The sequence below is a fragment of the Algibacter sp. L1A34 genome (assembly GCF_009796805.1).
Classification (GTDB): Bacteria; Bacteroidota; Bacteroidia; order Flavobacteriales; family Flavobacteriaceae; genus Algibacter.
In genome coordinates this window covers 3,970,416-4,028,086 of record NZ_CP047029.1, presented here as the reverse complement: position 1 = coordinate 4,028,086, position 57,671 = coordinate 3,970,416, and the positions used below count along the sequence as shown (strand labels likewise).

Below are 57,671 nucleotides of genomic sequence, written 5' to 3'. Positions count from 1 at the left end.
TAAACCGAATAGAAAATAGATAGGATTTTCGTAAGTGGTTACACAAGTCATTAATTATATGCGGTGTTACCCAATGTATTACTCCTTTATAACTTTTGTTATAAACTCTCTTTCATTTGATATAAATTTTAATAGATAAATGCCATTTGGTAATTCAGTTAAATCAATCATTGATTTTGGTTCAATCATTTTAATAAAACGACCTGTTATATCATATAAAATAATATTATTTAAGTTTTTAATTTTCGTGTTTATTATGCCACTAGTTGGATTAGGATAAACGGCAATACCTTTGAATATAGTTGTATTGTTATCTGTAGAAAGAGTACTGTCAAATTCATAAGCTCCTATATCATAATTTATTCCTGTAGGTCTTGTATTTCCATTTATATCATAAGTAACTATTGTACTTACAAGGTTGGTGCCAGCATCAATAGCCTGAGATTCTGTTACCAAATTAAAATCATTTAATGTTGGGTTAACAAATATGGAATTCATGGCGTTAGCCAATAGAGAGTTTGTGTCAAACCCTAATGCTTGCCATGCGGCTAAACTAATAGTAGAACCGTCTCCATTATTACTCATTTTATCGTTCAATATATTGTTATCACTTGTAAACATAGCAGTATCATTTATAGCAATACAGCCTCTCCAAGCGTGTTGATTAATGATGATGTTATTATAGATTTCTGTATTAATATTAGCCCCGTTTTGAAGTAGTATTCCCCATCTACCATCAGAAGGAACAATAATGGTATTATTATATATTTTGGCTCCATTAGTTACAATGGCTCCATCTTGTTGAAAAAGTGAAATTCCTTGGGAGGAATGATTATTGTATATAAGGTTATTATAGACTGTAGGATTTTGTAGTCCATCCATATTTATTCCAGCAGCTCCATTATTATCATGAATATTGTTGCCGTAGATTAAGGCATCACTAATTATTCCATCTCCTCCTGCAGATGAATCTCCATTTAAATGGATTCCAACATTATTATTACCATAGCACTCATTATACCTAACTATAGGTCTGTCTGAACTATTAGAAACATAAATTCCGTGTTCATCGATTGAGTTAGTACAAACATTGTATTCAATTAGAATATCGTCTGTAAATGCTGTAAAAATTCCGCGTTCTGCATTATTGTCGCAAGCACAATTTCTAACAATACAATTATTAGAAACCACCACTCGTATTCCATTACCATTTCCTAGCATATCGTTAACAATAAAGCTATCAATTATTATATAGTTAGCATTCTCAATGTTAATACCATCGTTTCTTATTGCACCACTTTGATTTATTAATACACTGTTTCCAGTTCCCATAAAAACTATAGGATTTGCTGCTGTGCCACTTACATTTCTTAAGTCAAAACCTACGTAAATACCATTTTCTACAAAAACGGTATCTCCTGCAATAACAAGATCCGCAGCATGTTGAATAGTTAAAAAAGCATCACTTTGGCTTAATCCTGTATTTGAATTTAAGCCAGAATTTGATACATAGTAGTTAGTAGCTTTCAAGTTGTAACTTGACATTATTATAAAAAGGAAAAGGAAAGAGAGTTTAGGTAAATTCATTTTGTTGGGGTTTTATGTCTTGTCCTTAAATATGGCTAAAGGTTAAAATTGGTTTTACGCTGATAATTGATATAGCATATTTGGTATTTTATAGTCTAAAGGTAAATGTAATCCTATTTGGTCGTACAATTTAATTGCATTTCTTGCTGCTTTTTTGGCGTAACCTACGTTAACAAACGTTTGATCGAGAAAGAATTCATCTTTTAAGTAACGTTTGGTTACTTTGTCATTTTTATACATAACTGTTTATAATTATGTAGCCATATGTCTGTACAAAGCAAATTGTCAGGTCCTAAAATACGGCTACAGGTTAATATTAAATTTAAGGGGCATTTTGGTGAAGATAATTTGAGGTTTTATAATCTAAAGATAAATGTAATCTTTTAGAGTTGTATAATTTAATTGCATTTTTGGTTGCTTTCTTTGCATGAGTCACATTAGTAAAGGTCTGGTCAAGATAGAATTGATGTTTTAAAATTCCATTTACACGTTCTGCCATGGTATTTTCATAGCAATGCTTTTCTTCGGTCATGCTTATTTCCATCTTTTTCCTTCTGAGTATTTGTGTGTATTGATTGCTGCAATACTGTATACCTCTGTCAGAATGATGAATAACCCCCTTAGTTACCTTTGCCTGATAAATTGCTTTTTGAAGCGATCTAATGCATCCATTAAGTTCCAGTCTATTACTTAAAATCATACCCCCACAATTTTACGTGAATACATATCGGTAAAAAGCGCTAGATAACAAAAGCCATTTATAGTTCTAATATAAGTTATGTCAGAAGCCCATACTTGATTATGGTCTATTGATTTTTAAATCTTTTATGAGATTTCTTAATTGATTCTCATTTCTATATGAGAATCAATTAGGACTTTTTATACCATAAATTCCTTTTTAAAGGCTTTTAAATATTCTTTCAAGAAATTATCAATTTGTTCTTTGTTTGATAAATCTTTTCCTCGAATTACAATTTGAATAATGTATTTGTCTTTATAAGAAGCATTATAAGCAACATCATTATAATTCTGTTCCTTTTTAGTTGTTAAAAATGCGTTTTCAAATACTTGTAAACTACTAATATCATTCCCGTTCAGTTTGTATTTTGAGGCTGTATTATAGCCCAATTTAATATATGGAAGCATGGCTTTATTTTCTCCTAATTCTTTAACACTAAGTTGAAATTCATAAAACTCATTTGTGGGATGGTTATAATTTACAGCTATTACTTTTCCAACACAGACAACGTATTTAAAAGTATAATCTGCTATTTTATCTACATGAGGAATGGCATTAAAGAGGTGCTTATTTTTTTTACAACTAACAACACTTGTTGGAAATTTTGTTTCTCCGGTTATCGCTTCTTGATAGATGTTTTCAGCTAGCGGTTTCGATGTGTTTTCCTTACATGAAACAAAACCTAAAATCACACTAAATACCAATAGAAATTTTTTTATCATTTTTATATTTTAGTTCATTGGTTTTGATGATATGGCTTGTAAATAGTCTTTAATAAATGAATCTACTTTTTCTAAATTCATTTGTCCCAACATTTCAATTTTTATTAAAAGAGCAAATTTATCTTTATGTGAACATAAATAAGTTGCAGAGCTGTATTCATCTTCGCTATTGGATTCCATAATATTAACAGATTCATTTTCAAAAATAGTTAAGCTGCTTTTGTAAAAATCGGCCATGTTAGTAAATTCATTATAAGTAGTTTTTACCATATTAATCACATCTCTTTCAACAGTAACGTCTCCATTAATTTCATAAAAGTTTACTTCCATTTTGTTTGTAGATTCAGGATCGTAATATGACGTATTTAAACTTGCCCAAGAAGCCGTTTCGCTCTGTTTTTCAAACATACATTCTAAGGTGCGAAACTCCATACCTTTATAAGTATCTAAATGCGGTAAAGCTTCGTAAAGTGTTGTATATTGGCTACAGCCATTAGGGTCGCTAAACTTTGGGGTCGCTGTTTGTTTATCAATAGTCTCAATGTCTTCATTTTTATATGCGTTTGACGTTGAAGTATCTGTTTTTTCTTTACATGAAAATAAACTTAGTAGAAGACAGGTTGTAAATATTATTTTATTCATTTTCAAAAATGATGTTATTTAAGATTAATAATTTAAGTCTCAAATAACGAAGTTATTATTTACCAAATTCTTAATTGTAAACAAATTATTACTTATATGTTAAGTTTTTTACAAAAAAAAAGTGTGATTCTGAATATATTTCAAAAGCACACTTTAATATTTTAGATGTGAAAACTGGAGTTGCGCTTACAATCATGCTATGACAAATAGAGCGGAGCAGAAATCCGACGGATTTCCAACCATGCACTTAGTAAAAGCAGTTTTTTTGTTTTAAAATTTTTATTTCAGAGCAAAATCAAACTTATTTTGGGAACTTTATAAATATACACAAACCACTTAATTTATCACCAAAGTTTACATCACTTATAGGTTTTGTTAGACAACGTTCTTATTTTCGAAGTGCTTGATTTCATTCAGTTCTGATTTCTTTGTTTCTTTTTCTTCTTCGATGTTATAATCGTTTTGAAGTCTGAGTGTAGGCTTCCCTAAAACGTTTATGTATATGGAAAGTTGCGTGTTTGAGTGCGAGGATTTTTCGAAGGAAAAATAAGATGCAAGCAAACAAAGCAACTCACATTGGTTAAGCTAAAACTAGCAATTTTTTATATACTGCTTAACTAACATCTATGCGAAAGTTAAAAAGCTAGATGAGTGGTTAAGAAATCGGTTACGCTATTGTATTTGGCACGATTGGAAAAAGCTAAAGCGGAAACGAAAAAACCTCATTCAACTAGGTATAGAAATCGGACAAGCCTATGCTTGGAGTAGAACAAGAATGGGAGGTTGGGCAGTTGCTCAAAGTCCTATTTTAAAGACTACTATTACAGTTTCTAGATTTAAACGAAAAAGGTAGTTAGATTACATTAATAATACGCAAACTTCAATTTGGTGAACCACCGTATACTAGACCCGTACGTACGGTGGTGTGAGAGAGGCGCAGTGACGACTTTTAAGTCGTCACCCGTCTACTCGATTACCCAATGTTTAGGATTTCCACGGAAATTATTTTTGTATTTACTCTTTGTTATTAATACATTCCAATCCATCCACCTATCGAGCTGCTATAAATAAACATATAAAAGTTTGAATTTGCACCAGCAAATGTTAGAGATGGAAATTCTTGAAGGGCAACATATAAGGATTTGCCATTGCCATTGATTTCAGCAGCCCCAGTTGTAGTACATAATATTAATTTCATTCCATCTGTAGGAGCAGATGGAAATGTAGCAGTAAAAGCTCCATTGATAATTACAATTTCATCTGAATTAACAAGTGTTGTATTCGCACTTATCGTTCTTACAGCAGGGCTTCCTCCAGCAACTGTACTCCATGAAGGCGAAGTACCATTGGTTGTTAAGTATTTGCCTGACTGTCCTGTTTGAGATGGAAGTCCTACTTTAGCTGTATTTGCAGCTACATCAGTATTAGCTGAAACTAAAGCTTCTGTATAACCTACTTTAGCTGTATTCAATGCAACTGCTGCTGCATCGGTATAACTTACCTTGGCCGTATTAGCTGTAATTTCACTGGCTTGTCCAGATGTAATACCGACTTTAACAGTATTGGCAGCAACATCAGTATTAGCAGAAACTAATGCTTCGGTATAACCAACTTTTAAACTATTGGCTGTTATTTCATCTGACTGTACTGTTGTAATGCCATTTTCTGCTGTTTTTGCGTGTAAAGCATAAGGTACACTCAATAACTGACTTGTACCTGTAATGGTATAATTTGTTCCTCCCTCTGGGTCGATTTCTGTTTTTATAAAGTAAGGACCGTTTTCCCAATTTATCGTTGTGAAATCATCTATTGTATTTCCTGTACCTATTTCTAAAGTTGCTAAACCGTTTGCATTGGTAGTTGGGGTTTGGGTTTCTGCATATACTGCTGTACCAGATGCACTACTTTGTAAGATGCTTATTTGCATGCCTACAACTTGATTGGTTACTAAAGCATCTCCACTGTCTCTTATAACACCTTGATAACTCATTCTTTCTGGGGCTTGGGCAAATGTGCTTGCTGTAATTAATAATAATACTAAAATTTTGTATAGTTTTTTCATAATAAATTGATTTTATTCTTTAATGATTTTAAACGTTTTTAGTTCTTGGTTGTTTTGGTTTACTTTAAGAACATAAATGCCTAAAGCCAAACTCTGCATATCTATTTGTGTGGTAGATTGGTTGACTTGGCCTTGTGCCACTGTTCGACCTTGCAAATCGTAAAGCTTAAAACTTAATGCTGTAAGTTTGGCATCGCTTATAGCTAACACCAAATAATCAGACGTGGGATTTGGATAGGTTATTGCTGTTAAATTTACGGTAGTCAATTCTGGGTTACTTAAGGTAAAAAACTCTATACTTTGTTGTACGCCTTGGGTAACAGAACCACTTCCTGAATTAGTCGTGTAAACCATTTGACCAACTGTATAACTAGATGAACCTTTTGATCCTGAGGCATCTCCTCCAGAGGCTGGAATGGTTTCTTGTGCGCTTAGCCCTCCTAATCCTAAGATGATAAACGCAGTACTCATTATTGTATTTTTGTGTTTCATAAGCTGTTAAGTTTTAATTAAGAGGTGAAAATTTTATTATTATTATTATTATTATTCAGTTTTTCTGTTGGCTTTGGTAAGTTAGGTGCACTCTAAATCCGCGAGGATTTTTGTAAGCAGGCTCGCATCAAGCAATTAATTTTATACGTTGTTAGCAAACGTTATTCTTTTATAAACTTAAATGTATTTCCATTATTAAGTTTTAAAAAATATATTCCATTAGTAAGGTTTTGAACATTGATTTTTTCATCGTTGGAAGTAGCACCTCTATTTATTTCCATTCCTAAAACATTATAAATTACATAATTTTCAGCTTTAGTTAAATTAGTAATTTTAATAAAATTTGTTGTTGGATTAGGATAAACTTTGAGTGTCTTTACATTTTCTAAAGAGTGATTGTTAATTGATAAAGTGAGGTTTGTATACTTAGAAATTTTATTTCCACTAAATTCTGCTATGTATAAATCATTTCCGTTAAAAACAAGTCCAGAAGGGTTATTTAAACCAGTTATTATATCAGTTGCAACAGGATTTGTTTCTGTAATGTCAATTTTTGAAATTTTATTTCCGCTAAATTCAGAAATATATAAATCATTTCCATTAAGAACAATGCCTTCAGCATTATTTAAACCAGTTATTACATCTATTGCAACAGGATTTGTTTCTGTAATATCAATTTTTGAAATTTTATTTCCACTATATTGGGCTATGTACAAATAGTTCCCATTAATAACAAGCCCATAAGGGTCGTCTATACCTGTTGTTATTACATCTATTACAGTTGGATTTGTTTCTGTAATGTCAATTTTTGAAATTTTATCTCCATTAGCTTGAGCAATGTATAAATCATTTCCGTTAAAAACAAGTCCAGAAGGACTAGTTAAGCCTGTTATTACATCTATTGCAACTGGATTTGTTTCTGTAATGTCAATTTTTGAAACTTTATTTTCATTATATTGAGCGATGTATAAATCATTTCCATTAAGAGCTATTCCATAAGCAGTATTGACTGTTACTACATCTGTTACAACAGGATTTGTTTCTGTAATGTCAATTTTTGAAATTTTATTTCCGCTATATTCAGAGATATATAAATCATTTCCATTAAGAATAATGCCATTTGGCGTATTTAATCCTATTGTAACTACATCATTTAATTGTGCATTAATTTTATTTATGCTCAAAATTAAAATTGCTAAAATGTAAATTTGTTTCATTACTAATAATTTAATTGTTAGTACTTGATGTTTGATAACAACATCCCTAGATTATACAATTGATAAAAACGGAATGATGGCGAGAATTATTTAAAAGTGTAGCTTATATTTCATAAGTAAGGTTAGTTTTGAGTTTGTGAAAATCGCTTAAAAGCACAATAATACGTTTAAACGTGTTGTTGCGCAAGTGTTTTCTGTATAAATGTTATTGAAATATAGTTTTCTTACGCTAAGTTATTCAATTACGAATTTTCACTTTGTATTACTCCTTTATAACTTTTGTTATAAACTCTCTTTCATTTGATATAAATTTTAATAGATAAATGCCATTTGGTAATTCAGTTAAATCAATCATTGATTTTGGTTCAATCATTTTAATAAAACGACCTGTTATATCATATAAAATAATATTATTTAAGTTTTTAATTTTCGTGTTTATTATGCCACTAGTTGGATTAGGATAAACGGCAATACCTTTGAATATAGTTGCATTGTTATCTGTAGAAAGAGTACTGTCAAATTCATAAGCTCCTATATCATAATTTATTCCTGTAGGTCTTGTATTTCCATTTATATCATAAGTAACTATTGTACTTACAAGGTTGGTGCCAGCATCAATAGCCTGAGATTCTGTTACCAAATTAAAATCATTTAATGTTGGGTTAACAAATATGGAATTCATGGCGTTAGCCAATAGAGAGTTTGTGTCAAACCCTAATGCTTGCCATGCGGCTAAACTAATAGTAGAACCATCTCCATTATTACTCATTTTATCGTTCAATATATTGTTATCGCTTGTAAACATGGCAGTATCATTTATAGCAATACAGCCTCTCCAAGCATGTTGATTAATGATGATGTTATTATAGATTTCAGTATTAATATTAGCTCCGTTTTGAACTAGTATTCCCCATCTACCATCAGAAGGAACAATAATGGTATTATTATATATTTTGGCTCCATTAGTTACAATGGCTCCATCTTGTTGGAAAAGTGAAATTCCTTGAGCGGAATGATTATTGTATATAAGGTTATTATAGACTGTAGGATTTTGTAGTCCATCCATATTTATTCCTGCAGCACCATTATTATCATGAATATTGTTGCCGTAGATTAAGGCATCACTAATTATTCCATCTCCTCCTGCAGATGAATCTCCATTTAAATGGATTCCAACATTATTATTACCATAGCACTCATTATACCTAACTATAGGTCTGTCTGAACTATTAGAGACATAAATTCCGTGTTCATCGATTGAGTTAGTACAAACATTGTATTCAATTAGAATATCGTCTGTAAAGGCTGTAAAAATTCCTCGTTCTGCATTATTGTCGCAAGCACAATTTCTAACAATACAATTATTAGAAACCACCACTCGTATTCCATTACCATTTCCTAGCATATCGTTAACAATAAAGCTATCAATTATTATATAGTTAGCATTCTCAATGTTAATACCATCGTTTCTTATTGCACCACTTTGATTTATTAATACACTGTTTCCAGTTCCCATAAAAACTATAGGATTTGCTGCTGTGCCACTTACATTTCTTAAGTCAAAACCTACGTAAATACCATTTTCTACAAAAACGGTATCTCCTGCAATAACAAGATCCGCAGCATGTTGAATAGTTAAAAAAGCATCACTTTGGCTTAATCCTGTATTTGAATTTAAGCCAGAATTTGATACATAGTAGTTAGTAGCTTTCAAGTTGTAACTTGACATTATTATAAAAAGGAAAAGGAAAGAGAGTTTAGGTAAATTCATTTTGTTGGGGTTTTATGTCTTGTCCTTAAATATGGCTAAAGGTTAAAATTGGTTTTACGCTGATAATTGATATAGCATATTTGGTATTTTATAGTCTAAAGGTAAATGTAATCCTATTTGGTCGTACAATTTAATTGCATTTCTTGCTGCTTTTTTGGCGTAACCTACGTTAACAAACGTTTGATCGAGAAAGAATTCATCTTTTAAGTAACGTTTGGTTACTTTGTCATTTTTATACATAACTGTTTATAATTATGTAGACATATGTCTGTACAAAACAAATAGTCCATCAACGGTTCGACACCAATTTACCAACGATTCGAATAGTCTATCAACGATTCGACATCAATTTACCAACGATTCGAATAGTCCATCAACGATTCGACACCCATTTACCAACGATTCGAATAGTCCATCAACGATTCGACACCCATTTACCAACGATTCGAATAGTCCATCAACGATTCGACACCAATTTACCAACGATTCGAATAGATCATCAACGATTCGACACCAATTTACCAACGATTCGAATAGTTCATCAACGGTTCGACACCCATTTACCAACGATTCGAATAGTCCATCAACGATTCGACACCCATTTACCAACGATTCGAATAGTTCATCAACGATTCGACACCCATTTACCAACGATTCGAATAGTCCATCAACGGTTCGACGCCAATTTACCAACAGTTCGAATAGATTGTCAATAAATATAAATCCACTAAGATTCGATATAATATTTCAGAAAGTAAAAGGAACTTATTTATCAAAGTTTTCCAATTATTTCCTGTTTTACGGTTTACCGTAAAGTTTCCTCCTGCAAAAATTCTAAGTTTGAGAAATCATTAAATAAAAACGTGCTTAAGTTTTATTTAAGCACTTTCTCTAACCGAAATCAAATTTATTATGAAAAAACTATTATTACTTGGTATTGTTATTACATTTTTAATTCCCAAACAAGTAACTGCTCAAAAAGATGGAGCAGCCGTAGCCGCTGTTGCAGGTGGACTCTTGGCAATTGGAGCAGGGATAGCTGCTGTAGAACAGATGAAGGAACAGGCAGAATTAACGGCAACTCAATGGGTTCTAGCTAATAATCCAGAATTAGAGAGTTTTTCTTTAAAAACACTTTCTTTTAACGGTAAAAAGTTAAAAGATATGTCTGCAACATCGGTTATAACATATAAAATACAAGAATTTAACCCTAGTATGGATCCTATTTTAGACGGTAAAAAACAAGTTTTATTCGGGTTTACTAGTCATGGTTGGATTAATCAAAGCGGTATAGATTTCGAAAAAATAAAATGGTATCTCGTTGATGCAGCTGAATGGATGAGAATGATGATTGCCTATGTAAAAGTATCTTCAGAAGAAAAGAACGAAGCCTCACTTAGAGAGACGTTAATGTCAGGTAAAGTTGTGAATAAAGGGATTAAAGTTAAGAGTAAACTTATCGTACCATTTTTTAAACTAGAAGGGGATATGTATGTCGTAACCGATTATTCTTCTGAAATGAAATTGGTCTATAACGAAAGGTCTTTAGGTATATTTTTAAAGGAAACAAAAGATTTGGTTCAAATGGGAAGAGGGGATGTTATTGATATTCATGAGTATTTTTTTGATGAAGATTAAAACTTATAATTCGATTATTTAATCTCTTTAGAAGAGATATGATAAACTTAAAAAGATAGTTTAATTTATTATTTTGTGAAAGTTTGATTATTTTTTTTACTTTACAATTTTAATTAAAACCCCAAATTTTAGTATGGCAAATTTTATAACAGGAAACCAATTAACCGAAGAGGTTTATGATGTAATCCATAAAGCAAAAAAACATCTTTTAATCGTTTCTCCTTACATTAAATTAGATGATTATTTCAAAGAAGAACTTTTTGAAAATCATAAAAAAAATTCTGAGTTACATATCATAATTGGATTCGGAAAAAATGAGAAGAATCCTCAACGGAGTCTGAAAAAGGAAGATCTTAATTATTTTAAAGATTTTCCAAATGTTTCTATAATATATATACCAAAACTTCATGCAAAGTATTATGCTAATGAGAAGAAAGGTATTATAACCTCTATTAACCTCTATGATTATTCATTTAAAAATAATGTTGAGTTTGGTGTTATAAGTGAGACGTCAAGGTTTGGTGGTTCTGGTATTGATAAAGAAGCATGGGACGCAACTATGAATATACTTGGTGATAATCACACTGTTTACATAAGGAGACCGAACTATAAAAAGAAATTTTTAGGAAAAGATTATTTAGGTTCTGAAACGAATTTGGATTTAACAGATGAATTATTAAGTGGAAATTTACCCACGAAACGTTGTGTATTCGACTTCATGAACGAAACTTATGTTAATGAGGAAAAAGCTACAGAAAGGCTTAGTCGAGAAGAGTTTGATTTGCAAAAGATTTCAGAAGAGCCAATTTTAGTAGAAACGGTTATAGCTGCACCGATAGTTATTGAACCAAATCTGAAAGAACAGATTTTGCCACAAGGTAAGGCGTTAGGGAAATTGATTTCAGCAACTAATCTAGGAAAAATAAAAGGTAAATCGTTTAATGATGTTATAGAGACTATGGTTTCTAATAATTACATTGTAGATAAATCTGTGATTTCTGAAGAAGGTTTGAATATTGGATTAAATTATAGGGAAAATGCTAAAGGAACAAAATGGATAGTTTATCCAGAATCTTTAGCAGAGTTATTATAGGTTTCAATTTTAAAATCAGCTTTTTGCTGAGTCTGTTTAATCATAAAGTTATAAAAGAAAAACTCTTATGGATTTCGTGAGGGTTTTCTTTTTTCAGTAATCTAATATCTCTTAAGAAAAGCATGTTTGTATAGATTACTAATCTATACAAACATGCTTTTTTATCATATAATCAGTAATTTCTTTTAGAGTTTTTCCAGTTTTTGGATGTTTGCCAATAGCTGTAAAATACTCTAAAACTCCATTTTCATTTTTACCATACCATAAATTCGTACTTCCTGTTTCTGTATAAAATTTGGTATCGCAATTTGGGATGATTTTCCTAAAGTTAGCAATTCTATCAGGATTATATAATTTTAAATTACCCACTTCATAATTTTCTGGATCAAAATTGGTTTCTATATAATGATCGTTTTCCCAGCTCATCCAACGTTGTGTATTAAAGTATTTGAATGATAGAAAACCAATAATTAAAACACTTATAATTACCAGTATTATTTTATGTTTTACCTCAAATTTAGAAGATGTTTTCTTTTTAACTTTTATATTAGGATTGTTATTATCGGTAGCGTCATTTGCTTTCTTAAACTCTTCATAATTATCATATTCTAGATATTTCAATAAACCACAAACTACTTTATGCTGTTTTATATTAATATCATCTTCCGAAGTTCTTAATGCTTCAGCCTCTTTTCTGTAATCTCTATAACTTCTTTCACCCAGAGAAAACCCTGCCTCCTGAAAGACATAATCTGCAATGTCTTCGGCTTTGTTTATAAGTGAAGGTTTTTTTTCTCCTAGTAGTATTCTTTCCGCTTCAGCTTTCTTGAAAGCTTTTAAAATTAGTATTTTATGCATTTAATATTTGATAATGAGCCTGATAAGTTAATTAATTTCCTGGAAAAATACAGGAAAAATATTTCCTAATAGTTTCCAGAAGCCTTCCGTTAAATTTCCTAAACATTCTTTCAAATATTCCGTGATTTGCTTCAGAATCAATTCAAACCAAGTATTTATAATACTGTGATTAGATTCCAAAACGGAGTAACTATTTAGAGATGTAAAAACATCTGGGAAGTAATTTTATTTCTCTAATTCAGTCCTTCATACTTCCCAAAATAGAGAGACGTCTCTTCATTATAGCTATTTAGCTAAACCTGTTAGAGTCCGATAAATATCGGATAGCATAATTATTGTCCAATCTTAAAGAATTATAAAATGAAAAATATTAATATAATATTATTGACTGCTATTTTAGGTGTCGTGATCTTTTCTTGTACTCCACAAACAAATACTCCTGATGCTATTCCTGTTTCAATAGACGAGGAAAATTGTTGTGGAGATGATAGTCCAATTCCGCCACCACCGCCATCAGAAGACTAATTTCCATTTCATTTTTCTATTATAAATCTCAATAAATATTGATTTAGAGTAAATGTAGGAAGATATTTTTAACAGCCTTTACGGAAACCCGTAAAGGTTTGTTTATTAATAGTTTTAAGTTTGATGAGTTGAAATTTTAAAAAAAGATAAATAATGGCATTAAAACACAAACCAAGACAAATAGTTCATAAAGGACATAAAGGATTAAGTACAAGATGCGGCACAGATACTTCTGTCCATAAGGATCATTGGGTAGATACAAGTAGTAAAATCACTTGTGATAAAAATGGGTGCAAGAATTAAGAGATATCGAAGGCACCAAGGTTTTAAAGTTTAGTATTACTAGACCATTAAATAAATTTAATATTCTTAAAATTAATAAAATATGATAACAACCGAATTAAAAAGTCACTTTTTAAGATTATATCAAATGGCTTTCGCTGATGATAACTTTGATGTACTTGAGATGCAAATGCTCTATAACTTTGCTAAAGAGCGAGGGTTAACGAGAGAGCAATTAGATAATATTTTATTGAACCCATCACATGATTCAACAATACCAGATTCTATCGAAGAAAGAATAGAATATTTATATGATTTAGCTTTAATGATTTGGGCGGATAATGTTGTTACAGATGATGAAAAGGTTACTCTAAAAAAATACTGTCTTAAGTTTGGATTTATAGAAGGGAATATAGAGGAACTTTCTATATTTCTTTTAAAACATGCAAAAAATAATTTACCTAAAGAAGAACTACTTAGTTTAATAAATGAATAATTATGACAGCTCTAAAAAAAATATTTACACTTAAAAATAAAGAACCTAAAAAAATAGAAAAGTACAACGACGATGATGTCAAGAAAATTAAGATTACTTTTTTTGAAAGTGGTTATGGATCTTCTAAACAAGCGGAAGGGAATCATATGGTTTTTAAAGCTTGTTTGCAAAACGTTTACATGGAGTATAAAGGTAAATGTAGAGAAAATGAGAAGTTGCAAACTGAATTAAAAGCGCCTTATCTAGATGAAAAAGGAAAACAGCAAACAGATCTTAAAAAACGAAAAACAGCGTTAGCTCTAATAGAAGAATCTATTTCTAATGAGGAGCAAAAGGTCTCAGGTTTCAAGAATGATATGGTTGAAGTAAAAAGAAACCCTGAAAAATATGGACTTGAGGTTGATAAAAAACCAAAGGCTCAATTTTACTTAGGATTGATTGTTTTGATTCCTATAACTTTTTATTTATTGGTTTTTTATATGTCAGCTTCATTTTCGGCATTTTTTAAAAATTTCAATACAGACGATTTGGCATCTGCTATTTTTGATGGAAAGTCATTATCTAAAGCAATTGAGGGAGGTTGGTTAGAAGGTGTTTTTATTGCTACAATTCCTTTTGCTTTCATGGGACTTGGTTATTTAGTACATATGTTTCAAAAACATAAAAGTTGGACATCATATTTTAAAATTTTGATTCTGTTTGTCATTACTTTTATTTTTGATGCTATTTTGGCCTATCAAATTGAACATAAAATTTATGAAATTCAAAAAACTCCTGACTCTCCTGTTTTTAATTTAGAAACGGCATTTCATTCAGTAGAGTTTTGGGGGATTATTTTTGCTGGTTTTATTGTATATATTATTTGGGGATTGGTCTTTGACTTTATTATGAAGGAGTACGATAATTTTGATAAAATTAAATCTTTTATTAAAACAAAAAGAGAAGATGTTAAAAATTGTGAAATTATCATTACTAAGCTCTCAAGTAAATTAATCCCAATAAAAGAGGAGATATCTGGGATTGAAGGTAAAATAAATGATCTTCAACGTACGATAGATGGATTCGTTTTTTCGAATAAACATTATTTAACTTTTCACGCAGAATACGTTAAAGGATGGTTTTTAGCAATAACAGATAATTTTGATGCTTTGACACGACGTGAAGAATTATTGTCTAAATGTAAAGGAGAAGAATTTAAACATCTTCAGGAGCACAATATCGATAGTAAAGATTCTGAAGGCAAATTATTTAAATTAGTAAATTAAAAAACATGAAATCAATATACTTATTACTTATAACCCTTTGTTTAGTTTATTCTTGTAAAGAAGATAAATCTAGTTCCGAAAATATAAAAAAAGAGTCGTCTCCAAGTATTAAATTGTCTTCAAATAGGACTAATTTAAACATCAGTGTACTATTGGATTTGTCAGATCGTATAAATCCTGACAAGTATCCAAATCCTGCCATGGAGTATTATGAAAGAGATTTAGGATATATACATTCCATTGCGGAGAGTTTTGAATGGCATTTGAGAAACAAAAAAAGTATTAAAATTAACGATCATATACAATTGTATATTGATCCTGAGCCATCCGATAGCGATTTGAATAAAAAGATAAATATGCTAAATATGACTTTCACTAAGGATAACGCGAAAAAAGATTATATCACTCAAACTTCTGTATTGTATGACAGTATTACCAAGTTGATATACAAGTCTGCAATTAAAGATAATCATTATGTTGGTTCAGATATTTGGGGGTTTTTTAAAACCAATGTTGAAGATTTTTGTATTGATAAAGATCACAGAAATATTCTTGTGGTATTAACAGATGGATATTTATACCATAAAGATGCCAAACTCAGAGAAAAAAACTTAACGTCTTATTTAACTCCGCAGGTTGTAAAAAGTTTTAGATTGAATACATCGAAGTGGAAAGATATTATAGAAAATAAAAATTATGGGTTTATTTCTACTAAAGATAATTTACAAGATTTGGAAGTTTTGGTGCTAGGTATCAATCCTGATAATAAAAACCCTTATGAGCAAGATGTACTTTTTAAATATTGGAAAGATTGGCTATCTAATATGAATGTTAAAGATTTTGAAATTAAAACAGCAAGTTTACCTGCAAACATGGATAAAATAATTAAAGATTTTATTTTAAAAGACTAGTTTATAATCAATTAATTAATGTTTGTTTTTAATAAACAAAAGTGATGTCTTTTTAAGCTATATTCGGTAAATGATTAAAATAATCGGTAGTATTCTCTTAATTTTTCTTCTTAATCCTCAAGTTGGTTTAAATGGGGATTTAAATGGTTATTTTAAAATTACAGAAAGATGGAGTCAGTCAAGTGATACAAGTTTTAATATTCGAGTTTTATCATCCAAAACTTTAAAAATTGCATCCTGGAATATAAAGGATTTAGGTCGCTCTAAAGATGCTAGCGAAATTATTCAAATAGCAGAAATTATTAGAAATTTTGATATTGTAGCCATACAAGAAGTTGTAGGGAAAGATCCTGCTGGAGCACAAGCCGTAGCAAAAATTGCGGATGAATTAAATAGAATGGGGAGTAAGTGGGATTATCGTGTAAGCGATCCTACTAAAAGCCCATCTGCTTATATAAGTGAGCGCTATGCATTTCTTTGGAAAACATCTAAAGTAAGTTTGTCGGGTAGAGCTTATTTGGATGCTGCTTTAGAAGAGGTATGTGATAGAGAACCGTATATTGGTAAATTTCTACCAAAAAATAGTAGTGAGCCTTTTTATATTGTTAATTTTCATTCTAGAAAACACGATGCAAGGCCAGAGGAAGAAATCATCTTTTTTAAAGATTATCTAACTCGGCTTAGTTCAGAGAGTATTTTTATTCTTGGTGATTTTAATTTAAACGAAAAACATGAGGTTTGGGATAATCTTTATCAAAAAGGATTTAAATCGGCATTAAAAGATTCAAAAACCACCTTAAAAACAAAATGTAAAGCATTGAATTATCTTAATTATGCAATAGATAATATCTATTATTCATCGGGTAAAATTGAAATGCATCAATCGGGAAAAGTTGATTTTGTGAAAGATTGTAATAATCTTGAAACTGCAAGGTTTATTTCGGATCACTTACCTATTTATATTGAATTTGTAATTAATTAGTTACAATTACGGTTTTCCGTAAAGTTTACTTCTACAAAAACTATAAGTTTGATGAATTACTGAGTAAGAATGTAATTTGCAAGATTTTATCATGAGTAATTTAATTCAGACTAGTGAATTATAAATTCGTTTTTAATCGATTAAAGACAAAAAAAGCTAGATGAAAAGCGTAAATAATGACAATTTACCATTGTTTGTAAGCCAAATCTTTTAATTTGCTCTTTTATTTAAATACAAAAAACAAGAATAATGGCAGAATGTATAAATTGTGGAGACTATACTAAATTTAACGGAGGTCTTTGCTATAAATGTTATAAAAAGGATAACGTTAAGGATGTGGCAGTTGCAGAAAAACCAATTAAAGCAACTAAGGAAAAAAACAAGATAGTTGATGTAACGAATGAGGTAGGTGAAGTCTTAATAAAGGAGAGTTCGACGAAAAAAAAGAAAGTTAAAGCTGCTGACTTTAATAGTTTCAACTATAACTTAACTAAAGGTAGAATTGCAGAAACCCTGATAGAACGTTTATTTGTGGATCTTGGTTTTCAGGTTTTTCAATATGGTATGGAAAATACTATTCCTGGTATTAAAGATTTATTAAAAGGTATTAATGATGAAGTCGCAATGAATATTAGAAGAATGCCTGACTTGGTTGTGTTTAAGGATGGTCAAGCTCATTTTATTGAAGTAAAATTTAGAGCTAGTGGTTGCTTTAAGTTATCTGATATTGATAAAAATGGTGATTATCCTTATAAGAATGCACTAATAGTTTTGATGTCTAGAAAGCATATTAAGTGCGTTTCCTTCGAAGATTTACAAAACGGTAGAGAAATAACAGAAAAATGCAGAAATTACTTAGGTAATAGAAAGGAATTTGACACGGACAAAGAATTAATAATTGAATACTGTAAATATGCTGTAAAATTCTTTGAAAACGTTTAAAAGTTAATAACTTCCAGTTTTTAATTGAAGTTTAAATTTTCAAGATATATAAATGAACAAATCATCCCACAATAAATTAGTATCCTTTATCTGGTCTATTGCAGACGATTGTTTGCGAGATGTTTACGTACGCGGAAAATACCGTGACGTCATTTTACCAATGATAGTACTACGTCGTTTAGACGCCCTTTTAGAACCAACAAAAGCCGCCGTTTTAGAAGAACTAGCCTTTCAACGTGACGAAGCTGGTTTTACAGAATGGGACGAATCTGGTTTACGCGAAGCTTCAGGTTATGTATTTTATAACGTTAGCACCTGGACCCTTCAAAAGCTAAAAGACACCGCAACCAATAGCCAACAAATATTACAAGCCAATTTTGAAGATTACCTAAACGGTTTCAGTCCTAATGTGAAGGAAATCATCGAGAAATTCAAACTGCGTAGTCAAGTGCGCCACATGGCAACCAAAGATGTATTGTTAGATGTTTTGGAAAAATTTACATCCTCATACATTAACTTAACACCTTTTGAAAAAGAAGATCCAGAAGGTAGAAAATTACCTGCCTTATCTAATTTAGGAATGGGTTATGTATTTGAAGAATTAATCAGAAAATTCAACGAAGAAAATAACGAAGAAGCAGGAGAACATTTTACACCTCGCGAAGTGATTGATTTAATGACGCACATTATCTTCGACCCAATTAAAGACAATTTACCACCAGTAATGACCATTTACGATCCTGCTTGTGGTTCTGGAGGAATGCTTACCGAAAGTCAAAACTTTATTAAAGATGAAGCAGGCGAGATTCGTGCTACAGGAGATGTCTATCTCTACGGAAAAGAAATAAACGACGAAACCTACGCCATTTGTAAGTCTGATATGATGATTAAAGGAAACAATCCTGAAAACATCAGAGTAGGTTCTACCTTATCTACAGACGAGTTTGCAGGCAAGTCTTTCGATTTTATGTTGTCTAATCCACCTTACGGAAAATCATGGTCTAGTGAACAAAAATATATTAAGGATGGTAAAGATGTGATCGATCCGCGTTTTAAAATCTCTTTAAAAAACTATTGGAATGTAGAAGAGGAAGCAGATGCCATTCCAAGATCGTCCGACGGACAATTACTGTTCTTAATGGAAATGGTAGATAAGATGAAATCTTTATCTCAAAGCAAAACAGGAACACGTATTGCTTCGGTACATAACGGAAGTAGCCTATTTACAGGAGATGCAGGAGGAGGCGAAAGTAACATACGCAGACACATTATAGAAAACGATTGGCTAGAAGCCATTGTGCAATTACCAAACAACCTGTTTTACAATACAGGTATTACTACCTATATCTGGATTTTAAGTAACAATAAAGCAGCTAACCGAAAAGGTAAAGTACAATTGATTGATGCAGGACAACTGTACCGTAAACTACGTAAAAACTTAGGAAACAAAAACTGTGAGTTCTCGCCAAAACACATTACTAAAATTGTAAATACCTATACCAACATGAGCGTTGCAGAACGCGAAGGCGAGCAAGGCATCTCAGCACAGGTATTCGATAATACGGATTTTGGCTATTACAAAGCCACTATAGAAAGACCAAAACGTTTATGCGCCCAATTTACAGCAGAACGAATAGAAATCTTACGTTACGATAGAGTGTTACAAGAACCGATGCAATATGCGTTTGAAACTTTTGGAGACAGCATATACACCAACACCAAGCAACACGAAAAAGAGATTTTAGAATGGTGCGAAAAAAACGAGCTCAACTTATCATCTGCCAATAAAACAAAACTGATTAAGCCTGCAACATGGTTAAAGCACTTAAACTTGGTAAAAGCAGGAACAGCTTTATTAAAAGCCATTGGTGACCAAGAATACAACGACTTTAACCAATTTAAAAAATTAGTAGATGCTGAAATTAAAACCCAAAAACTAAGCATTTCTGCAAGCGATAAAAAAGCCATTTTAAATGCGGTAAGTTGGTACGATGCTGAAGCCGAAAAAGTCATTAAAAAAGTAGAAAAACTATCTGGCGATAAACTAAACAAACGCTTAGCCCATTTAGATTGCGAAGAAAAAGACTTAGCAGACTTTGGGTATTACGCAACTGCTAAAAAAGGAGAATACATAATCTACGAAACAGAAAGCGACCTACGCGACACCGAAAACGTACCGCTTAAAGACAACATACACAGTTACTTTAAACGCGAAGTACAACCACACGTACCAGAAGCTTGGATAAACCTAGACGCTACCAAAATTGGTTATGAGATTAGCTTCAACAAATACTTTTACAAGCACACCCCATTACGTAACATAGAAGACGTAACCAAAGATATACTAGACTTAGAAAAACAAAGCGATGGTTTAATTTCTGAAATTTTAAACTTGGTCTAATGGTAGAAGTTGAAAATAAAGTACAACGTTACGAGAAGTACAAAAATTCTGGAGTGGAATGGTTGGGTGAAATTCCTGAGCATTGGGAATTGAAAAGGTTAAAATATGTCTTTACAATTTTGAAAAGAATTTCAGGAGAACTTGGTCATGATGTATTATCTATTACCCAATCTGGAATAAAAGTCAAAGATATTGATAGTGGTTCAGGACAGCTATCTATGGATTATTCAAAATATCAGTTAGTATTTCAAGGAGATTTTGCTATGAATCATATGGATTTACTTACAGGTTATGTTGATTTGTCAAAATATGATGGAGTAATCAGTCCTGATTATAGGGTGTTTAATATTTTAGATACAAATTGTGATAGGAATTACCTTTTAATTTTACTTCAATTAGGTTATCAGAGTAAAGTCTTTTATGCTCACGGTCAAGGTGTTTCAATGTTAGGTAGGTGGCGATTCCCTGCTGACAATTTTAATAATTTTATCTTTCCTATTCCACCACTTTCAGAACAAACCAAAATAGCCCAATTTTTAGACGATAAAACCAGAAAAATAGACGATGCTATTGCAATTAAAGAGCAACAAATACATTTACTTAAAGAACGTAAACAAATTTTAATACACAAAGCAGTAACACGTGGTTTAAATGATAGTGTTACTTTGAAAGATTCTGGTGTGGAGTGGATTGGTGAGATTCCTGAGCATTGGGAGGTGAAGAAAATAAAACACGTTACAAGTAAAATTGGAAGTGGTGTTACACCTTCTGGAGGTGGTACAACATATTTAGATAAAGGAATTCCTTTATTAAGAAGTCAAAATATATTTTTCGATAAGATAGAATTAGATGGAGTTGCTTTTATATCTGATAAAGTTCATCAATCTATGAGTAACAGTCAAGTTTTTAAAGGAGATGTTCTTTTGAATATAACAGGTGGTTCAATTGGTAGATGCTATTTTGTTAATATTGATATTCCATTAAATGTAAATCAACACGTTTGCATATTAAGACCTAATGAAAAAATAACTACACTTTATTTGAATAGATTAATAGCCTCTGAAGTTGGGCAAAATCAGATTTGGTTTCATCAACAAGGTGGAGGAAGAGAAGGTTTGAATTTTCAAGCCTTGAAAAATTTTAGTATTCCATTTCCATCTCTTTCAGAACAAAAAGAAATTTCAGCTTATATAGAAACTGCTTCACAAAAAATAGAAACTGCTATTGGCTTAAAACAGCAAGAAATAGAGAAGTTAAAAGAGTATAAGAGTAGTTTAATAAATGGGGTTGTAACTGGTAAGGTTAGGGTGTGTTAAAAAGAAAGAAACCGAATAAATGACTATAAAGGAGCAGGTTAAAGATATTATTGAAAAGCGTTGGGAAGAGCTGAAAAACCCTAAAAATTTAATAGGACTTAATAACATAGAAAAGCAAACTAACCAAGGTTACGATGGCAGGCAGTTATTAGAGTTATTTCAGAACTGTGAGGATGAAGGGGCTACTAAGGTTAGAATTCATTTAAATACTAAAAAACAACTTCTAAAAATAAGTAACGATGGTGATAAACCGTTTTCTGTAAAAGGTTACGATTCAATTTTTTACCCAGGGCTGTCTTCAAAAGTGTCATCAGGTTATATTGGTAATAAAGGGCTTGGTTTTCGTTCTATTATTAACTGGGCTGATAAAATAAGTATTTTAAGTAACGATTTTGAAGTCATTTTTGATGATTTATTAAAAAAAGACATTCTTTTAAATAAAATTGGTTACAGTGAAAGAGAATTATCGGAAATTAGAAAAGAAAGAAAATTAAATAAAGATGTTTATCCTTTACCACTTTTAAATTGTTGCAAAATTAAGGATGTAAATAAGAAATTAGAATATACAACAACGATTTCGATAAAGTACAAAGCGGAATATGAAGACAGCATTAAACTGCAACTTAAATCCATAAGTAAAAAAACACTTTTATTTCTCAAAAATATTGAAACTATTGAAATTACAGGAGACTATTTAAAGAAAACCATTTCTGTAACAAGGAAGAAAATTACAGAAAATAGATTTGAAATTAAACACAAAGGGCATATTTATTATGTGATAAGTTCTGATGGTATAGTTGACGAAAATTTAATAGAAGATAAAGACTCTAGCGAACCTAAACGATACAGTGTTAAAATAGCCTATAATAACGATTTGAACTTTAGTGATAAAGTACTCTACAACTACTTTAAAACTCAAATCCCTTTTGAGTTACCATTTGTAGCACATGCTAGTTTAGAGTTGGATCAAAACAGAAATCATAGTACTAATTCTAAAGTGAATCCATTTGTTTTAGAAAAATTATTTGAGTTGCATTTAGAATTGGTTGAAGATTTGAAGCAAAAACATATAAAATCTTGGTTGCCTTATCAATCAATCAATAATGATGCTTCTAATGTTTATAAACCATATTCTAATTTAATAGATTTGTATTGGGATGAATTTGAAGTTTATCCTATTTTATCTGGTCAATATGTAAAGTCATCTATAGCTAAAAACTTAGGAAATAGGATCGCAGAGTTTATTGAGGAGCATAAACTCGAACATTTATATGGCGAACAACTAGCTTTTTGTTCATTACCTATAGCACCTCAAACTTATGTTAAGTCGCCAAAAAAATATAAAACGATTATAGAACGTATTGCTAAGGGCTTAACAATTAATCAAAGAGCAAAATTTATATGCTTGCTATTAGATAAATATCCGAATGAAAAATTTGATGTTTTAATTGACGATAAGGATAAACCGATTAAAGTCAATGATTTTGTCTTTACCAATAAAACAACGGAAAATAAAGATTTAGAAGTTCCTAGCTATTCTAATATTAGGTTTTTAAACCCTCAATTGCATACAAAGTTACTAGAAGAATTAGATCTTCGGTTACAAAAAAACAAATCAAGAAGTTTAAAAGATGAATTAGAAGGGATATCAAATATTCAGTCTTTTGAGCCACAATATGTTATAAAGAGTATTATAACAGAAACAACAACTTATCTTGAAGAAAATGCAGATAAAAAACTTGCAATAATTAAAGAGTTTTATCAAAAATTGTTTCATAATTATAAGTTGCGAGGAGATAATCCAAAGTTAGATTATGATGCAGAAATTCCTTGTTTAAACCGTGAAAATCGATTAGAAAAGATTCAAAACCTTGTTTTATCTGATGAATTTGAAATAGGTAAATTATCTAAGGAAATTTTTGGAGAATTGTATGATAATAAGCTCACAATTGCAAATCTTGAAAATTTAGGTTTAGAAACTGAGAACGCAGAAGAAGTTGAAGCCTTTTTGAAATGGTTAGGTGTAAATCCATTTTCTGTAATAGAGAAAATTAATAAAGCAATGGAGCCTGGTTTTATTCAATATTCAAATAATATTCACAATACAGTAATTCATAGCTATAGTTTATTTAGCATAAAAAACTTTAATAAAATACTAAACAAAGAATCAATTAATATCAATCAAGTTATTAGTTGGCTTTCTCTTGATGAAAAAATAAAAAACATTTTTACAAATTATACTTTATTGCATTCTAATGTAGAAAAATTAAATTACGTTTATCGTAAGCGTATTTATCAAATATCAGATTATCAGAACTTAATTTTCTATAAAATAACACAACTGTTTAATATTAAAGATTACTTAATTACTAGTAAAAAGCAAGAATGGTTCAACCCTTTTAAAATAGATTATGAATATCTATCAAAAATAAATAAAGGGTTAGATAAAACGGAAGTAGATAGAATACTTGTTTTCTTTGGAGCGAAAAAAGATTTTAATGATTTAGATATTAATTATCTTAAAAAGAGAACTCAAGAGCTAGCTAATAAAAATAACAGTAAAAGTTCTCAAGTCTTTTACAAGAGTTTAGTTGGCCATTATAAGAAAAATGAACAATCAATCTTGGATGTTGATTTATATGCCAGAGAAGGTGAGAAAATTGTAGTAAAAAATGCTAATGATATTTATTTTAGTGATAGAATAAAACTACCTGAAGGCTTAACAAAAAAATTCCCAATTTTTTATTATCCTTCACGATCAGGAGGTTCCAGAGCTATAAAAATGTTTGGTTTAACAAATTTAAATGATCTTGATTTAGAAATTGAGACTGAAAATAAAAATGCTGAAATTTCTCAAGATTTTGAAAAGTTTATTAAAGAGATAAAACCATTTGTTTTAGCATTTAGATTAGATAAAATATCAAAGGAAGACGATAAAAACAAACAAGTTAGACTTTTAAATAAGTTAAAAATTAACTGTAGCAAAGAATTAGTTTGTAGTATTGATAAAGAAGTTTTTCAAGTTGAGCCATATAATTATGCTTATTCCAATAATCAGTTTTATTTGCATATTCCAAATGGAGTATCAATAGTTCAATTAAAACAAAATAAACAATTTAGAGATAATTTATCTGATATTTTCTTAAAGGTCTTTGATACATTAGATGAAAAGAAAACTTTTGAATCAATAATTATGCAATCAAAAGAAGACAATATCTACGATGTTAGAAACGAACTAGCAGAAGGTGTTTTAGAAGAAGCAAATATTTTACTAGGGGAAATTAGTATAAGATTATCTGTTTGGAAAACTATTTTCAGACTTAAAGGAATTGAAGGAATTTCTCATTTAAATGAGCATAATATAGAGGAATGCATATATGATAATTTTCCTGAATTAAGTGAGGTGAAATTATTTAATTCAGATGATAATATTGATGAAATTGTAAAAATTAGAAATGTGTTCACAATTCTAGATATAGATTTGAAGAGTTATAATGATATATCAGATTACAAATTATCTTTTGATACATTATTTAACAAAGAATTGAATCTATTTTATGATGAAAGAAAAAAGATGGTTAAAAATCAATTGTGGCAATTTTTATCAAATAGAACTAAGGATGATCAAAAGCATTTTATTAAAAATGTAAACAAAATAGAACATTTGATAAGTGGTTTTTCATTAACACAAAACCAAAATAGTTACGATTTAGATTTTACTATAATTAATGAATTATCAAAATTATTTCCAACAATAAACTTTGAATTAGAGAATGAAGATTACCCTGAATATGATTTTATTGAAAGTTCTAACAGTAAGCATTTTTCAGATGATGAGATATTAAATATTAGAAGAGATGAAGAACTTAATAGTTTAATTTACTTTGAAGGCCGTATAGATTACATAAAATCTCAATTTGAAGAAAATAAAGAAGTAGAAAAAGTAGTCGATACAATTGATGGTAATACTTCATTTAATTTAGATATTAATCAGGTACCAGAATTTATAGAAGAGTTTGAAATAATTACTAAAAACAATGGTAGAGAGGAAGGGGATAAAAATGGCTTTTGGTTAGGTGGTAGTGGTAATAGTGGATTATCTGATAATGACAAGAAAAAACTTGGAAATAGTGTGGAAGAGATTATTAGAAAATATTTATATGAAAGACCTCATTTGTATAAGAATGTTGAGCTAACAGCGAGAACAAACGAAAACGAACATTATGATATTAAGTACTATGATGTGCTAAAGAAGACACTGATATTTGTAGAAAGTAAATATTATAATGGCACATCCTTTATGCTTTCAAATGAAGAGAAAAAGTTTGGTGAAGAAAATAAAGATAAATACGAAATATGGCTTGTAAATAAAGATTCAAAAATATTTGCTATTAAAAATATTAAGAAATTAGGTGAATTACAACCATTAAAATATAAGGTTCAAATAAAGTTAAAAGAATATGCAGTCTAAAACCAACGAACAAGCTTTAGAAGCAGCCATAGAAAGAACCTTAACAGGAACTTGCATAGAAGACCTTAAAAAGGATGGTGTATCTATAAGTGCAGTAAACGAAAATGCAGAAATCTATAGAACAGGTAAAGGCTATTACATTGGTCAACCCTCTAGTTTCAATGCGCAATTTGCCATAGATGAGCAGTTCTTTTGGTCTTTTTTAGAAAGTACTCAAAAAGAAGAACTAGAAAAGCTACAAAAGCAAAGCGACTGGAAATTAAAAATTCTAAACCGTTATGATCGTTTGGTTAAAAAGTATGGTATTCTGTATCTGCTTAAAAAGGGTTTGCAAGTAGATGATGCGCATTTTATATTGTTTTATCAATTACCATTAGCAAGTAGTAGCCAACAAGTAAAAGACAACTTTGCTAAAAACCGTTTTAGTGAGACCAGACAATTACGTTACAGTATAGACAACCCAAGAGAAGAAATAGACATGGTATTGTTTATTAATGGTTTGCCTATTGTTACTATGGAACTTAAAAATGCATGGACAGGTCAAAATGCCAGAGTGCATGGACAACACCAATATAAAACCCAACGCGATACCAAACAGCCTTTATTACAATTTGCACGTTGTGTGGTACACTTTGCTGTAGATACAGATGAAGCCTATATGACAACCAAGTTAAATGGTAAAAACACCTTTTTCTTACCCTTTAATAAAGGTAATAAACACGGTAAAGGCAATCCGGAACTAGAAAAAGGAGCAGTTGGTCACAGAACTAACTATTTATGGAATGAGGTTTTTACTAGAGAAAGTCTAGCCAATATTATTCAGCATTTTGTGCGTTTAGATGGTAAAAAGAAAGATGCCATACAAACAAAAACATTATTCTTTCCAAGATACCACCAAATGGATGTGGTACGTAAAATAATAGAAGATGCTAGTAAAAAAGGCGTAGGGCAGACCTATTTAATTCAACATTCTGCTGGTTCTGGAAAATCGAATTCTATTACTTGGGCAGCTTATCAACTCATAGAAACCTATCCAGAAAATAGTGATGTACCAGGCATTACAGATGTAGAGCGTCCATTGTTTGATTCGGTTATTGTAGTCACAGACAGACGTTTATTAGACAAACAAATACGCGATAATATCGCAGATTTTTCTGAAGTTAAAAATATTATTGCACCAGCCTATTCGTCTAAAGAATTAAGAGATAGTTTAGAACAAGGCAAGAAGATTATTATTACTACTATTCAGAAGTTTCCATTCATCATTGATGGTATTGCCGATTTAAGCGATAAGCGCTTTGCGGTTATTATTGATGAAGCGCATAGTAGTCAAAGTGGTTCTGCACATGATAACATGAATAGAGCCATGGGACAACAATTTAATCAAGAGGATGAGGTACATGCGCAAGATAAAATAGTACAAGCCATGCAGTCGCGTAAAATGCGTGGTAATGCCAGTTATTTAGCGTTTACAGCAACACCAAAACCGATTACCTTAGAAAAGTTTGGTGTGCAGCAAGACGATGGTAGTTTTAAACCGTTTCATTTATACTCTATGAAACAAGCTATTGAAGAAGGTTTTATTTTAGACGTATTGGCCAATTACACGACTTTAAAAAGCTATTACGAAATAGAAAAATCTATTGAAGATAATCCGTTATTTGATTCCGCGAAAGCGCAAAAGAAATTACGTGCTTATGTAGAACAGCATCAACAGACTATTAATACCAAAGCAGAAATAATATTAGACCATTTTATTCCTAAAATAGTCAATCAGAAAAAGCTAAAAGGAAAAGCAAAAGCTATGGTGGTAACGCAGAGTATTGAATCTGCTATTCGTTATTATAAAGCCTTACAAAATATATTAAAAGATAAAGGGCGTCCATTTAAAGTACTTATTGCATTTTCTGGAAGCAAAGAAGTAGATGGTATCGAATACACAGAAGCAGAGATGAATGGCTTTGCAGAAAAAGACACACGTATTAAATTTGATGAAGAGGACTATAGAATATTAGTAGTTGCTAATAAATACTTGACAGGTTTTGACCAACCAAAACTGTGTGCGATGTATGTCGATAAGAAATTACAAGGCGTATTAGCAGTGCAAGCCTTATCGCGTCTAAACAGAGCAGCAACAAAACTAGGGAAGAAAACAGAAGATGTATTTGTGTTAGACTTTTTTAATTCGTCTACAGATATTAAAGCATCCTTTGATCCTTTTTATACCGCAACTTCCTTAAGCGAAGCCACAGATGTAAATGTATTACACGAGTTAAAAGAAGTGTTAGATGATGTTGGTGTTTATGAATGGAGTGAGGTAGAAGATTTTAATATTAAGTTTTTTAATAAAGAAGATGCGCAGGTGTTAAGTCCGATTATAGAGCGTGCAGCAGAACGTTTTGTTAATGAACTAGAATTAGAAGATGAGGATAAAGCGGATTTCAAGATTAAAGCAAAGCAGTTTGTGAAAATCTACGGACAAATGGCTTCTATTATGCCTTTTGAAATTTTAGATTGGGAAAAGCTGTATTGGTTTTTAAAATTCTTGATTCCTAAATTACCTATAAATAACACCGAAGTAGACGCTTTAGACGAGCTGTTAAGTTCAGTAGATTTATCCACCTACGGTTTAGAAAGGGTGCGTTTAAATGAAGTGATAGGATTGGATGATTCGGAAAGTATGGTAGATCCTCAAAATCCAAACCCAAGAGGTGCACATGGTACAGATGAGGAGCTTGATCCTTTAGATTTAATTATTCAAAGCTTTAACGAGCGCTGGTTTCAAAATTGGGAAGTGACACCAGAAGACCAACGTGTAAAGTTTATAAGTTTGACTAAATCCATACAAGCACATCCAGACTTTCTACAAAAAGTAGTGGAAAATAGCGATGAGCAGAATAAGAACTTAGCCTTTCAGAAAATCCTTGATGAAGTGATGTCTAAGCAACGTAAGCAAGAACTAGATTTATATAGATTGTATGCTAAAGATGATGCTTTTAAAACCGCGTTTTTTGATACGATGAAGCGTATGAGTAGTGTTGGGAAATAAGAATAAGGAGTTTAAAATATTTTTTTTAAGAAGAAAAGGTGAGTAGGCGTACAACTAATATATTTTATTAATAAATAATGGATTTAAATATTAAATACAATACATATACGTATAATGTAAGTGTTGATGGGAGTTTATACAATACAGAAGGCTTCACACAATCTAAGAATATTATAAATGACAAAAATAATTACACAAGAATTGAAAATTGGTTTTATAAGTTTTTGTTTAAATATCAGGAGGAGTCCAATGAAGATAACTTTAAAATAGTCTTCACTTCTACTAAATATGAAATTAATATTGTAAAAGATATTATCATAAAGTTTAACCAAATTGAAAATAAGGATATAAGGTTAATAGAAAATGTTGTTCAAGATGTAAACTTAGTTGGTGATTTTAAAGATGTTTTAAATAATATAAAGCGTAGAGCTGAAGATGATGAAATTCGTCAATACTTCGAGAAAAATAAATTATTTAAAGAGTTAGATAGAATTGAAGAAACTGAAGCTCAAATAGTAGTTTCAGCGACTATGAGTGCCGGGAAATCTACTTTAATTAATGCACTATTAGGAGAGGATTTGCTGCCTTATAAAAACGAAGCTTGTACAGCAGCAATCTGTAAAATTAAAGATTATGATGGACGTAAAACTTTTAGTGCTGTAGTTAAGAATGAAAAAGGGGAGAAATCTGTTTATAAGGAAGTTGATGCGAGTGTTTTAAAAGCTATAAACGATAAAGGAAATGATCAGTTTATAACCATTGAAATTGAAGGAGATATTAAAAATATTGTATCTAAAAATATTAAAACAGTTCTCGTGGATACACCAGGACCTAACAATTCTAAAAACGATAAGCACAAAGAAATTACTTTCAACTATATAAATGATACTGAACATAAGCCATTGATATTATATGTTCTAAATGTGACTGCATTACAAGCTGAAGATGATTATAAAACATTAAAGGAAATAGCTGATTTTGTTAAAGATAAAGGAGTTTCAACAGAGGATCGTTTTGTTTTTGTGTTAAATAAAATTGATGAGATAGATCATGAAAAAGAATCTTTAGAAAATATTATATCAAGTATAAAAAAATATTTAGAGCAATCAATTGGAATTGAAAACCCTAAAATTTTCCCAATTTCTGCACAATTCGCCTTTTTAAGTTTTCTCAATGAGAGTTCAACTAAATTAACCAGAACACAAAAAGGTAGTTTTGATAAATATTTACAAACATTTTTATCAGATGTCGAAGATGATTATAAAGGTATAGATGCTATTGAGTTTACTCCTCTACCAGAGTTAAACAAACAAGAACTTATAAAAGAATTGAATAGTGCAAATATACTTAAACAATGTTTAAGCAGGTCTGGTATTTCTGCTCTTCAAATATATATTCAGAATTATATAGAAAATGTACATGAAATAGAACTTGGTCATGATCTTTATGTTAAATTATTACCGCATTTATTTAAATTGCGAGATAGCATAAAAGGGTTAACAAATAACCAAAGAAAAACTATTGAAAGTGATATTAAAAAAATATCTACTTCTGAAAAAATTTTAAAAATAAAATTAGAAGATACTAGAGAGAAATTATATGAAATTAAATCAGATAATAGTATTCTTGATAATTTAAGAGAACGTGCTACTAATGATTTTAATGAGATTAATTCAATTTTGGGTAACAAAAAAGTAAGTTGGTCAGAAGCGACACAGGCCAAGGGGAAAGTTGAAGATGTAATAAGAGGATTGGAAATTAGCTTAAAAACAACTGTGAAGTACGGCCTGGAAGCTAATTTAATAAATAAATGGGAGGATATTATTAACATAATAAATACAGATTTTAAAGATTATTTGAGTGAGATACATTTGTCAGAAAAGGCTTCTGATATTTTGTTAAATGACTTCTCTATCAATTTAAGAGAAAGTCCTTTAATGTATACAAAAATAGATTGCCTAGAATTTATTAGAAAAAATGAAGAAAAAGTATCTTCTTGGCGGAATCCTTTTACTCGTAGTGAAACTATAAAAACATCTATTTATGCAAATACAGAATACTATGACCTTAAATTGTTATTCCAAGATATGGGTATTTTAGAACAAAAAAGAAATATTGAAGATGTTTTGTTACAAATTGGTGAACGTTATAGCACTAGTGTAAATGAGTATAAATTGAATGGAAAAATTATTATAGATCAATTAGAAAAAAATATAACTAAAATTGTTATTGAGCGTTTATCATTTTTAATGAAAAAACAAGTTGATAACGATATAGTTTCAAATCAGCTCCTTAAATGTTTGGAGGGGTACATTTCCAAATTGAAAAGTTAGATTATTATAGAGTTTAACAATGACTCGTTAAAAAACGTTGTTACTACTGCTAATTATGATTTTATTTAAGCCGCAGTATTTAAAGGGGGATATAAATTATTAAATTAATGGATAAAACGAATAAAGAAGTATTATCAGACAAAGCTAATTTTCTTAGTGAAAATAACTTTGATGTAGATTCAAGTTTAAAAGACTTTGAGGCAACGCTAAGCTTACTTAGAAGGCAATATTTATTAGACAAAAACTTTAAAGTACTGCCCTTTGAGAACAAAGAAGTTTCTTTTAATACATCCCTTCGTTTTCTTCACTTAAATAAATTTGTTTACGAAAAAAATCTAAAAATCACAGATAAGCTTTTATCCGTTTACAGTGCACTTTATTCTACAGGAACAACGTTTATTGTAAAGTTAGTTTCTGATGGAACGCAATGCGATTTTTACATTGGCATTAAAAAAGAAAACGACGCTGCAAAGAGTTTAAAGATTTTAAAAGGAGCTATGGAGGGTAACTTCCCCGGTACAACTTTTACTAAAGACTCATTACCTAATTCAGAACTTATAAACCTAAACGCAGATGTTTTTTCTAATACAAATGAAATATCGTGTGCATTAGGAGTGGCATCACTTAAAAACAAACAAGAAGATGAATTTGTACAAGGTATTGAGAATCTAGTGATTGCTATGCAAGGTAAAGAGTTCTCGGCATTATTTGTTGCAGCGCCCATCGCTTCGCATCAAATAGAAGAGGCTAAAAATTTTTATGAGCACATTTACACCCAGTTACACCCTCTTAAAGAACAGACTATAAATTTGAGTACTAATGAGTCTGTAGCGGTAACCAAAGGCATAACCAATACCGTAGGGTCGTCTTTTACAAAGTCAAAATCAAAAACTAAAACTAATTCTATAGCAAAAGGAACTAATACAACTCAAACAGAAAACAGTAATCCTTGGGTTGGAAAAAAAATAGAAAATTTTGTTTTTGGCACAAACAGTCAAATAAGTACCGAAAATGCTATACAAACTCTTCAAATGCCTATCAAGGCTAGCGTTTCTGTAGCAGATAAGTTGGTCGATGGTAAAATTAAATCTGCATTAGACAAAGTAGATGAAATTACAGATGCTTTTATTAAAGCAATAAAAAATAAGAGTGAAGAATTAGACCTTCCCGATATTAAAGGTGATCAGCTATTAAATACAAAAGCTACATCAAAAGCAGAAGGAATGTCAAAAACCAAAACTAAATCTAACGCAGACACGGAAGGAACTGCTGTAAGTGAAAATGAAAGTAAAGCTATTGCTGAGTCAGAGTCAAAAAATAGCGGGAATAGCAAAAGTTGTCAATTTGTAACCCAAGATAAGAAGATAGCAAATATTTTAGAACGATTAGATGTACAATTTGACCGTATAAAAAAAGGAGAGAGCCTAGGTTTATGGAATGTAGGAGCATATTTTATGTCAAAAGAGCAACAAAATAGTGTTGTGGCAGCAAATATTTATAGTGGACTTATCAAAGGAAATGATACTGGTGTAGAAAAGTCTGTGGTACACACCTTTGCCGCACGCGATAGTGATAGTAATTATAACAACATATTAAAATCTTTAAAGCAATATGAGTTACCCACTATTAAAGTTGAAATATCAAACTCAGAAAATATAATTAAACTCGCTACAATAACTAATACTGCAGAGCTTTGTATACAAGCCTCTATGCCTCATAAGGCTTTTGTTGGGCTAGATGTAGTAGAGACAGCACCTTTTGGCAATAACGTTAAGCATACTGGCTCAAATACTATTTCAATAGGACACTTATATAATTATGAGAAAGAGTTTCCGTTAGCGTTTACCTTAGATATTGAAAAATTTACGGGTCATATTTTTGTGACGGGTAGTACAGGGTCTGGTAAATCTAATGTCACTTATAATTTAATTGACAACCTTATTAAAAAGGATATTAAATTTATGGTCATTGAGCCAGCAAAGGGTGAGTATAAACATATCTTCGGAAATAGGATAGATGTTGAAGTATATGGCACCAATAAAGCACATTCTAAAGTGTTAAAAATCAATCCATTTACGTTTCCGAAGGAAATACATATCTATGAGCATATAGATAGGTTAATAGAAATTTTAAATGCCTCTTGGCCTATGTATGCTGCTATGCCTGCAATACTTAAAGAAGCCGTAGAAGAAGCGTATAAGAGTAAAGGGTGGGACTTAAAGAACTCAATTAATTTAACGGGAACAGCTATTTACCCTACATTTCAAGATTTAGGTAACGTGTTACCTAATTTAATTGCAAACAGTGGCTATTCTCAAGAGATGATTTCTAATTATTCTGGGGCTTTAGTCACTAGGGTAAAAAGTATGACTAATGGGATTTTTGAATTAATTTTTACAGATGATGAGATTTCTTCTGAAAAGTTATTTAATGAAAATACCATTATAGATTTATCAAGAGTAGCTTCTGCAGAAACAAAATCTCTCATTATGGGAATTGTTTTTATGAAGTTGCAAGAGTATAGAATGTGTGAGCCAATAGATGCCAACGCAAAACTGAGACACGTTGCAGTGATCGAGGAGGCGCACAACCTATTAAAGAACACGAGTTCTGAGCAGGGACAAGAAAGTGCAAATCTACAAGGTAAATCTGTTGAGATGATTTCTAACGCTATTGCAGAGATGAGAACGTACGGGCAAGGGTTTATATTAGCAGATCAAGCGCCGGGACTCTTAGATCCATCTGCAATAAGAAATACAAATACAAAAATTTGCTTACGCTTACCTTCACAGGATGATAGAGAATTAGTTGGTAAAGCAATGAATTTAGATGATGACCAGATTAATGAATTGGCAAGGCTAAAAACAGGTGTTGCTGCTATTTATCAAAACGACTGGCAGGAATCTGTGTTATGTAAATTTAATTTTTATGAAAGCAAAGAATCATCTTTTGTCTTTAAGTCTAATGAAAATTTTAAAATAAAAATCACAAAGTTTTTAGCAAACCAATTAGCAGCTAGTTACAAAGGGGATTCAATAAATAAAAAAAAACTAGATAAAACGGAGCGATATAAAGAGTACCATAAAGTATCTAATAGAATACTTAATGCAACGCTTACTAGCTCATTTATAGAAAATGAATTATGCTCATTATTAGAGGTAAATGAAGTAATTGAATTGACTACGGCCATACACAAAATGGAGGCTGTATCTTTTTACAAAGCATTGTTAACTTACAAGAAAATTTTAAGCAACAAATGGGGCTTTGATATAAAGAGTGAATATTTCATTACCATTGTAGGTTTAACCTTAACAGGGATAGCAAGAAAAAATGATTTGTATCTTCCAATTTTGAACGCATATTTATCAGATATAAAAAATAGAAACTTAAAAAACAGATTATAATATGGCAATAGCAAATTTAGTAAAACCTTTAGTAGATGGTTTAGTTAAAGCAAATGAAGGCTTGTCAAAGCTTAAAGATTTTACGGCTAAACTTAAAGAGGGGAGTAAAGAATTAACAAGTTTAAAAGAACAGTTAACAGATAATAAAGATTTAAACTCACTTTCAGAAGCACCTGAGAAAAATGAGGTTACTGAACCATTAAAAGAAGCATCAGATAAAATTGAGCCAATTGAAAAAAAGATAGAAGCTAACGAAGTGAAAGTTGATGAGGTGCCTAGCCTTTTAGATGTTATTAATGAAACCATAGATAATTTAAAAGAAATTGTTGGTGATTTAAATTCTACTTTAGACCAACTAAATGAAGGGGGCACTGAGCTTAAAGGTATGGTAGATAATTTATTAGAAAGAGCTTCTGATATTAAAGATAAATTAGAGTCATTAATGGATTCTGTTGGCGCTTCTTTTGATTTTGTGGACATAGACTCAGAAGATGATGATGACTTTGAAGAAGGTGAGGATGGGGTATAGTTTTGATCCAAAACGGCCGTATCATAGAGCTGAAATTGACTTAGTTTTTACTAAAGTCAAACTGCAAATGCATAATGACGCTATACTAAAAGGTGGAGACGGTAGGGCCTTGTATATTGATTGTTATACTGGTAAAACACTTAGAGGTGGTGATCGTTATGATTATGAGCATATACGCTCATCAGAATCTGTCTTTATGACCTATCGATATAAATTAACAAACAATGAAATAGCAGAGGTTGTAAATTGCACGGGTAATTTAGCCGTAACCCTTCGTACCATTAACCAGTCTAAAGGAAAAATGAAAATGGAGGATTGGATGAAAAATATGAATAACATAGCTAAGTATAATATAGATAGACTATTAACCTTTAAAACATTATCTGCGGCTGATATAGGAATTGAGCAGAAAGTAAATGAAGTATTATTAAAGAGATAATATTTGGCTTGATATATATTGGCTTTAGTATCTTGAAAACTATGATATTAAAAAGGTGAAATAGGCAAAGAGTTATATAAGGAAAGATGTTTTTTGATTGAACCTTCCTAAAATGGATTTACTGTTGTAAATACTTGATATATACAAAACAAATTATTAACGAAAACGGTGTGGTTATTTTGGAAATCTAAACGTAATACTACAAGTTTAAAAAAGAGTAAACAACACCACCAGTATCCATATCAAAATAGGGTTGAGCTCCATCAGCTCTGGGAGGTATATTGTTAATTTTATGATAACGATTTACAATCTGTTTTCTTAGTTTTTCCAGATCAGCTTTAGTAGCGGGTTTATTTTCTATAGGAGTCAGCATGGATTTTAAACCATCTGCTAGCAAACTACCTGCTGCTGCATTTCCTGTACCAGCTAAACTCATGGCTTCTACTTTTGTTTTTTGTGGTTTAGTTGGTAAAGCTGCGACTTCACTTTTAGTTTCTTTATCAGGATTTGTAGCAAGTTTATTATCTGTTTTTTTTCGTGTATGATGTGCTTTAGATCGGCAACTATTACTGCAATACTTTTGCACACGACGACGTTTGGGATTAAATTCTTTATAGCAATACTCACAAGTGTAGAATTCCATTTTTTTAAATTTAGCGTCAAACGAACGTTCGTTTGACGCTAAATTAATGTTTTTTATCACTTTTAAACTAATTTTGCGGTCAAAAATTTTAAAAAGTTAGAGATCAACATTAAAAACCGAGCTTAATAAAAACCTATCAATGTCATCATCATTAAATTCTAGTTTTTGTTTTTTTACTGGTTTTGCACTTTTGCTAACAGGTAAGGTTTTTACAAGATCAGGAGGAGTAATTTTTAATTCAGCACTAGCGTAGGTATCCTTTAATTGTTCTAAAAGCACTATGGTTTCATTTGGAACATTATTTGGCTGAATTTTAAAATGGTTGTTTAGTTCAGTACTATGTTTTTGAAATTGCTCGGCTTGAAGTTTAAACATATTGGTGATACTAATATCTAAGTTTTCGAAAGTTCTATTCATATTAAGATACATCCATTTAACCATAAACAGATGACCTTCTACATGTTCTTTGTACTTGTCAAGTAACACCTGAAAATGTTCTGGTCCTAAGGCTTTTTTAGCCTCAAATAATTTAAATATATTACCTTCCAATATGTCCGACTTACTTAAAAGTGTAATTATTGAAACATCATTAATATCTACAAAGGGTTCTTTTGTACTGAAGATATAGAATAAAGTGTTTGCCGCTTCTTTAGGCAATAGGCCCTCGTAAATTGTTCCTTTAATTTTAGAAAAAGCAATCTTTGGTATATAAATGGCATAGTGCCGAAGTAAATTATCTTTTATCGTTGTAAAAATATCCATATTTATTAAAGTAAATCAGAATAATCATTTGGTAGTTCAGCATCGATATCTCTTAGATATTTTTCAAGAGCATCCATAGATGCATGACCAGTAATGCCCATAAGTTCACTTTTAGCAGCATGCGGTGATGAGTTTTCAAGTAAAGCCCGATAAAGCTTGGTTATAAAAGTATGTCTAAAACTATATAAGGCATGATTTTCATCTAATTTAAAATGTTTTTTAACAACGGTCTTAAATCGTTTTGAAAAATGATCTCTTCTATTATTTTCAGAGGCATCCCATGCACCACCAATTTTTATGGGAGTAAAAAGAAAGTTTTCAGGATTGAGTTTTGATAAATCAGGAAGTTCTTTTAGAAGTATTTTAGGAATTAATTTCGTTTTTAAAGGACTATTTTTAGCTTTAAACTGGATGGTGTTATTTTTTAAGTCAAAATCCTTTATTTTAAGCCTACATACTTCTACAGGTCTTAATAAATTATAAGAAATAAACTTTATATATAACAGAAGTATAGGATCTTCCTTTTCAAGATAACTAAATATGTTTTCTTGTTGTTGGGTAGTGTAAGTTTTATTTCTAGTAGGCGTACTTTTAAGTACAGGTATTTTTCTAATAGGGTTAGAGTCTATAATTTCATTGTCTTCCAATGTTTGCATTAAACTGCTCAAATTTAGTCTGTAGTTATTTCTATTTCGAGAGCTTGTTTTTAATAAAACAGAATTTAAAAACTCTAGAGCTACTTTTTTAGTGAATTGATCTATGGTTTTAATTTTTGGTTTATTTTCCTTCAGCCATTTTACAACCGCATTGGTAGAGTAGGAGTAATCCTGAAGCGATCTTTCATTAATTACTTTAGCTTTTAGCTCCAAACTAAAATCAAAAGCCTCACGAATAGTCATTTTATCCGCTACTTTTTCTTTTTGCTTTTGTTTAAGAGGTTGTGGAGCTTCAATTTTTACTTCCGTAGGTAGAGGCTTATCAACAGGAACAATTTTGGGTTGTTCTACAGGAGCTGGAATTTCACTTTTTTTAGCAAGTCTATTTTTATGAAACTCTGTATTATCGATATAGGGATTATAACCTTCTTGAAGTAGTTTAAGAACTCTTCTTCTATATCTAGTGAGAAGCGCGAGTCTATCTTCTTTGTTTTTGTGAGAATTAGCAGCGCCATAAATATTTTTCATGCGTTTTAGTCGTCCTGTTTTAGGGTCTCTAAAAGAAAAATAGACATACCATCGTTTTGCTAAATTTCCGTTTGCATTGTAAATTTTGGGAACTGAAAAATCCTTTTTGTGTGCCAAAGTGTGTTCTAAGTCGTGTTCATTTTCGTGTTCAAATGTAATGAATTCGTTTGTATAAAGCATAAAAAAACGGTTTAGAGTGAACTAAACCGTTTGTTTTGAATTGATTAAATATTGTAGCGAGAATGGGGCACGATCCCATGACCTCCGAGTTATGAATTTAGAGCGTACTATGTCAAATCAATATGAATACCTTTAAAATTCATTAAAAATGAAGCTTTAGATTTTATTTAGTATTAAATGAAATCAATTAATATCAAAGAATGTTTTAGCTATGTTTTAGCAGCGTATAAATTATATAGAATTCTATCTTTATTAAAAATCAATATTTATGGCATCAGTAACACCTTTTTTAGTTAAACGACCAAATTCAAAAAATCTACATCCAATATCAATTAGAATTATAAAGGATAGAAAACCATCATATATTTATATTGGACAGTCCATTAAATTGAAGCAGTGGGATGCCAAAAATCGAAGGGTAAGAAAATCACATCTAGATCATTTAGAAATTAATCAGCTGATACTTTCAAAACTATCTTTAGCCAACAAAAGTTTGATTAATGCAGAGATTGAAGCGCAGGATTTATCTTCAAAAAAGATAAAGAATCAGATTGTATCGAAATATGATAACGATTTTTTTAAAGTAGCCGAAAGTTACTTGGTAAACATAAGAAACAGAAAGCAGTTTCATCAATTGGATATTGAAATTGGTCGTATAGCAGTGTTTAGAGAATTTCTAAAAAACAATCAACTTCATTTTAAAGATTTGAATGTTGAACTCCTAAAACAATTTGAACATTTTCTGTTAAGTAAAAGAAATTTGGTTGCACGTACTGTGGCTAATTATATGATTACGCTTCGAACTATTTATAATTTAGCTATTAGTCAAAACATCACCAAAAAAGAGTTATACCCTTTTGGAAAAGGGAAATTTCAAATTAAGTTTCCAGAAACAAAAAAGGTAGGATTAAATAGAGAAGAAATAAAAACTTTAGAGAATTTAAAAGGTTTAACAAAAGCTCAAGAGTACGCTTTATATGCATGGTTACTTAGTTTTTATTTTGCAGGAATTCGGATAAGTGATGTATTACAATTAAAGTGGGCAGATTTTTATGACGAGCGATTACATTACCGTATGGCTAAGAACAACAAATTAGTGTCATTGAAGATTCCAGATAAAGTTTCTAAAATTCTCAGTAAATTAGAAAGGGAAGGAGATTCTGTTTATTTATTCAAGGAGCTAGAAGGTGTTAATTTAAATGATAAGAAACGCGTAAGGACAAGAATAAAAACAGCGACAAGAAACTTCAATAGGAGATTAGAGCTTGTTGCAGAAAAAGCAGGAATAGATAAAAAAATGTCCATGCACATTGCTCGCCATAGTTTTGGTAATATTTCTGGTGATAAAATTCCTATTCAAATGCTTCAAAAACTATATCGGCATTCTTCGGTTACTACAACTATGCTTTATCAAGCTAATTTTATGCGAAGAGATGCTGATGAGGCTCTTGATATGGTTGTTGATTTCTAAGGATATTTAAAAAAAACTTATTGGTTCGAGAGAATGAGGAACTAACCAAAATCTAATTTTTGTAGTGTTAGTAGGGGTAATAAAGGGTGTTGGTTTTGTACGCACCGAATTAAGCACCGCGTGATGAGCTGTTGTACATCACCATCGCTACGTTTTGTTAGTTCTTAGTTTAGTTTTATTTGAGTGGATATTAAAAGAACATGATTAAAACACTTTTTAGTATTATTGATTTAACCAAATAATATGTGTTATTTATTTAGTTTAAATTGTGTTTTTATTTTATCAATAATTTAAATTTTATCGCAATTTTGTATGTTCTTATTAAGAAAATGTATAATTGATGTTATCAAAATATAAATTATTATATTCGATTTTAATTAATAGTATTTTCAATTTTATTGAATCGTGTAGTCAAAAAAACATCTATTTTTAGTTATTATTCTCAACTGAAAACTTAAATTTATGATGTTTTATGAACCTAAATTTTTCCTGTCGCTCTTGGAGAAAATGCTCACCGCCTTTTTTTATATCTCGTGTTCTTCCGATGTATCCTTTAATAGGGCTATTTCTTTTTGTTCTTCTGTCAATTTTGGGATTCCTCTACCTGGAAAACTGTTCTTTCCATAATCTTGTGATTCTCGTCTCCAGCGGTGCAATACCGAGTAAGGAATATCCAGTTCCTCACAAACTTGCTTGACATGACCTCGGGCATAGCTTAGTTCTACAGCCTTTTGCTTAAATGATGTACTGTAATTTCTGTCTTGTTTCTTCATGATTCAAAGTTAATTTATGTAACTCTAAATCTCGCAATCTAATGTCCAGTCTAATGTAGTAATTCCACTATTCCATTGCACCTACAAGAATTAATGAATGGATTAAAAAGAATAGAGCAACAACTTAATTGAATAAAGAAACGTGAAACTACTTACCTATAATACCTTTGTTTCAACTTAAAATCTATACCATATTATGAAAAAAATTATTATTCTTTTAACAATCCTTTTTACAGTTACTTTAACAGCAAACGCACAAGAAGGTTACCCACAGCACGTAGTAAAACATGCTACTAAATATGTAGAATTCGTTGCAAGCAATATTGAAGTCACACCTGAGGAAAAAGCAAAACTTTTAGAATTAAAATTAGAACAAAGCAGCACCGCATTCAAGGTAGGCAAAGAACTAAAAGGTAACGATGAAGCTATTGCAGCCAAAAGAACAGAGTCGTGGGATGTATTTCGAAAAAAAGTGATTGAAACTTTCGGTAAAAAAAGAGGAGCAGAACTTAATAAAGCAGGACGACGAGTTAAAAAGTAAACTTTTAGTATTGCTAAAAAATAATAATTACTCTAATCTTTAAAGAATTAGAAATATTCACTTAACAACCTGAATACCATTCTGAGCCCATTAAGAGTAAATAATTTACATACAATCATATTCAGCTTGAGTGCAGTCAAAAGTTCTTCTAACCATAAATAATATTGGGGTTTAGACTGCGCTCAACCTGACCGTAAAGTAATATTCTGAATAGCAGTATTTTTTTTAATTCATTATTAACTGAACTCAGTAAAACTTACAGCGTTTCAGTATGATAACACCTACAGTGTACTCCTTATTTTAAATTCATAACAACTAAGATGTCTTTATCCATTACTATAAAGGCTTGTTTGTAAAATAACAATATACGTAGTCTAAGTCCACAAAACGCAATGTCATTATGAAAAAAAAACGTTTATTATCCTCCTTAATAGCTTTATTTTTTCTGTTTTATACACAGGCACAGGTTGTTTGGTACGAAAATGAAAGTAACACAAGTTACATTACATTATCGAGTGCAACGAAAGGAACTTTTTCAACAAATGGAGTAAATCCAGAGACAATAGGTATTAATACCAATTCCGTTAGTTCTAAATTTATTAGAGATGGACAAACAAGTCCTTTTATTTATTTTAATTTACCGATTCCCGTCACTGATTTAGCAACGTATTCAATTGATTTAAAAGCATACACATCAATTACAACAGCTAATTTAACAACCACCAATAAAAGAATTAGAGTCTATTTTAGAAACTCTACCATAGGTGCAAGCAGTGCAATTTATAAACAATTAAATTTTTCTTTAGGGGAAACATGGGAAGATTTTACTTTTATTTTTGACGAAACTTCAATACCAACAGATGTTGCTAGTGCAGGAGGATATGACCAAATTATGATAGGTGTTGCGTCTGGGGACACAACAAGTTTAACATCTACCTATTATTTTGATACTATATCCGGCACCACTACTCAAGAAACTGAACCTAAAGCGGAATGGCTATCTGGATCGTGGGGCTTTTGGTATCAATTACCTGGTGGTATAAGATTAGACTCGAATCCTGCAGATTATGTTACAGTTGCGCAACAAATGGTTGCCGATTTGCCTTCCATGGGGCACGTAATGCTAAATTTTACACATTCTGCACATGGATATTTCTTTCTTTTAAGAGAAAATCCATATATAGATATTGCAACAGAAATCCATAGTGATATGGTACCAAGTTTGGTAAATGAACAGATCATTCTAGACGTAATTGAAATTTTTAAAAATGCAGGAAAAAAAGTAATTCTATACATTGCTACGGACGGACCATCTGCAAGATCTGGAACTCCAGATAATTCTACATATAAAGCAGCATGGGAAAATTATTACTTAAACACTTCGTTATTTACAGGTTCTGATGAAGAAAAAGAAGCACAAGCTTATCGTCTTTTGTGTAAAGGTTTTTTTGAAAGATTCAAAGATGCTGGTGTGGACGGCTATTGGTTAGACCATAGTAAAGGTCTTCCTGGAGAACTAGAAGATTTTGTAAAAATGATAGCTAAAGTAGATCCTAACGCTGCCTTAGCTACAAATAATACACTTGATGATGGTAAAGTAGATTTAGATCCTGACTATTTTCAAGATGCGTATGGCAATGACTTATATGTAGATACTGATGATGTAAATGAACAAGTAGGGGTAAATGATGACGGCATCAATAAAGATTATAGAATTAAAAGATTTAATGCTTCTGACCCATACATGGATTTTACTGGTGGGCATCCTACGCCTTTGGCTCTTGGAGCTCTTCCAACCTCTTGGGCTTATGAAGAATATACTTTTCCTGATATGGTAGAAAATCCATGGGATACTTATAATGGCGCTAAACAAGTAGTAAAACATGCTTTTATTCCTCTACGTAGCAGATGGACTGTATTTACTTCAGACTTTATGTTTAATGATGATAAACAAGCTTATCGAATTGTAAGAACATTAACAGATGCTGGTGCTGCAATTACATGGTCTGCAACTCTTGATGGTAGTTGGTATGATACAGACGGTAATATAATGCAAGAAGAAATGGATTTGTTCAAAGAAATAAATAATAGAATGGTGCAAAATCCTAAGCCAGATTATATTCCTTATTCAAGACCGGAAGGGGCTTATTTGGTTGGAGAATCACTCAGTATTAACGACATAGAGAAAACATCAATAACATTATATCCAAATCCTGTAAAAAGTAGTTTTAAAATTTCTAAAAAAATTGAATCTGTCCATGTTTACAACGCATTAGGACAAAAATTGATATCATTCTCAGAAAATAAAACGGAATACGATATTTCAAGATTATCAAAAGGCATCTATTTTGTAGAAACCATATTCGAAAATAAATTAAAATTAACCACACGTATAGTAAAAAAATAAGAATTAATTATGTTTAAAAGCAGTATAGTAATTATTATCAGTACTTTATTTTTTAATTGTAATGCTCAAAAGCATAATAAAACATTTATTAAAGAAAGACCAGCACCTAACGTAGTACTTTTACTAACCGATGACTTAGGTTGGCAAGACGTAAAATGTTACGACATTGACGAACCATCTCCCTACGAAACACCAAACATTGATGCCTTCGCAAAAAAAGGAGTACAATTTTGGCAAGCGTATTCTCCTGCCCCTACTTGTGCACCTAGTAGATGTGCTATCATGAGTGGAAATCATCCTGCAAGAGCACAAAAAACACATGTTGTTGGTGGTGCACCTCCTACAGTTTATGCCAATAAAAACATACAACGTATTATCGATCCTTGGTACAGTGGACGTATGCCAGAAAACGAAATGACCTTGGCTCGAGTGCTACAGCAAAATGGTTACAAAACGGGTCATTCAGGAAAATGGCACATGGCTATCGATCACTCTGCCTACCCTCAACCAACAGATCAAGGTTTTGACATATCTACAGCAAATCGTGGTGTTACAAGTCCTCAAAGACCTAACAGACTAACGGACTTTGCCACTAATAAAGAATCTGACCCTTACCGATTGGATGAGAATGGTTTTCCTTTTCATCAAAATAATCAAGATGCATTAAACTTTTTAGAAGAAAACAAACAAGATCCATTTTTCTTGTATTATGCTACCTTTTTAGTTCATTCACCCATCCATACGAGAAGTAAGGCTCTTTTAGAAAAATACTGTAAAAAACTAGGAGTTGCTTTTCCAGCAGACCCTAAACATTGGGAATTAGAAGGACAGAACAACCCTTTTTATTGTGCTATGGTAGAGATGTTAGATTATTATGTAGGACAGGTTTTTAATTATTTAGAAACTACTGATGATCCTCGCTGGCCAGGACATAAATTAAGCGAAAACACTTATATTATTTTTACTTCTGACAATGGAGGTATGGAAAGCCATCCTGGAGAAGTTATTACAGATAACTACCCACTAGATAAGGGAAAAATAAACGCAAAAGAAGGAGGCACAAGAGTTCCTTTACTAATTTCAGGTCCTGGAATTAAAAAAGGTGTACAGTCTGAAGTTGTTGTAAACGGACTTGATTTTTACCCAACGATTCTTTCCTTGCTAAATATTGACAAACCAAAAGACAAAAATTTAGATGGAGATGATTTATCAACCCTATTGTTAAAAGACCCAACCAACTCTAAGTTAGTTTTAAACAAAAAAGGAAAAGAAAGAACCACTATGATGTGGCATTTTCCCCATTCTTCTTATCAAAGTACAATCCGTATTGATGATTATAAGTTGATTAGAAATTACGATTATAAAAATAACCCAAACCCAAGAAAAACAGAATTTGAACTTTATAAACTCTATGACACCTCAACAGGGACATCAAAAAGAGTGGATATTGAAGAAGCTAATAACTTAGCAACATCAGACCCTGAAAGAGCCAAACAAATGAATGATAAGCTTACTTCTCTTTTAACAGAAATGAAAGCTAGCTATCCTTCTTACAATCCATATTATAAAAAAGACTTAGAGCATAAAGAAACTGTACCTACAGCTATAGTTGCATCTAAAATTAAAAATGAAGTCACTTTCACCTATAAAGAAAATGGTGCAAAGGTGGTAAAAGCCAATTTAATTTATACAACTAATGGTGGACATCACTATGAGGAATGGTTTAAAACTGATGCTAAAATAAACGCTAACGGCAGCGTTACAGTTAGTTTACCAAAAGGAACAACGCATTACGTAATTAATTTAATTGATGAACATAACTTTTTAGTGAGTTATCCAGAAATGCCTTCCAGAAAAGAATTAACAGCTAAAAAAGAGAATTATTCTAAATATGCGATACCTAATAATTAATTGAAGAAATAATTTGTATAACAAATCGAAGGATTTAAGTTCCAAATACATTTTAACAATCCGTTTATCTATTTAAACATTAATTATTACACTATTATTAATATCTATTAAACTCTAAAAATGGACAAACATCTAAAGCCTAGTTCTGTAATTTTAAGGTTAACACTAATGTTACTGCTAATAAGTAACAGTAACATGTGCTTTTCTCAAAGTAGTTTAACAGCCGTAAATCAAGAATCTTACGACAACTTTGCCAATTCATATAATTATACTTATTGGAATAACAATTGGAAATCTTCTATTTCTGAAAACAGAAGCTTTACCAATTACACCAGTAGCTATTCATTAAACATTGATTATAAAAACCTTTCTATAAATAGCCTACTGGTTAACGAACATTCTTTATCAAAAAAACAAGGGTTCTCGCAATTAAACTCAGCTATTTTTCCAACTAATTATAAAGGTGATATTAACTATGCCATTCTTCAAAATGGTGCTATTGTTTACGATAAAAGTGATACACCTACAAATACAGGAAGAAAGGATAGTCAATTAGCCGAATTTGGAAATTGGAGTAACAGACGATTTGTAAGTACCAATTTTAATGGAAAGCCATCTATAGACACTTATTACACAGGGATTGATTTTAGCAATTGGCACAATCGTTTTAAAATTACTTTTCACGTAAAACCTACGGTAAATATTACCAATGGTCAACTACAACTATCTATTGATATTCCAGCAGAGTACAATAAATACTACAACTCAGGGCAACTGCATGCTTATGCAATTAATGACAAAGGTTTTGTTGTAAAAGGAGGAGTTCTTGCAGAATCTGTTGCTATTAATGGTAATAACATCACGGTAATAACATCACAACAAGACTTGCTAACAGGTACTGCATATGAGGTAAGTATTGTATTCTGCGCAATTACAGAAAACATAGCTACTAAATACAAAGAAGCTTTTAGAGATGAACAAGAAATAAGTATTACAGTTTCACAAACATTACCTTCAGTTAAAAAAATATCAAACATCTCATATAATCAAGATGAAGGTATGCATTATATTGATATTCCCAAATACACAATGGGATATGGTAGTTGCGATACAACAGATAAATTACAAAGTATTAATTTAACGTTGGAAAATTCATCTTCTAAAGAACAAAGCGTTAAATTATGTTTCAGACAAATTCCCCCAGGTAATATAGTTGGTTTTAACTCTATCATTTGTAACAGCAATGGAGATCCATCAGGTTTGCCTCTTCAGGTTTCTAAAAACTGGCATGATACTACCTCACAATTTTATTCAGGTTCTTGGATTAAAGAATATACCGAAATAATTATTCCTGCAAACACAACAATGAATCTCGTTTACAAAAAAACAGGTGCAAAATGGGGGGAAACTTACACTGCATCTTCTCACCAATTATCAGTCGTTGGAGCAGGATTTCCTAGAGGAGCATGGTTAGAAGCAGCCTTAGGAAGTTTTGGAGAATCTATAACACATTCTCCTGATTATGAATATGGAAAATCCATTGGTGCAGATGTTCGCCCTTTTTTAGTCACCAATGAAGCCTATGGAGGAAATTCTAAAGAATGTGGATGGACAGGTAATGTTGGTGGAATTGACATACTTGTTTATGAAGATAAAACTGGTAACAGAAGTTATCACTCACAAGTAAAAACAGATTTTAAAGCATACTCTCCAAACTTAACCGAAACTTCGATTTCAGCTATATCTGAAGACAAAAAACTAAAGTTTGATTATACGTTTCACATAAATAGATCTGATGATTTTACAAGAATTTATTACAAAATAAACGTAGAAGCACTTGAAAATGTGGTCTTTAATCGGTTTGGTATTTTCCAACTAGGAGGTGATTTTTATAACTATTTTAATACACAAAGTGTTGTTTACGGAAATGACACTGGTATGATTGGTCAATTTACCCCCACCAATGACGGATCTAATGATTACACCACAAGTGAAATTGCCTTAAATGGAGATAACCCATGGCTATGGGCAGGAGATGGATTGTACAAAAAAGGTGCTAAAAACAAAAAAGAAATTGATACCAATAATGGTATGATTATCAGAAATTATTCAGCAACTTTTGGAGGAACTGAAAACAACACGCCCTATGTGATGGAAAGATCTAGTTCTAAAGGATATTCAGAAAAAAAAGAAATCAATCCTACTTCCTATTGTTTGGTAACACCTCCTGAGGTAACTTCTTTTACTAAAGGAGATAAAATAGCGCTGTTAGTAGAAGTTGTTGTACTCCCTAAACAAGCTGTAGATTATTATGGCCCTAATAAAAACTTCTTAAATGCATTAACTACTTATGGAAATTCGTATGAATTGTTATATAGAGAGTCTCTTGGTAACAAAATAAGAGCAACATCATCAACAAATACTATTCACACCTCTTACCCTTTAACTGTTGAAACTTCTAATAACACAGGACTTGTTACCCTTACTGGAGGAAAAGGATATGTTCCTATTGTTTTTTCTGGACTAAGTTCTGTGACAAACCCAGTGCTATGGAAATACTATCGTGGTGAATGGAAAGTTGTAGACCAATCAGTACATGGAAAAGATTTTTGGCAAACAAATTACAATCCCGAAACAAAATTATTTAATTTGATATACAATGTAAACCAAGACATTAAAAATGACAAAACAGCTGTCATAAAATACTACTTAGGTGAAACGCATCCATAATCAAGAATTATTTCTCAATCTTGGTTTGACAATGATAAATAAACTTCAAATAACGATTTAGAAAAAGCAGAAAAAACAACTTTCAGACTTGTAATTCAAATATGAAGAAAATGATTAGTGATATTATTTAATTAGTTAAGCTTATTCTAAAGTACTTCTGAATATTATTAAGAGACGACTGTAATAGCTAGCTGCAGAAGCTTTTTTATTTTTAAATAAATTGAAATAAGCAATAAAAGAAGTAATTAGAGAAACAAAATAATGTGATTTCTAGCTAGTTTTACCCTCTATAAACATTAAAACTAAATATTTTATGAAAACAAAATTATTTTTAAGCAGTCTATTAACTTTATGTATTGGTTCGTTTGCTTCGAGTTCACAAACTTTTGATAAAGTTTGGATGGATTATGGAAACTCAGAATTTTATGGGTCTATAATTAATATTGCATCTCAAGATGCATCAGGATCTACTCTATTTTATGATTACACTTCAGACTCGCCTGCGGTTCCTCTACCTACAGGTGCTGCAAACCAGACAGCATTTAAATATGTGAAAGCTAGTACAGTTGCAACTTCAGGATTCCCAAGCTTTACAGTTCAGCTTAATGGGAATTTAGACGATACTGCAGTTACTGCTACAATTGATATTAATGTAAAGGTTACTCTATACATAGTTGCAGATCCAGATGGTAGTACAGGAGTAGATTTGTCTGCTATGACTAATAATGGATCTGACATGAAGTTTACATTGCAATTAAAAGATTCTGATGGAGTAGCTAGTACAAGAACAAGTGCAAGACCTTTAGGTGCTACAATTGATTTTAACACGGGGTGGCAAGAGTTAGATTTTAAGGTTCAAATTAGAACTCAAGATGCTACAAATTTAAACCAGTACGATCAAGCGACACTTCTTTTAGGTAATACGGCATTAGATGGAGTAAGTGGTTTAAAGTTTTACACAGATGGTACTAACTTTTTAGATGAAGATGTTTCTATTTATGTTAGTAGTATAGTATCTGATACTGCCTTAGATGCAAATGGTGTAGTATTATCTACTAATAACGATATTAATAAAGCTGAGTCACTTTTGTTTTATCCTAACCCAGTAGAGGATAAAATATTTTTATCTGATAATGTAGAATCGGTTAAAATTTTTAATACAATAGGTTCTCTAGTTAAAGAGTCTAATGTAAAGCAAATAGATATAAGTAGTTTTTCTAAAGGTGTTTATCTTATTGATATGGAATCAGAAAATGGTCAAAAAACGGTTAAGCGTTTTGTGAAAAAATAAGAAAGAGTAAATAAGAAATGAGGTTTTGTTTATAATTATAACATAACCTCATTTTTATTATAAAATATAATATTATAATGAAAAGAATATATTTAATTAGTTTGGCGTTGTTGTTTTCTTACACCATAAATGCTCAAAATTGCTCCGAAATATGGTTAGATTATGGAAATGGTATAAAAAACATGGAGTTAGCAGATATATCAAGTCAAGATAAGAAATTGTCTAAAGATGATTTTAATTTTATATCTGTCACTCCATTCATACCTAATTTAGAAGGGGTTAATATGCATAAAGCATTTAAGTTTACTAAAAATGTAAATAGCACATCTGGTTTTCCATCTGTTACTTTTCAATTTAAAAATGATCTAGAAAGTAAGAAAATTGAAGATGTTTTACTTGTTGATTTTGAAGTGAAAATATATGTTTCAGTAAATTTAGAAATAGATGGTTTTGATTTGAGTTCTGTGCCAAAAGAGCAACGTAAAATTGTTTTTGTTATTGATGGAAATGGTGTTAAAAGAAGGCAAGTACCCTGTTATTTAAAAGATTTTAAACCTGGTTGGCAAACACTTAAAGGAACAATTAAAGTTAACAATGAACATGCTTCAAACATAAACAAATATACGAAAGTTAAAATTCTTTTTGGAAGGGCACTTGCAGGGCATTCTAATGGTAGAAAATATTATACAGTAAATGAAAACCCTTCATCTGATTCTGATTACTTAGCAGAAGAGATTGATTTTTATATTGCTTCAATTAAATCTAATATAAAGATTAAATAATTTAAAATTAACATCCCAATTGAACAACTTCTAAGTCTTTGAATTTATTAAAATCCTTCTTTTAAGGGAAAATATTTGCTTTAGTATAGTAAGATTATATAGATCTTTCTACAAATAAATGATTATGAAAATATTGATAGTTAAACTTGTGTTTTTGTTAGTTGTCATTACCACTACTAAAGTACAAGGGCAAAATTCTTTTTTTAATGTTTTTGATGCTTTTGGCATCACACCAACGGCAACGCAAGGAACAAGTAGTTTATCATTAACTACTGCAGATGAAAACTGGACAGAGTCAGATTGGTTTCCAGGTCAACCTTGGGATGAAGATGATGTTTTTCATACGCAATTGAATCATACATCAGATGATCTTGATTGGTCTATTAGAATAGGTAAAGGAGGACAAATATATTCTTGGATTTTAGAAGGTACAGGGGAGTTAATTCCACCGCAAGCAGGTGCTAGAGGTGAGAGTCCTTGGGTAGATGATGTGGTCCTTCAAACATGGAGAGATAAAATAAATCATGATGATAGTGTATTGATGGATGGTATTCCTTACGCAAATGGATTTGTTCATGGGGCTGGTATGTATGTTCGTACAGATTTTGATCCTGTTATGGATCCAGAAAACCCTTTTTATCATCCGTTATTTGCAGAAGAGTTTGATGAAGGTGATCGAAGTTATAGTTGTGTTAACTGGGGACCAGTAGTAAAACCAAGTATAAATAGAGGAGACATAATGTTCTATCACAAATATCGTCATATAGGCGATAATGTGTTAGAGATTACCTATTACGGATATAATTTCGGATCTAATACTTATGGAGACATTGCTATGCCTTGGGCTATGATGCGTCTCTCAGTATTTGCAAACTCTATAAAATCTATGCCTGACGGGGTTAGTTTTGAGCAGTTTGAAGGTGCTTATCCGACTCGATTTAATATCGCCGATGCAGGAGGTTGGGTAGCCAAAACAACGCTATTAGATGAAAATGGAATGGATAATCCTTCAGCGTTAACCATAAGTACTGTTCATGGTTTGGATAAGCATTATGGAGAAAGTTGGCAACCTAGAAAATCACTATGTAGTATTGGTATCTCTGGGGTTCCTAATTCCACAAGGGATATTACTATTATGACAGCTTTTAATAATAGTACAGATGTTGGGCCTGGTAGAGGTTTTTTTAAACGTATTTATATGGTTTTGGGTGAACAAGATGAAGTTATTCAAAAATCGTATGATTTAGTTGATAAGGTAGAATATGGTATTGTAGACATTAGTAAGGAAGCATCTGAAATGTTGCCGCTTTACATTACTAGTGTAGATGATCAAAATATTTTCACGAATTCTATGCCAACGACAGATTCTGAACCGATAGCATACACTTATGCACTTCCTGTTACAAACTCGGTGCCTTTATTTTTGATAAAAGACAATGATACTGGTAGTTATAATTTGACTACAGATCCCTATGCTATTTGTGGAAGAAAAGAGTTTATACATCCGGATTTTACAGATAGAGATATCTATCAGCCTTATGACGGAAAAACAGAATGGGTGGCTATGTTAGGTTATATTATCCCCGAGAGTGACGATAATTCACAAGTTGGTACAGACAATATGGTACTGCTTTCAGATGTAATTTGTAACGATTGCTTTATTCCAGGAGAAAAATTCAATTCTAATGAATTATTAATAAGAGATAATAGTGAAATTATAAGCTCTTTTATGATACAAGAAAACGAGACTGGTTTTTGTTCCGTTGATGGGGAGATTAATGATAATCAACCAGGTTACACAGGAGATGGTTTTGCCAATACTGATGATGCTACAGGTAATGGATTGAATTGGAAAATATTGGGAGATGCCGGTTCATATACCTTTACATGGAATCATGCCTGTCCAAATGATAGGATAGGAAATTTATTGGTAAATGGAGAGCCTGTTTTAAATAACATTACGCTTGACGCTACGGGGAATTGGACAGTTTGGGAAGAAAATACTTCTGTTACTGTTGATTTGTCAGAAGGAATTAAAGATATAAGATTAGAGTCTGTAAGTGATACTGGTTTAGGTAATATTGACTATATGAAGGTTGAAGGCCCTAACGCTACCGCTGTTTCATGTGAGTTTCTTAGTAATAGTAGTATAGATTTCGAGAATGATAACACTATTCGAGTATATTCAGATCTAGTAGAATCAACATTTACATTTTCAGAAAATGTACCTCAAGTAGAGGTGTATAGTATGAGTGGACAGTTGGTTAAGAGCTTTCCGAGGAATGAGACTAACTTTGATCTTTTAGAGCTATCGTCTGGAGTTTATGTTTTAAAAGTTGTTTCTGAAAATGGACTAACAGAAACGTTTAAAATCATTAAAAAATAATTATCCAATATGAAGACAGTTTAGTGTAAATTGTTTGGTTTTCAATATAGAGTGGTTATGATTATGTAGTCTAAAAACGAGAAACCTTGAAGGGAAATAGAATATGAAAATCCCTGCTTTTAAAAAGTTATTTTGGGTTGACTAGTTTTAGTTAAGTAGAATGTTTGAATAAAATGAATATATAAATTATGAAAAACAATTTTTCAAGAAAAATAACCTTTTTAACACTTTTTTTATATGCTTTTGTTATTGCGATGAATGCACAAACAAAAGTTGTAAATGGCATAAAGATCACTGGTGATACACCTTGGGTAATTACTGATGCAGATTATAAAAGAATGCCAATACAAAAGGCTATAAAAGATGCCGAAAAGGATTGGTATAAAGTTTTCGGTTACCCACCTGTAATTTTTCATAACAATTCAAGCAGTAACTGGGATGGTCCAGTTATTGTATTTGGATCTTCAAAAAATATTAAAAATTTAACAAACGTTAAGCTTCCTAAAGAGAAAGAGCATTTTCATATTTTTTTAGATAAAATAAAATCAAAAAATAATAACTCTGCCATTGTTGCTGCTGGAGCAGATGATAGAGGAACTATTTATGCTATTTATACTTTTACAGAAAAAGTTTTAGGGATAAATCCTATGTATGTTTTTACAGACCATATTCCAAAAAAGCAATCGGAAATAGCAGTAAAGGCAGACTTTGAAATCAAATCTAAAAAGCCAACATTTGAGTATAGAGGTTGGTTTATAAATGATGAAGAGTTGCATGATGGTATGCACCGCGATCCTTTAGGAGGAAATGTAATTGCATCAGAGTGGATGGATAAAATTTTGGAAACTTTGTTAAGAACCAAAGGAAATATGATTATTCCAGAGTCTGCACAATATCCAGATGCGAATGTGTACGATTTATGTAAAAGAAGAGGGGTTGCTGTAAATCATCATCATGTTACACCTGTTGGTTTAAATATGATGAACTGGCCTAAAAAAGTTCCTTTTTCGTTTATTACAGAAAAAGAAATTTTGTTAGATGCTTGGGAAAAAGCAATAAAAGTACAAGCAGATAAAGAAATTGTTTGGACTATTGGTTTTAGAGGTGAAAGTGATGGTGCTTTTTGGCATAGCGATCCTGCGGCTCCAAAAACGGAGGAAGGAAGAGCAAAAGTAATTGCCGAAGCAATGCAAGCACAAACAGATATTATTAGAAAATACCAGCCAGATGCAACCATAGTAGCTGCACTTTGGAATGAACAAGGAGCATTTTACAATAAAGGATTATTAAAAATACCTGAAGGAGTGACCAAAATGTTTGCTGATGATGGTCGTGGTTTTATGAGAGATAGTGGTGGAAAATATTTGGAGAAAGGAGATGGTTTGTACTATCATGTAATGATGATGATGTTAACACAAAACCGTACTACAGAAGGAGTTCCACCTGCACGTTTTTATAAAGAATTAAAACGTTATGTAGATAAAGGAGCTACAAAATATGCGGTAATTAATGTGAGTGGTATTCGTCCAGCAGCACTATCTGTGAATGCAATTAATGACTTTTTATGGGATGCAACACCTGCTCTTAGTAAATCTCCTGAAGCATCTATGAAAGATTATTTAAAGGGGTGGTATGCTAAAGAATTTGGAGAGGAATTAGCTTCAGAGTTAACAGATTTACGATTACACTATTACAATATTCCTTATATGCGAGAAAAAATGCCTTCAGGAGATAGATGGTTAGGAGCTCGAGGTGAGCACTTGTTACAGTATCTAATACAAGCTGCATTGCAACGTTTTGGAGATGGAATTGCCAAAGGTAAAACTATTAATGCAATGATAGAAAGTACAAAAGGTAGAAAAAGAATGAATAATCTGGCTCAGACAAAAGAACCTCTAGCCGAAACAGCAGATTTCTTTCCTAGTTTATGGAAATCAACCTTAAAAATATCAGAAGAAATCCCTGAAGATAAAAAGGATTTTTATCAAGCACATTTTACATATCAAGTAGCAGTACATATGTACTCTGCAAAAGCATTACAAATTGTGGCAGATGCATTGGAAGCTTATGAGAAAAATCTAAACCCACAAGATTTTGCAAATGCGATGGAGCTTGCTTTGGTAGAAATTGAAAAAATAATTGTGGAAGCTCACAAAGCGGAATATGGTAAATGGGATACTATGTTTATGCATGTTCGTTTAATGGATATATATAAAACACGTTTGCAATTAAAAAGTGTTATCGCAAAAATACGTAAGCAGCCATATACTTCTGAATATAGAGGGTACAGGAATGGGTCTTTTTGGAAATCTGCGCATGAATACATGGATCATGGTGATGGAGTATTTCCATACTTTCATAAGTATTCAGGTAGAGGTTTAGAAGTGCTAGAGGAAAAATAAAATTGAGTACCCGAGTTGTAACGAATAAATATTTAAACATCAAATTATGAAAAGACGAGTTCCAATGAAAAAACTAATAAACTATATTAGTATCTGTAGTGTACTATTATCTTTCATTGTAAATGCTCAAACTGACCCGGTTACAATATCCGTATCAACTGGTAATCCAGGACATGTAATATCACCGACCTCAATTGGCTTGAGTTACGAAATAGAGCTGCTGCAACCTAAAAAAGGTGAACTTGCCTATTTTCGCCCCGATAACAAGCCGCTCATTGCTATGTTAAAAACACTAGGTATAAAAAGCCTGCGTCTTGGTGGCAACACCTTGGATTACAACAAAAATCCTGGTCCCACTGAAGATCAACTTGCCAATACGTTTGAATTTGCCCGAGCCGCTGGAGTAAAGGTCATCTATTCTTTTCGTCTGAAGGACAATTTTAATAACGAAAAAGATCCTTTTCGTCAGGACGGCCTTGTGAAAATAGAAGATCCGATAATAGCAAAATACAATATTGATTATGCCGCTCAAGCAGCCAAATTTATCGGTGCAGAATACGCTGATGTTCTAGACTCTTTCTCCCTCGGCAATGAGCCCTACTTTTATGAAGAATGGGACATCTATTCGGCCAAATGGAGAGGCATTCATGACGCGATTGTTGCGGTTTATCCCGAAGCGACGTTTTGCGGTCCGGATCAGAACCCCAACCCTGTGGAGTTGGCTCAAAATATGGTACGTGAATTCGGCAACATCCCCGGCCCCCTTGTTAAACTTGGTCGACACAGTTACCCTTTCGGCTGCTCGTATGAAAATCCCCAAAGAGCCAAAGGGGTAGCGCTCATCCCCAGAGACGGGGTCGAATCGCGTGAAAGAATGTTATCCCATTTAGCGTATAAAAAATACGAAACCATTTATGAGAACTTGGCCACAGCGATCGAGGGCACGGAAATCAAGTACCGCTTAACCGAGAGCAACAGCTATTATATGAGTGGACTAAAAGGAGTGAGTGACAGTTACGCCTCTGCATTATGGGGCTTGGACTATCTTTATTGGTGGGCCGCGCATAAGTCCGAGGGTATTAATTTTCACACCGGTGATGATACCAGCGGAGCCCCGGGTTGCCAATACGCAGTCTTTATTACCGGCGATAACGGTTACAAAGTGAAGCCGCTGGCTTATGGAATGAAACTTTTTGATCTTGGTGGCCAGGGGAAGATGTTACCAGTTGACAATCCGTCAACGGATATTGCTGTATACGCAACGTTGGATGATAAGATGACGTCTATAACCATTATTAATAAAGAACATGGTGACGAAGCTAAAGAACAGATTGTACAGATCAAGTTAGATACTAAAGTGAAAGCCAAAACGGCGAAAATTATATTTTTGAGAGGAAAAAATAATGATATCTCGGGAGGTTCAGATGATGTGACCATAGGTGGAGAGAGAATCAATGAAGATGGAAGTTGGGATAAAAAATGGACTCGACTATGCAAAATTGGAATGGTAAAAGATGATGTTATAGAGATCAAAATGCTTCCCGCTAGCGCTGCAGTAATTAAAATAGCTATTCGTTAAAAGAATATAGAAAATATATTACTATTTAATCTGGATTTGAAAAAAAAGTTGGATAATTAAAATCATTTTTTAAAAAATTATTAATCTCTATTTTTATCTTTGATGTATTCTGCTAATAAAAATAAATTAAAACTAAAAAAAACTAGTTTAATGACTATAGCTCTAAAACATATCAAACCAATTTTATTAATTATTTGCATATGTTTTAGTTTATCTGGTTCATGTATTTTAAGCGCTCAAAATTTTGAAAAGTTTTCGAATAAAGAAGGGTTTAATCAAAATACGGTAATTACAATAACCAAAGACCGTTATGGTTTATTATGGTTTGGCACTCCTAATGGCCTTATAAAATATGACGGGTACGACTTTACAACTTATACCACGCAAAGCAAAAGCGACGGGAGCATATCAAGTAATTACATTACACATTTATATAATGATCCTTCTGGTTTATTATGGATAG

General features: G+C 31.5%; 41 protein-coding genes and 2 pseudogenes (1 of these 43 only partly in view). 28 read left to right on the top strand and 15 right to left on the bottom strand.

Annotation, left to right across the window (positions count from 1 at the left end):
- Positions 1 to 78 precede the first annotated feature (78 nt).
- The 5 genes from GQR97_RS17100 to GQR97_RS17080 form a co-directional block, all read right to left on the bottom strand.
- Positions 79 to 1,587 (bottom strand): NosD domain-containing protein, encoded by a 1,509-nt coding sequence (locus GQR97_RS17100; protein ID WP_158850611.1) that lies wholly within the window; start codon positions 1,585 to 1,587, stop codon positions 79 to 81.
- A 54-nt stretch (positions 1,588 to 1,641) separates the two neighbouring features.
- Complete coding sequence (locus GQR97_RS17095) at positions 1,642 to 1,827, bottom strand: hypothetical protein (protein ID WP_158850597.1); 186 nt, start codon at positions 1,825 to 1,827, stop codon at positions 1,642 to 1,644.
- An 82-nt stretch (positions 1,828 to 1,909) separates the two neighbouring features.
- Complete coding sequence (locus GQR97_RS17090; RefSeq protein ID WP_158850609.1) at positions 1,910 to 2,287, bottom strand: integrase core domain-containing protein; 378 nt, start codon at positions 2,285 to 2,287, stop codon at positions 1,910 to 1,912.
- Positions 2,288 to 2,466: 179 nt separating this feature from the next.
- Positions 2,467 to 3,048 carry a hypothetical protein gene (locus GQR97_RS17085; RefSeq protein WP_158850607.1) on the bottom strand — a complete coding sequence of 194 codons (582 nt, stop codon included), beginning with the start codon at positions 3,046 to 3,048 and terminating at the stop codon, positions 2,467 to 2,469.
- Positions 3,049 to 3,057: 9 nt separating this feature from the next.
- Positions 3,058 to 3,690 (bottom strand): hypothetical protein, encoded by a 633-nt coding sequence (locus GQR97_RS17080; RefSeq protein ID WP_158850605.1) that lies wholly within the window; start codon positions 3,688 to 3,690, stop codon positions 3,058 to 3,060.
- Positions 3,691 to 4,306: 616 nt separating this feature from the next.
- On the opposite strand from GQR97_RS17080, the pseudogene GQR97_RS19835 reads away from it, so the two are divergent.
- A pseudogene (locus GQR97_RS19835) lies at positions 4,307 to 4,543 on the top strand (group II intron reverse transcriptase/maturase); the annotation flags it as partial.
- A 174-nt stretch (positions 4,544 to 4,717) separates the two neighbouring features.
- Here the strand turns inward: GQR97_RS19835 and GQR97_RS19720 are convergent.
- The 5 genes from GQR97_RS19720 to GQR97_RS17055 all read right to left on the bottom strand — a co-directional run bounded on the left by GQR97_RS19720 (position 4,718) and on the right by GQR97_RS17055 (position 9,472).
- The gene (locus GQR97_RS19720) at positions 4,718 to 5,752 is read right to left on the bottom strand and encodes a hypothetical protein (RefSeq protein ID WP_199269877.1); all 1,035 of its coding nucleotides are present in this window, start codon (positions 5,750 to 5,752) and stop codon (positions 4,718 to 4,720) included.
- A 12-nt stretch (positions 5,753 to 5,764) separates the two neighbouring features.
- Positions 5,765 to 6,244 carry a T9SS type A sorting domain-containing protein gene (locus GQR97_RS17070; RefSeq protein ID WP_158850603.1) on the bottom strand — a complete coding sequence of 160 codons (480 nt, stop codon included), beginning with the start codon at positions 6,242 to 6,244 and terminating at the stop codon, positions 5,765 to 5,767.
- A gap of 161 nt (positions 6,245 to 6,405) precedes the next feature.
- Positions 6,406 to 7,461, bottom strand: a complete 1,056-nt coding sequence (locus GQR97_RS17065) for a T9SS type A sorting domain-containing protein (protein ID WP_158850601.1) — start codon at positions 7,459 to 7,461, stop codon at positions 6,406 to 6,408.
- A gap of 262 nt (positions 7,462 to 7,723) precedes the next feature.
- Entirely contained in the window at positions 7,724 to 9,232 is a 1,509-nt protein-coding gene (locus tag GQR97_RS17060) for a NosD domain-containing protein (RefSeq protein ID WP_158850599.1), read from the bottom strand.
- Between the two features lie 54 nt (positions 9,233 to 9,286).
- On the bottom strand, positions 9,287 to 9,472 hold the full coding sequence (locus tag GQR97_RS17055) for a hypothetical protein (RefSeq protein WP_158850597.1): 186 nt from the start codon (positions 9,470 to 9,472) through the stop codon (positions 9,287 to 9,289).
- Positions 9,473 to 10,144: 672 nt separating this feature from the next.
- On the opposite strand from GQR97_RS17055, the gene GQR97_RS17050 reads away from it, so the two are divergent.
- Positions 10,145 to 10,870 carry a hypothetical protein gene (locus GQR97_RS17050; protein ID WP_158850595.1) on the top strand — a complete coding sequence of 242 codons (726 nt, stop codon included), beginning with the start codon at positions 10,145 to 10,147 and terminating at the stop codon, positions 10,868 to 10,870.
- A 133-nt stretch (positions 10,871 to 11,003) separates the two neighbouring features.
- Positions 11,004 to 11,963 (top strand): phospholipase D family protein, encoded by a 960-nt coding sequence (locus tag GQR97_RS17045; protein ID WP_158850593.1) that lies wholly within the window; start codon positions 11,004 to 11,006, stop codon positions 11,961 to 11,963.
- Between the two features lie 138 nt (positions 11,964 to 12,101).
- Here GQR97_RS17045 and GQR97_RS17040 read toward each other — a convergent pair whose 3' ends face one another.
- On the bottom strand, positions 12,102 to 12,821 hold the full coding sequence (locus GQR97_RS17040; RefSeq protein ID WP_158850591.1) for a hypothetical protein: 720 nt from the start codon (positions 12,819 to 12,821) through the stop codon (positions 12,102 to 12,104).
- A 384-nt stretch (positions 12,822 to 13,205) separates the two neighbouring features.
- Here GQR97_RS17040 and GQR97_RS17035 point away from each other — a divergent pair, with 384 nt between their 5' ends.
- From GQR97_RS17035 to GQR97_RS16970, 14 genes are all read left to right on the top strand, one after another.
- On the top strand, positions 13,206 to 13,346 hold the full coding sequence (locus GQR97_RS17035) for a hypothetical protein (RefSeq protein ID WP_158850589.1): 141 nt from the start codon (positions 13,206 to 13,208) through the stop codon (positions 13,344 to 13,346).
- 385 nt (positions 13,347 to 13,731) lie between these two features.
- Positions 13,732 to 14,124, top strand: a complete 393-nt coding sequence (locus GQR97_RS17030; RefSeq protein WP_158850587.1) for a hypothetical protein — start codon at positions 13,732 to 13,734, stop codon at positions 14,122 to 14,124.
- A gap of 2 nt (positions 14,125 to 14,126) precedes the next feature.
- The gene (locus GQR97_RS17025; RefSeq protein WP_158850585.1) at positions 14,127 to 15,389 is read left to right on the top strand and encodes an ABC transporter permease; all 1,263 of its coding nucleotides are present in this window, start codon (positions 14,127 to 14,129) and stop codon (positions 15,387 to 15,389) included.
- Between the two features lie 5 nt (positions 15,390 to 15,394).
- Positions 15,395 to 16,300: a hypothetical protein gene (locus tag GQR97_RS17020; protein ID WP_158850583.1), complete on the top strand. Its 906-nt coding sequence runs from the start codon at positions 15,395 to 15,397 to the stop codon at positions 16,298 to 16,300.
- A 70-nt stretch (positions 16,301 to 16,370) separates the two neighbouring features.
- Complete coding sequence (locus tag GQR97_RS17015; RefSeq protein WP_158850581.1) at positions 16,371 to 17,282, top strand: endonuclease/exonuclease/phosphatase family protein; 912 nt, start codon at positions 16,371 to 16,373, stop codon at positions 17,280 to 17,282.
- Between the two features lie 249 nt (positions 17,283 to 17,531).
- The gene (locus GQR97_RS17010) at positions 17,532 to 18,224 is read left to right on the top strand and encodes a hypothetical protein (RefSeq protein WP_158850579.1); all 693 of its coding nucleotides are present in this window, start codon (positions 17,532 to 17,534) and stop codon (positions 18,222 to 18,224) included.
- 52 nt (positions 18,225 to 18,276) lie between these two features.
- Positions 18,277 to 20,625 (top strand): class I SAM-dependent DNA methyltransferase, encoded by a 2,349-nt coding sequence (locus GQR97_RS17005; protein WP_158850577.1) that lies wholly within the window; start codon positions 18,277 to 18,279, stop codon positions 20,623 to 20,625.
- Positions 20,625 to 21,941 (top strand): restriction endonuclease subunit S, encoded by a 1,317-nt coding sequence (locus tag GQR97_RS17000; protein ID WP_158850575.1) that lies wholly within the window; start codon positions 20,625 to 20,627, stop codon positions 21,939 to 21,941. Before GQR97_RS17005 ends, GQR97_RS17000 begins: the two co-directional genes overlap by 1 nt.
- Before the next feature lie 19 nt (positions 21,942 to 21,960).
- Positions 21,961 to 26,412 carry a sacsin N-terminal ATP-binding-like domain-containing protein gene (locus GQR97_RS16995; RefSeq protein WP_158850573.1) on the top strand — a complete coding sequence of 1,484 codons (4,452 nt, stop codon included), beginning with the start codon at positions 21,961 to 21,963 and terminating at the stop codon, positions 26,410 to 26,412.
- A complete protein-coding gene (locus tag GQR97_RS16990; protein ID WP_158850571.1) occupies positions 26,402 to 29,461 on the top strand; it encodes a type I restriction endonuclease subunit R in 3,060 nt (1,019 codons plus the stop codon). Before GQR97_RS16995 ends, GQR97_RS16990 begins: the two co-directional genes overlap by 11 nt.
- A 77-nt stretch (positions 29,462 to 29,538) precedes the next feature.
- Positions 29,539 to 31,794, top strand: a complete 2,256-nt coding sequence (locus GQR97_RS16985; RefSeq protein WP_158850569.1) for a dynamin family protein — start codon at positions 29,539 to 29,541, stop codon at positions 31,792 to 31,794.
- A gap of 107 nt (positions 31,795 to 31,901) precedes the next feature.
- Positions 31,902 to 35,198, top strand: a complete 3,297-nt coding sequence (locus tag GQR97_RS16980) for an ATP-binding protein (protein WP_158850567.1) — start codon at positions 31,902 to 31,904, stop codon at positions 35,196 to 35,198.
- A 1-nt stretch (position 35,199) separates the two neighbouring features.
- Positions 35,200 to 35,727: a hypothetical protein gene (locus GQR97_RS16975; RefSeq protein ID WP_158850558.1), complete on the top strand. Its 528-nt coding sequence runs from the start codon at positions 35,200 to 35,202 to the stop codon at positions 35,725 to 35,727.
- Positions 35,702 to 36,166: a hypothetical protein gene (locus GQR97_RS16970; protein ID WP_199269876.1), complete on the top strand. Its 465-nt coding sequence runs from the start codon at positions 35,702 to 35,704 to the stop codon at positions 36,164 to 36,166. Before GQR97_RS16975 ends, GQR97_RS16970 begins: the two co-directional genes overlap by 26 nt.
- Positions 36,167 to 36,365: 199 nt before the next feature.
- Here the strand turns inward: GQR97_RS16970 and GQR97_RS16965 are convergent, their stop codons facing one another.
- Genes GQR97_RS16965 through GQR97_RS16955 form a run of 3 tightly spaced genes read right to left on the bottom strand, consistent with a single transcriptional unit; the run spans position 36,366 to position 38,935 of the window.
- Entirely contained in the window at positions 36,366 to 36,869 is a 504-nt protein-coding gene (locus tag GQR97_RS16965; protein WP_158850554.1) for a hypothetical protein, read from the bottom strand.
- A 36-nt stretch (positions 36,870 to 36,905) separates the two neighbouring features.
- Positions 36,906 to 37,571, bottom strand: coding sequence for a hypothetical protein (locus GQR97_RS16960; RefSeq protein ID WP_158850552.1), 666 nt, complete (start codon positions 37,569 to 37,571; stop codon positions 36,906 to 36,908).
- Positions 37,572 to 37,576: 5 nt separating this feature from the next.
- The gene (locus GQR97_RS16955) at positions 37,577 to 38,935 is read right to left on the bottom strand and encodes a tyrosine-type recombinase/integrase (protein ID WP_158850550.1); all 1,359 of its coding nucleotides are present in this window, start codon (positions 38,933 to 38,935) and stop codon (positions 37,577 to 37,579) included.
- A gap of 268 nt (positions 38,936 to 39,203) precedes the next feature.
- Here GQR97_RS16955 and GQR97_RS16950 point away from each other — a divergent pair, with 268 nt between their 5' ends.
- Positions 39,204 to 40,406: a site-specific integrase gene (locus tag GQR97_RS16950; RefSeq protein ID WP_158850548.1), complete on the top strand. Its 1,203-nt coding sequence runs from the start codon at positions 39,204 to 39,206 to the stop codon at positions 40,404 to 40,406.
- Positions 40,407 to 40,847: 441 nt separating this feature from the next.
- Here GQR97_RS16950 and GQR97_RS16945 read toward each other — a convergent pair.
- Positions 40,848 to 41,179 (bottom strand): annotated as a pseudogene (locus tag GQR97_RS16945) (transposase); the annotation flags it as partial.
- Positions 41,180 to 41,375: 196 nt separating this feature from the next.
- Between GQR97_RS16945 and GQR97_RS16940 the strand changes: the two are divergent.
- The 10 genes from GQR97_RS16940 to GQR97_RS16895 form a co-directional block, all read left to right on the top strand.
- On the top strand, positions 41,376 to 41,720 hold the full coding sequence (locus GQR97_RS16940) for a hypothetical protein (protein ID WP_158850544.1): 345 nt from the start codon (positions 41,376 to 41,378) through the stop codon (positions 41,718 to 41,720).
- A gap of 400 nt (positions 41,721 to 42,120) precedes the next feature.
- Positions 42,121 to 44,127, top strand: coding sequence for a T9SS type A sorting domain-containing protein (locus GQR97_RS16935; protein ID WP_158850542.1), 2,007 nt, complete (start codon positions 42,121 to 42,123; stop codon positions 44,125 to 44,127).
- Between the two features lie 9 nt (positions 44,128 to 44,136).
- On the top strand, positions 44,137 to 46,038 hold the full coding sequence (locus tag GQR97_RS16930; protein WP_158850540.1) for a sulfatase: 1,902 nt from the start codon (positions 44,137 to 44,139) through the stop codon (positions 46,036 to 46,038).
- Between the two features lie 120 nt (positions 46,039 to 46,158).
- Complete coding sequence (locus GQR97_RS16925; protein WP_158850538.1) at positions 46,159 to 48,768, top strand: hypothetical protein; 2,610 nt, start codon at positions 46,159 to 46,161, stop codon at positions 48,766 to 48,768.
- A 313-nt stretch (positions 48,769 to 49,081) separates the two neighbouring features.
- Complete coding sequence (locus GQR97_RS16920) at positions 49,082 to 50,059, top strand: T9SS type A sorting domain-containing protein (protein WP_158850536.1); 978 nt, start codon at positions 49,082 to 49,084, stop codon at positions 50,057 to 50,059.
- Between the two features lie 77 nt (positions 50,060 to 50,136).
- A complete protein-coding gene (locus GQR97_RS16915) occupies positions 50,137 to 50,841 on the top strand; it encodes a hypothetical protein (RefSeq protein WP_158850534.1) in 705 nt (234 codons plus the stop codon).
- A gap of 124 nt (positions 50,842 to 50,965) precedes the next feature.
- Positions 50,966 to 53,227 carry a T9SS type A sorting domain-containing protein gene (locus GQR97_RS16910; RefSeq protein WP_158850532.1) on the top strand — a complete coding sequence of 754 codons (2,262 nt, stop codon included), beginning with the start codon at positions 50,966 to 50,968 and terminating at the stop codon, positions 53,225 to 53,227.
- Between the two features lie 188 nt (positions 53,228 to 53,415).
- The gene (locus GQR97_RS16905; RefSeq protein WP_158850530.1) at positions 53,416 to 55,629 is read left to right on the top strand and encodes a glycosyl hydrolase 115 family protein; all 2,214 of its coding nucleotides are present in this window, start codon (positions 53,416 to 53,418) and stop codon (positions 55,627 to 55,629) included.
- A gap of 64 nt (positions 55,630 to 55,693) precedes the next feature.
- Positions 55,694 to 57,208 (top strand): hypothetical protein, encoded by a 1,515-nt coding sequence (locus GQR97_RS16900; protein ID WP_158850528.1) that lies wholly within the window; start codon positions 55,694 to 55,696, stop codon positions 57,206 to 57,208.
- Positions 57,209 to 57,358: 150 nt separating this feature from the next.
- Positions 57,359 to 57,671, top strand: the beginning of a protein-coding gene (locus GQR97_RS16895; RefSeq protein WP_158850526.1) for a hybrid sensor histidine kinase/response regulator transcription factor. It continues 3,836 nt past the right edge of the window; only the first 313 of its 4,149 coding nucleotides appear in the window; it begins with the start codon at positions 57,359 to 57,361; the stop codon falls past the right edge of the window.

Excerpts from the sequence above, each read along its gene's own strand:
- GQR97_RS17100 (WP_158850611.1), bottom strand. The coding sequence starts at position 1,587 with ATGAATTTACCTAAACTCTCTTTCCTTTTCCTTTTTATAATAATGTCA.
- GQR97_RS17095 (WP_158850597.1), bottom strand. The coding sequence starts at position 1,827 with ATGTATAAAAATGACAAAGTAACCAAACGTTACTTAAAAGATGAATTC.
- GQR97_RS17090 (WP_158850609.1), bottom strand. The coding sequence starts at position 2,287 with ATGATTTTAAGTAATAGACTGGAACTTAATGGATGCATTAGATCGCTT.
- GQR97_RS17085 (WP_158850607.1), bottom strand. The coding sequence starts at position 3,048 with ATGATAAAAAAATTTCTATTGGTATTTAGTGTGATTTTAGGTTTTGTT.
- GQR97_RS17080 (WP_158850605.1), bottom strand. The coding sequence starts at position 3,690 with ATGAATAAAATAATATTTACAACCTGTCTTCTACTAAGTTTATTTTCA.
- GQR97_RS19720 (WP_199269877.1), bottom strand. The coding sequence starts at position 5,752 with ATGAAAAAACTATACAAAATTTTAGTATTATTATTAATTACAGCAAGC.
- GQR97_RS17070 (WP_158850603.1), bottom strand. The coding sequence starts at position 6,244 with ATGAAACACAAAAATACAATAATGAGTACTGCGTTTATCATCTTAGGA.
- GQR97_RS17065 (WP_158850601.1), bottom strand. The coding sequence starts at position 7,461 with ATGAAACAAATTTACATTTTAGCAATTTTAATTTTGAGCATAAATAAA.
- GQR97_RS17060 (WP_158850599.1), bottom strand. The coding sequence starts at position 9,232 with ATGAATTTACCTAAACTCTCTTTCCTTTTCCTTTTTATAATAATGTCA.
- GQR97_RS17055 (WP_158850597.1), bottom strand. The coding sequence starts at position 9,472 with ATGTATAAAAATGACAAAGTAACCAAACGTTACTTAAAAGATGAATTC.
- GQR97_RS17050 (WP_158850595.1), top strand. The coding sequence starts at position 10,145 with ATGAAAAAACTATTATTACTTGGTATTGTTATTACATTTTTAATTCCC.
- GQR97_RS17045 (WP_158850593.1), top strand. The coding sequence starts at position 11,004 with ATGGCAAATTTTATAACAGGAAACCAATTAACCGAAGAGGTTTATGAT.
- GQR97_RS17040 (WP_158850591.1), bottom strand. The coding sequence starts at position 12,821 with ATGCATAAAATACTAATTTTAAAAGCTTTCAAGAAAGCTGAAGCGGAA.
- GQR97_RS17030 (WP_158850587.1), top strand. The coding sequence starts at position 13,732 with ATGATAACAACCGAATTAAAAAGTCACTTTTTAAGATTATATCAAATG.
- GQR97_RS17025 (WP_158850585.1), top strand. The coding sequence starts at position 14,127 with ATGACAGCTCTAAAAAAAATATTTACACTTAAAAATAAAGAACCTAAA.
- GQR97_RS17020 (WP_158850583.1), top strand. The coding sequence starts at position 15,395 with ATGAAATCAATATACTTATTACTTATAACCCTTTGTTTAGTTTATTCT.
- GQR97_RS17015 (WP_158850581.1), top strand. The coding sequence starts at position 16,371 with ATGATTAAAATAATCGGTAGTATTCTCTTAATTTTTCTTCTTAATCCT.
- GQR97_RS17010 (WP_158850579.1), top strand. The coding sequence starts at position 17,532 with ATGGCAGAATGTATAAATTGTGGAGACTATACTAAATTTAACGGAGGT.
- GQR97_RS17005 (WP_158850577.1), top strand. The coding sequence starts at position 18,277 with ATGAACAAATCATCCCACAATAAATTAGTATCCTTTATCTGGTCTATT.
- GQR97_RS17000 (WP_158850575.1), top strand. The coding sequence starts at position 20,625 with ATGGTAGAAGTTGAAAATAAAGTACAACGTTACGAGAAGTACAAAAAT.
- GQR97_RS16995 (WP_158850573.1), top strand. The coding sequence starts at position 21,961 with ATGACTATAAAGGAGCAGGTTAAAGATATTATTGAAAAGCGTTGGGAA.
- GQR97_RS16990 (WP_158850571.1), top strand. The coding sequence starts at position 26,402 with ATGCAGTCTAAAACCAACGAACAAGCTTTAGAAGCAGCCATAGAAAGA.
- GQR97_RS16985 (WP_158850569.1), top strand. The coding sequence starts at position 29,539 with ATGGATTTAAATATTAAATACAATACATATACGTATAATGTAAGTGTT.
- GQR97_RS16980 (WP_158850567.1), top strand. The coding sequence starts at position 31,902 with ATGGATAAAACGAATAAAGAAGTATTATCAGACAAAGCTAATTTTCTT.
- GQR97_RS16975 (WP_158850558.1), top strand. The coding sequence starts at position 35,200 with ATGGCAATAGCAAATTTAGTAAAACCTTTAGTAGATGGTTTAGTTAAA.
- GQR97_RS16960 (WP_158850552.1), bottom strand. The coding sequence starts at position 37,571 with ATGGATATTTTTACAACGATAAAAGATAATTTACTTCGGCACTATGCC.
- GQR97_RS16955 (WP_158850550.1), bottom strand. The coding sequence starts at position 38,935 with ATGCTTTATACAAACGAATTCATTACATTTGAACACGAAAATGAACAC.
- GQR97_RS16950 (WP_158850548.1), top strand. The coding sequence starts at position 39,204 with ATGGCATCAGTAACACCTTTTTTAGTTAAACGACCAAATTCAAAAAAT.
- GQR97_RS16940 (WP_158850544.1), top strand. The coding sequence starts at position 41,376 with ATGAAAAAAATTATTATTCTTTTAACAATCCTTTTTACAGTTACTTTA.
- GQR97_RS16935 (WP_158850542.1), top strand. The coding sequence starts at position 42,121 with ATGAAAAAAAAACGTTTATTATCCTCCTTAATAGCTTTATTTTTTCTG.
- GQR97_RS16930 (WP_158850540.1), top strand. The coding sequence starts at position 44,137 with ATGTTTAAAAGCAGTATAGTAATTATTATCAGTACTTTATTTTTTAAT.
- GQR97_RS16925 (WP_158850538.1), top strand. The coding sequence starts at position 46,159 with ATGGACAAACATCTAAAGCCTAGTTCTGTAATTTTAAGGTTAACACTA.
- GQR97_RS16920 (WP_158850536.1), top strand. The coding sequence starts at position 49,082 with ATGAAAACAAAATTATTTTTAAGCAGTCTATTAACTTTATGTATTGGT.
- GQR97_RS16915 (WP_158850534.1), top strand. The coding sequence starts at position 50,137 with ATGAAAAGAATATATTTAATTAGTTTGGCGTTGTTGTTTTCTTACACC.
- GQR97_RS16910 (WP_158850532.1), top strand. The coding sequence starts at position 50,966 with ATGAAAATATTGATAGTTAAACTTGTGTTTTTGTTAGTTGTCATTACC.
- GQR97_RS16905 (WP_158850530.1), top strand. The coding sequence starts at position 53,416 with ATGAAAAACAATTTTTCAAGAAAAATAACCTTTTTAACACTTTTTTTA.
- GQR97_RS16900 (WP_158850528.1), top strand. The coding sequence starts at position 55,694 with ATGAAAAAACTAATAAACTATATTAGTATCTGTAGTGTACTATTATCT.